Source organism: Streptomyces sp. NPDC088707, assembly GCF_044752725.1.
Taxonomy (GTDB): Bacteria; Actinomycetota; Actinomycetes; order Streptomycetales; family Streptomycetaceae; genus Streptomyces.
Window position 1 is genome coordinate 225,185 of record NZ_JBIVLV010000007.1, and the last position, 56,116, is coordinate 281,300.

The window sequence follows — 56,116 nt, forward strand, 5'->3', positions numbered from 1 at the left end:
GGACTTCGTGCTGGATCTCGTCAGGCGAGATGGGCCGGGGTGCCGACGGGCAGCATAAATCGAAACTCGGCCCCGCCTCGGGGGCCCCTGCCGACGGTGATGGTTCCGCCGTGGGCCTCGACGACGCCCTTGACGATGTAGAGGCCGAGGCCGGTGCCGCCGCGCTTGCTGCCCCGCCAGAAGCGGGTGAAGACGCGGCTCATCGACTCCTCGGGGATGCCGGGGCCCTCGTCGCTCACGGTGACCTCCGTCCCCTCTTCTCCGTCGTCGCACGTCCTGGCGGGTGCCACCTCGATGGTGACGGTTCCGTCGCCGTGGCGCACCGCATTTTCGAGGAGGTTCCCCAGGATCTGGTCGATCTTGTCGGGGTCGGCCCAGAGCGCGGGCAGTCCGGGCATGATCCGGACGAAGAACCGGTCAGGGGACTGGCCGCCGGTGGTGTGCACCTGGACGTGCCGGCCGATGGCCGCGGCGATGTCGACGGGCTGGCGACGCACTTCGAGTCGGCCCGAGTCGATCCGGGAGATGTCGAGGAGCTCGGCGATGAGCCGCTTGATGCGGCCCGCGTCGGCGTCGACGGTCTCCAGCATCAACCGCTTCTGCTCGTCGTTGAACCGCTCCCACTTGGTGAGGAGGGTGGCGGTGAAGCCCTTGACGGAGGTGAGCGGGGAGCGCAGCTCGTGGGCGACCGTGGCGATGAGTTCGGCGTGGCTGCGCTCGGTGCGGCGGCGCGCCTCGGTGCCGCGCAGACAGACCACGACCCGGCGGACCGGTCCGGTGGGGTGCTCGCGGATGTACCGGGCGGAGACGAGGACCTCACGGCCGCCGGGCAGCAGCAGATTGCGCTCGGGCTGGCCGCGGCGGGTGGCGAGGCCGCCGTACGGGTCGGTCAGGGCCCACCAGCGGCTTCCCTTGAGGTCTTCGAGCGGCAGCGCCTGGTCGAGGGGGAGGCCGAGGGCCTTGTCGCCGGGGACGGCGGTGATACGGCTGGCGGCGGCGTTGAAGGTGACGACCCGGCCGGTCTCGTCGGCGACGACGAGTCCGTCGGGCAGGTCGTCGGGGAGCACACCGGCGAACCCGTCGGGGCCGGCCTGGTCCCGGACGTCCGCTGCGGGCACCTGGCCCGCTGGCTCCTGGGCGTGCGGCCCGGCGCTCCGTGCCTGTGCGGGACTGTCCGTGCCGACCGTCATCCCGTTCCCCACCCCTTCGTGTAGCGCAGTGGGCCCCCGAGTGCGCCACTCTACTGGGCGGGAGCGGCGGAATGGACCCCTCAGGCGGAGGTTCGGGGCCGCTGTGCGCGGGCGGAGGCGTACAGGCAGACCGCGGCGGCCGTCGCGAGGTTGAGGCTCTCGGCCTTGCCGTGGATCGGGACGCGGACGACGGCGTCGGCGAGGGCCCGGGTCTCCTCGGGCAGTCCCCAGGCCTCGTTGCCGAAGATCCAGGCGGTGGGCCCGCCCATGGTGCCGGCGTCCAGCTCGGCGTCGAGGTCGTCCTGACCGGCCCCGTCGGCGGCGAGGATCCGTACGCCCGCGCTCTTCAGCCCGGCGACGGCCTGCTCGACGGGGACCCCGACGGCGACCGGCAGGTGGAAGAGCGAACCGACGGAGGCCCGGACGGACTTGGGGTTGTACAGGTCGACGGAGGCGTCGGTGAGGACGACCGCGTCGGCGCCGGCCGCGTCGGCGCAGCGCAGCACCGTGCCGGCGTTCCCGGGATCGCGCACGTGGGCGAGGACGGCGACCAGCTTGGGGCGGGCCGCGACGATCTCCTCGAACGGCGAGTCGAGGAACCGGCAGACCCCGACGAGCCCCTGCGGGGTGACGGTCTGGGAGACCTCGGCGAGGACGGCGTCGGAGGCGTGGTGGACGCGGGCCCCTGCGGCGAGGGCGGCCTCGATGATGGCGCTGTAGCGCTCGGCGGCCTCGACGGTGGTGAAGAGCTCGACGAGCGTGGGCTCTCCGGTGGAGCCTCGGTGCTCGACGGCCTCACGGACGGCCTGCGGGCCCTCGGCGATGAAGAGGCGGTCCTTGCCCCGGAAGTTGCGCTTGGCGAGCCGCCGGGCGGCGACGACGCGCGGGGAACGCGGGGAGATCAGCTCGGGGGTGACCATGAGGTGCGGCGGTTCTCTCTTCGGTGCCGGGTGGCTTCGGGGTCCGGGGCTTCGGGGTCCGGTCGCGTGACCTTGGGTGCCCGGCTCCAGGGACCGGGGCCGGTCGCGGGGCCGGGGTCGGTGACGCTGCGGGCCTGAGTCGGTGGCGCTGCGGGGCCTGGGCGGCCCACCTCCACCGAACACCCTTCAGGGGGCAGACGCACCCGGACCCGCAGACGCGTGCGCGCCTGCGGGTCCGGGCAGAGGTACTGCGGCCTGGAAGATCAGGCGGCGGCCTTCGGGGCGTTGACGTCGGCCGGCAGAGCCTTCTGCGCGACCTCGACCAGCGCGGCGAACGCGTTGGCGTCGTTGACGGCCAGCTCGGCGAGGATCTTGCGGTCAACCTCGATGTTGGCGGCCTTCAGACCCTGGATGAGGCGGTTGTACGTCATGCCGTTCAGACGGGCAGCGGCGTTGATGCGCTGGATCCACAGCTGACGGAAGTCGCCCTTGCGCTTCTTGCGGTCGTTGTAGTTGTAGACCAGCGAGTGGGTGACCTGCTCCTTGGCCTTGCGGTACAGGCGCGAGCGCTGACCGCGGTAGCCGGAGGCCGCCTCGAGGATCGCCCGGCGCTTCTTGTGGGCGTTGACTGCCCGCTTGACGCGTGCCACTTGTTAACTCCTTGTAGCGGGGTCGCGGTGGTCCTCACACGACCCGAAAAACGGATGGTTCCCGGTCTTGGCCGGAAGCTCTCGTCGCCGAGAGCGGGAGATCAAACTCAGATGCCCAGCATCTTCTTGATCTTGGCGGCGTCACCCGGGGCCATCTCGGCGTTGCCGGTGAGGCGACGCGTCAGCTTGGACGACTTGTGCTCGAGCAGGTGGCGCTTGCCGGCGCGCTCGCGCAGGATCTTGCCGGTGCCGGTGACCTTGAAGCGCTTCTTGGCACCGGAGTGCGTCTTGTTCTTCGGCATCGCGCCGTATCTCCTCGTCAGTGGCGCTCCCCACCGGTGCGGGCACCGGAGATCCGGGAGCGTCAGTTCTTCGTTCGGTGGTTCCGGGCGGGGCCCGGGGCTGCCTGGTTGGCAGCCCCCCGGGTCACGCCTCGGGGTTCTCGGCCGGGGCTTCCGCCTCGGCCTCGACGACCGGAGCCTCAGCAGCCTCGGTCTCCGCGGCCGGAGCCTCGGACGTCTCCTCGGAGGTGACGCCCTGGCGCTCGGCCTTGCGTGCGGCCTGGGCCTCACGCGCCTCGGCCATGGCCTCGGTCTTCTTCTTGTGCGGGCCGAGAACCATGATCATGTTCCGGCCGTCCTGCTTCGGGTTGGACTCGATGAAGCCAAGCTCCTCGACGTCCGACGCCAGCCGCTGCAGCAGCCGGAAACCAAGCTCGGGACGGGACTGCTCACGACCACGGAACATGATCGTGATCTTGACCTTGTCACCCTGCTTGAGGAACCGGACGACGTGACCCTTCTTGGTGTCGTAGTCGTGCGGATCGATCTTCGGCCGGAGCTTCATCTCCTTGATGACCGTGTGCGCCTGGTTCTTGCGCGCCTCACGGGCCTTCATGGCCGACTCGTACTTGAACTTCCCGTAGTCCATGAGCTTGCACACGGGCGGACGGGCGTTCGCCGCGACCTCGACCAGGTCGAGGTCGTACTCCTGTGCGAGCTCCAGGGCCTTGGCAAGCGGAACAATCCCGACCTGCTCGCCGCTGGGTCCGACAAGTCGCACCTCGGGAACGCGAATCCTGTCGTTGATGCGGGGCTCGGCGCTGATGGATCCTCCTCGGTAGCACCACGCGACCGCCTGGCGGACGGACGCGCATGTCTGTTTCTGGTGAGACCAACCGAGCCGGTACATGAAAAATGCCCCGGACGGGACACAGGCGGGGCTCCAAAGAAATACCGGAGCACCGCGCGGTCAACCGCGGGGCGCACATCGGGCGGCTCCATCGTCCGTACGGAACGATGGGCGCCACCTGACCGGTGACCCGCCACCCGTGAGGGTGGTCAGGTGGGAGTACGGAGCCTCCACTTGTGGGCCGGGCACACACGTGTCCGGCCGGTCGTTACACAAGGTTAGCAGGACCCGGCGGTCTCCGCTAACCGAGGACCGGCATATCGTATGAGGCATGAGCGAGACGCCCCAGAACGAGTCCCCGGACTCCCCCGACACCGCCGATTCCCCCGACTTCGACGCCATGACCCGCGACATCGCGGAGGTCCCCGCGGTCGAGGTGATCGTGACCGTCGCCGTCAACCTGATGAGCGCCGCCGCGGTGAAGCTCGGGCTCACCGAGGAGGGCGACAAGTACAAGGACCTCGACGAGGCCCGCAAGCTGGTGCACGCCCTCGCCGGCCTGCTCGACGCCGGCGCGACGGAGGTCTCGTCCTTCCACGCGGCGCCGCTGCGCGACGGCCTGAAGTCCCTCCAGCTCGCCTTCCGCGAGGCGTCCCTGATCCCGGACGAGCCGGGCCAGGGGCCGGGCGAGAAGTACACGGGGCCGGTGTACGGCTAGGAGCCGGTCGGGGGCGGGGTACGCCCCCGTCGCCTAGTTCTTCACGTAGAAGGGCTCGCCCGGAGGCGTGGCCGAGGCCGGCAGGAGTGCCAGGTCGAGGCCCCGCACCAGGCGGGCCCTCAGTGTTTCGTCGGCCGCCAGGGCGCGGGCCACGCGCTGGGCGGCCTCCGCCGGGGAGCCGCCCTCGGCGAGGACCAGGGCAAGGGTGCCGTCGGCGGCGCCGGGCCCCAGGTGGGCGCGGAGCACCGCGGGCTCGGCGGCGACCGCGGCCCGTACCGCTTCCCGTACGGCGGGGTCGTCGAGCGGGTCGGCGCTGGTGCGGCCCTCGGCGAGGGCGAGCAGGGCCGGTCCGGTCAGCTGGTACGGCACCGGGCCCGCGAGGTCGAGGACGACCGTGTCGGCCTTCTCGTGCGCGGCCGCCTGGAGCGCCTGGTGGAGCGGGACGGCGACGGGCCGGGCCTCCGGGTCCCACAGGGCGAGCGAGGCGATCGAGGTGAAGGCGGGCAGCGCGCGCCGGTCACCGGCCGTGAGGGTGGGGACCGCCATGTCGCTGGTCTTCTCCCGGCGCAGGCCGTTCTCGTCGGTCTCGACCTCGCCGAGGACGGCGACGACGGGGACGAGCAGCCGGGCCTCCCGCAGTGCGTCGAGGACGGGGCCGTGGGCGGTTCTGTCCTCCGCCCAGGCCGCGAGGGCCGCGGCGAGCCGCGGGTCGGCGGTGCCGTCGTCGTCGGAGAAACCGGGGTCCGGGATGTTCTTGAGCGCCACGCACCGAGCCTAACCGCCGACCGGGGGCTGTTCGTCCGCCGGGTCCTGGCGGGTCCGGTGGGTCCGTGGGGCCTAGCCGGTCCCGTGGGTCCGGTGGGTCCGGCGGGTCCCGTGGGTCCCGTGGGTCCCGTGGGCCTAGTCGGTGCGGTGGGCGCGGCGGAGGATCACGGCGGTGAGGAGGAGCAGGGCGCCGAGGCCGCCGGTGAGCGGGGCGAGCAGGCCGACGGGACGGCTCTCCTCCGGGGCGGGAAGCGGTCCGGGGCCGAAGTGGCGGCCCTGGTAGCCGGTGGCCGCTGTCTTGGGGTCGCCGCCCCTGATCTTCGCGCCGGCCTCGATCGCGGCGGCCGGGTCGACCGTCCCGTACCCCTTGGCGTCGCTGCGGCCGCCCTTGGGGCGGCTGCGGGCGGTGTCGATGAGGAGCCGCTTGACCTGCGCCGGGGTGAGGTCGGGGTGCGCGGAGCGGACGAGGGCGACGGCTCCGGAGGCGAACGCGGCGGCGGCGCTGGTGCCCCAGCCCTCGTAGTAGCGGCGGTCGGGGTCGGCGATGGCGATGTCGACACCGGGGGCGCTGACGGTGGCGTACCAGCGGCGGGTGGAGAAGGAGGCGTGGGTGCCGTAGCGGTCGACCGCGGTGACGGCGATGACGCCGGGGTAGGCGGCGGGGTACGAGATGTGGTCGCCCTTCTCGCCGCCGTTGCCGGCGGAGGCGACGACGGAGACGCCCTTGGCGAGGGCGTACTGGACGGCGGCGTCCTCGCCGGCGTCCGGGTGGGCGGACTTGGAGTCGTCGCCCAGGGACATGTTGATGACGTCGGCACCGTGGTCGGCAGCCCATCGGATGCCTTCGGCGAGGGCGGTGCCACGGGTCTTGCGGGCCTTGTCGCGGGACTTGTCGGTGCCTTCGAGGATGACCCGGACGGGCAGGATCCTGGCGTCCGGGGCGATGCCGAGGACGCCGTCGCCGCCGTCGGGGCCGTGGCCGTGCCCGGCGATGATCCCGGCCATGGCGGTGCCGTGCCGGGCCCAGGCGCGGTCGCCCCGGGAGGCGCCGAAGCCGACGAGGTCGCGGCCGGCGAGGACCGAACCCTCGAGGTCGGGGTGCCGGTCGTCGACGCCGGTGTCGAGGACGGCGACGGTGATGCCCTCGCCCTTGGTGGTCTGCCAGGCCTCCGTGGTGTGAAGGGCCTGGAGGCCCCACTGCCGGGCCCGGATGGTGTCGGCGTACGCGGGCGTGGTGGTGGCGGGGAGGACGGCGAAGGCGGTGGTCAGGAGGACGGCCGCGGGAGTACGGAGGCGGGTCACCGGGCGTCCTCGTCCTTGTCCTTCTTCGGCGGGGCGACGGCCGTGCGCAGCAGCTGCTCGAAGCGGAGGGTGATGTTCTTGGCCTCGTGGCCGAGGCCGGACTGCGCGGCGGCGTCGGTGCGGCCCGCGGTCATGGCACGGTCGGCCGGCTGCGGGGCCTCGACGGCACGGCCGTCGGCGAAACCGGAGACGGCGGTGACGACGACGGGGAGGTCGGTGGGGGCGTTCAGCCACCAGCCGGCCCGCTGCTTCACACCGAAGCGGGCGGCGACGGTGCCGGGGCCGGAGAGCGCCGGGGGGACGTCCTGGCCGAGGCGGGTGGTGAGGCCCTGGCCGAGAGTGCGCTGGGTGGTGGCGTCGGCGCGGGTGAAGACGAGGCCCACGGTGATCACGCTGCTGGCGGTGGCGTCGGTGTACGTGGCGCGCAGGACGCGCTCGCAGCCGAGCGGCTCGAGGGTGGCGAGGAGGCCCTTGGCCAGGACGGCCGGCGAGCAGGCGGCGTCAGGTGCGACGACGATCCGGGTCCAGGTACGGGCGGCGCCCCCCGGGCCCGCGCCGGGTCCTGCGAGGGTTCGGGGGAAGAGGGTGTCGACGGGCGCGTTGTGCCAGAGGTCCTTGGCCTGGGTGTAGCCGGCGGGTTCGGCGGGCTCCCCGGGCTCGGCGGCGGCCAGCCACATGCCGGTGAGGGCCCCGCCGATGAGCCCGATCCCGAGCACGGCGCAGACGCCGACGGCGATGGCCCGCCCGGTCCGGCGCTCCCGCACGGGCCGGAGCCGGGTGGTGGTCTCGAAGGGCGTCTCGGGCGGCAGGGCCGCGGTGACGGCCCGGTGGGCGCCGTGACCGTGGACGTGGCCGAACGGGGTGGCGTGGGGCCGGGCGTGGTGGGGGACGGCGTGGCCGGAGGCGGGGGCCGCGTGCGTCGCGGGAGCGGCCGGGGCGGGGGCCTCGGCGGCGGGCGCGGGGTGCGGCCGGCGGGGCGCCGGCCGGGCGGGCGCGAGGGCCGTCGGCGCGGGCTGCGGCGCAGTGGCGGTGGGACCGGCGGCCGGGCGCGGGAGGGTCGCGGGCGCGGGTCGGGACGGGGCCGGGGGCGCGGGCTGCCAGGGGGCGCCGGGCGCCGGAGCGGAGGGACCGGGCATCGGCCGCCCCGGAGTTGCCGCCGCCGGACCCGTGGCGGGGGCGGGAACGGGGGCGCGGTTCGAAGGAGCGGGGGTCGACCGGTGCGAGCCGCCGGTCTCGCCCGAGACCACCGCGGCGGAGGCCACTGAGGAGACCGGGGAAGCCGGAGGAACCGACGGACGGGACGGCGCGGCCGGAGCGGGCGCCGGGCGGGGCGGTGTCCCAGGCGTCGAACCCGCAGAGCCCATGGAACTCGCGGAACCCGCAGAGCCCATGGAACTCGGGGAACTCGCAGAACTCGCGGAACCCGCCAACGGAGGCATCGGCTGCGAAGCCGCGGAGCTCGCCCGGGGCGGAGCCGTCGGGCCGGAGGGCCCACCGGACGGGGTCGCCGGACGGGGCCCGGCCGCAGGAGGGGCCGCCGGGCCGGACGTCGCCGATGCGGGGCGCCCTGGAGCCGTACCCCCAGGCGGGCTTGCCGGGGTCGCGGGCCGCGGCGGAGCCTCGGGGGCTCGGGCCGCCGGGCCGGGCTCCGGGCGGGCGGCAGGCATCGAGGCCGCGCGCGGCGGTGCTGTCGGTGCCGTCGGAGCGGCCGTGGGGCGGGGCGGGGCCCCGGTCCGCGGGGCGGTGGGTCCTGCGGCCGGACGGGGCGCGGTCTCGGCGGGCCTCGGCACGGTCGCCGGGGCGGCCGGTCCGCCCGCCGGAGTCGGCGGCGCGTCCCCCGGCCTGATCGGTCGCAGCCGCGTCGTCATCTCCATCTCGGACGGAGCCGGGTCAGGGTCCGGTCGGAGAAGGGCGTCCGTGATGCGGGAGGTCGTGCCGGGGCGCTGTTCGCCGGTCATCCCCGTCCCCCCGCTCGTGTCGACAATGCCCGTCACTCTACGGGCTGTTCCCCCTGGTACGGGAACCCAGGGGCTACCCACCCGTAAACCTGTCTGGCAAGCTCGGGCCATGACTCCCCGTGCCGCCGACCGGGCCCGTTACGACCGGGCCACCGCTCATCTCGACGCGCCCGTGGCGATCGTCGATCTGGAGGCCTTCGACGCCAACGCGGACGACCTCGTGCGACGGGCCGGCGGCAAGCCCGTCCGGGTCGCGAGCAAGTCCGTGCGATGCCGGGCGCTCCTGGAGCGGGTGCTGGCGCGGGAGGGCTTCGCCGGGATCATGTCGTTCACGCTCGACGAGTCGCTGTGGCTGGCCCGTGCCGGGTTCGAGGACGTGCTCCTCGCCTATCCGTCGGCGGACCGCGCCGGCTTCGGTGAGCTGGCGCGCGACCCGAAGCTGGCCGCCGCCGTGACGGTGATGGTCGACGACGTGGCGCAGCTGGATCTGATCGACGCCTCCCGCGCGGGTGGGACGGAGGAGGTCCGGGTCTGTCTGGAGCTGGACACGGCGCTCAGCCTCCTCGGCGGCCGGATCCGCGTCGGTGCCCTCCGCTCCCCGCTGCGCGAGCCCGCGCAACTCGCGGAGCTGGCCCGTTCGGTGGTGCGGCGCCCCGGGTTCCGGCTGGTCGGCGTCATGGCGTACGAGGGGCATGTGGCGGGGGTCGGGGACTCGATCGCGGGCCGGCCGCTGCGGTCGCGGGCGATCCGGTTGATGCAGGCGGCGGCCCGCAGGGAGCTGGCCGAGCGCAGGGCGGCCGTGGTGCGTGCCGTACGGGCCGTGGCGCCGGACCTGGAGTTCGTGAACGGCGGCGGCACCGGCAGCGTGCAGCACACGGCCGCCGAGGACGCGGTGACGGAGATCGCCGCGGGTTCGGGGCTCTTCGTGCCGCGGCTCTTCGACAACTACACCTCGTTCAGCGGGAGGCCCGCGGCTCTGTTCGCGCAGCCCGTGGTCCGTCGGCCGGGGGTCGGTGTGGTGACCGTCCTCGGGGGCGGCTATCCGGCGTCCGGCGCCGCCGGGCCGGACCGGCTGCCCGTGCCGTACCTCCCGGAGGGGCTCGTGTACGACCCCCAGGAGGGTCCGGGCGAGGTGCAGACCCCGCTGATCGGCTCGCCCGCCGACGATCTGCGGATCGGCGACAAGGTGTGGTTCCGGCATGCGAAGGCGGGCGAGCTGTGTGAGCGGTTCGCGAGTCTGCGGCTGATCGAGGGCGATCGGATCACCGCCACCGTCCCCACGTACCGGGGTGAGGGCCAGACCTTCCTCTAGGCCCTCCCCCAGGCCTACCCCCAGGCCCTCGCGCAGGCCTCCTCCGGACCCTCGCCCAGGCCTTCCTGCAGGCCTCGTCAGAAGACCCGGTCGGGCTGGTCCGGGATCACGCTTCCGTCGGGCCGCCGCACCGGCTCCGCCGTGCCGTCGCCCGCGGTGTAGCCGGTGCTCGCGCAGGGGTACGGGGCGGTCTTCCGCTGCTTCGGCTCGATGAACATGGGGTTGACGATCCAGCGGCCGTCGCCGTTCTCGTACGCCCGGCACATCAGTTCGTTCTTGTTGCGGTTGAGGACCAGCCGCAGGCCGGTGGCGTCCCTCAGGAACGAGACGTCGGTGTCGGAGTCGCCCGCGGCGAACACCTGGCGCCGTGAGGCCGGCTGCACACGCTCCGCGGCGGGGCCGCGGACCCCGAAGATCTCCTGGTTGATCCAGCAGCGCTTGCCGTCGATGTAGGTGATCATCGTGTCCTCGCCGTCCCGCACCGTTCCGCAGCCCTTGAGGTGGGCGGTGAGCCGGCCGCGCTCGGTGGTGTTGCGGATGCCGATGGCGTGGGAGGGGGCGACACCGACGCCCTTCGCCCAGACGTCGACGACGGGTTCGGGCGAGGCGGAGACGATCCACACGTCGAAGCCGGCGTCCCGGAGGGTGCGGATCAGGTCGCGCTGCTGCGGGTAGTAGCGGACCCAGCCGGTGACCTGGGCGGTGCCGACGCGCTGGGTGGCGCCCTGCGGGGCGGCGAGGTTCTCGGCGCGGGCGGCGGCGGCGAACGACTCGACCTGGCGGGTGGTCCAGCCACGCAGGAGCTGGGCGAGCCAGGCGTACTGAGGCTCCATGCGGCGGCGGTCGTGGCCCGCGAAGGCGGTCTTCCCGGCCGTGGTGGCGCCCGAGGCGTAGACGGAGAGGAGCTCGTCGGCGCAGCGGGTGTCGGTGGACGTGGGCAGGACGCGTACCGCGGTGGGACAGGCGGCGCCGAGGGCGGTGGCCGCCTCCGGGGTGAGGTGGCGGCTGGTGGTGGACCAGTCGCCGTCCCGGGGCGGGCGTACGCGGTCGTTCCGGAGGAGCCAGTGGAAGGTGGCGTCACCGACGTCGTTCTTGATGACGGTGTTGTCCCAGTCGAAGACCGCGACGGGCTTTCCGCCCTTGTCGTGGCAGTACTCGGCCACGAGGGCGTCGATCCGGGCCTTGTTGTCGCCGTACCAGCCCTCGGAGACCCGCAGGGTGGGGCAGGGCCGGGGCGTGCGGTGGTCCCGGGGCGGCGCCTCGGTGGCGGTTGCGGTTGCGGAGACGAGGCTCGTCGCGGCGAGGGCGAGGGCGGCGGTGACGGCGGACGATCGGAGCCGGGCACGCTGGTTCATGATCACTCTCCTGTCGGTGCTGCTGTGGACGCCGAACAGCCGGGCGCCTTGCGACGCCCGGCTGCCCGGTGGGGATGTGGGGGTGTGGGGGTGTGGCGGCGGTCTAGAGGGGCGTCACGTACGCGCCCGCGATGCCTCCGTCGACCAGGAAGTCGCTGGCGTTGACGAAGGACGAGTCGTCGCTCGCGAGGAAGGCGACCGCGGCCGCGATCTCCTCGGCCTCGGCGAAGCGGCCGACCGGGATGTGGACGAGGCGGCGCGCGGCGCGCTCGGGGTCCTTGGCGAACAGCTCCTGGAGGAGCGGGGTGTTCACCGGTCCGGGGCACAGGGCGTTGACGCGGATGCCCTCGCGGGCGAACTGCACGCCCAGCTCGCGGGACATCGCGAGCACGCCGCCCTTGGAGGCGGTGTAGGAGATCTGGCTGGTGGCCGCGCCCATGATCGCGACGAAGGAGGCGGTGTTGATGATGGAGCCCTTGCCCTGGCGGCGCATGTACGGCAGGGCGGCCTTGCAGCACAGGTAGACCGAGGTGAGGTTGACGTCCTGGACGCGCTTCCAGGCGTCGAGGCCGGTCTCCAGGATGGAGTCGTCGTCGGGCGGCGAGATGCCGGCGTTGTTGAAGGCGATGTCGACGGAGCCGTAGGTGTCGAAGGCGGTCTTGAACAGTGCCTCGACCTGCTCGGGGTCGGTGACGTCGACCTTCACGAAGGTTCCGCCGACCTCTTCGGCGGCGGCCTTGCCGGCGGTCTCGTCGATGTCGCCGCAGACGACGTTGGCGCCCTCGGAGGCGAGGCGGCGGGCGGTGGCGAGGCCGATGCCGCTGCCGGCTCCGGTGATGACGGCGGTGCGGCCGACGAGCCGGCGGCAGACGATCTCTTCGGTGCGGGTGCTGGTCATGTGTGCTCAGGCCTCCGTGCTGATGAAGACGTTCTTGGTTTCGGTGAAGGCGGTCAGGGCGTCGGGGCCGAGTTCGCGGCCGAGGCCGGACTGCTGGTAGCCGCCGAACGGAGTCCAGTAGCGGACGCTGGAGTGGGAGTTGACGGAGAGGTTGCCGGCCCGGACGGCGCGGGAGGCGCGCAGGGCGCGGCCGACGTCCCGGGTCCAGATCGAGCCGGACAGGCCGTACTCGGTGGCGTTCGCGAGGCGGATCGCGTCGGCCTCGTCCTCGAAGGGGAGGACGACGGCGACGGGTCCGAAGACCTCTTCGACGGCGCAGGGTGCGTCCTCGGGGAGGCCGGTGAGGACGGTCGGGGGGAACCAGAAGCCGGGTCCCTCGGGGGCCTTGCCGCGGATGCCGGGGAGGTCGTCCGGCACGTAGGAGCGGACGCGGTCGAGCTGGGCGCGGGAGATGAGCGGGCCCATCTGGGTGCGCTCGTCGGCGGGGTCGCCGACGACGATCTCCTCGATCGCGGGGGTGAGCAGCTCCATGAAGCGGTCGTACGCGCTCCGCTGGACGAGGATGCGCGTACGGGCGCAGCAGTCCTGGCCGCTGTTGTCGAGGAACGCCATGGGCGCGGCCGCGGCGGCGGCTTCGAGGTCCGCGTCGGCGAAGACGATGTTGGGGCTCTTGCCGCCGAGTTCGAGGGTGACCCGCTTCACCTGGCCGGCGCACTTCGCCATGATCGACTTGCCGACCCTGGTGGAGCCGGTGAAGACGATCTTGGGGACGCCGGGGTGTTCGACGAGGGCGTTGCCCGCGACCGGTCCGGTGCCGGGGAGGACCTGGAAGAGGCCCTCGGGCAGCCCCGCCTCCAGGGCGAGCTCGGCGAGCCGGAGCGCGGTGAGCGGGGTGGTCTCGGCGGGCTTGAGGAGGACGGCGTTGCCGGCGGCGAGGGCGGGTGCGGTGGCCCAGGCGGCGATCGGCATGGGGAAGTTCCAGGGGGCGATGACGCCGACGACCCCGAGCGGTTCGAGGATCGTGACGTCCAGGCCGCCGGCCACCGGGATCTGGCGGCCGTTGAGACGCTCCACTCCCCCGGCGGAGAAGTCGAGCAGGTCGCGGACGTTGCCGGCCTCCCAGCGGGCGTTGCCGATGGTGTGGCCGGCCTCGGTGACTTCGAGACGGGCCAGTTCCTCGACGTGGTCGTCGACGACGGCGGCGAAGCGCCGGAGCAGCCGGGCCCGGTCGGCGGGCGCGGCGGCGGCCCAGCCGCGCTGGGCGGCGGCGGCCCGTGCGACGGCGGCGTCCACGTCGGCCGGGGTGGCGGCGGGGACGGTGGCGACCGGCTCCTCGGTCGCCGGGTTCAGTACCTGGAGCAACTCGTTCCTCTCGCGGTGTTTCGTGTCAGAGGGGTTCGCGTGTACGGGGTCGGCGTTCGCGTTCGCGTTCGCGTCATGCGCCTTCGCGTCAGCGGTGTCCACGGCGCCGGCGTTCGCGTTCGCGTTCGCGTTCGCGTTCGCGTCAGCGGTGTCCACGGCGCCGGTGTTCGCGTTCGCGTCATTCGCCTTCGCGTCAGTGGCGTTCGAAGGAGCGCCGCAGTTCCCAGTCCGTCACGGCCGCGTCGAAGGCGTCGAGTTCGACACGGGCCATGTTGCGGTAGTGGGCGACGACCTCGTCCCCGAAGGCGGCCTTGGCGATCTCGCTGGTCTCCCAGAGTTCGGCGGCCTCGCGCAGCGTGGTGGGCACGTGCGCGTACTCGGCGGTGTAGGCGTTCCCGGTGCAGGGCTCCGGGAGTTCGAGCTGCTGCTCGATGCCGTACAGGCCGGCGGCGACCAGGCCGGCGACGGCGAGGTACGGGTTGACGTCACCGCCGGGGAGGCGGTTCTCGAAGCGGGTGGAGCGGCCGTGGCCGACGACCCGGAGCGAGCAGGTGCGGTTGTCGTGGCCCCAGGCGACGGCGGTGGGCGCGAAGGAACCGGGCTGGAACCGCTTGTAGGAGTTGATGTTGGGGGCGTAGAGGAGGGAGAAGTCGCGGAGGGCGGCGAGCTGTCCGGCCAGGAAGTGCCGCATGGTCGCGGACATCCCGTGCGGGGCGTCCCCGGCCATCACGTTCCTGCCCTCCGCGTCCTGGAGGGAGAGGTGGATGTGACAGGAGTTGCCCTCGCGCTCGTTGTACTTCGCCATGAAGGTGAGCGAGTAGCCCTCCTGGGCGGCGATCTCCTTGGCGCCCGTCTTGTAGACGGCGTGTCCGTCGCAGGTGACGAGGGCCTCGTCGTACTTGAAGGCGATCTCGTGCTGGCCGGGGTTGCACTCGCCCTTGGCGGACTCGACGGTGAGTCCGGCGCCCGTCATCTCGTTGCGGATGCGGCGCAGGAGGGGTTCGATGCGTCCGGTGCCGAGGACGGAGTAGTCGATGTTGTACTGGTTGGCGGGGGTGAGGCCGCGGTAGTTCGCGTCCCAGGCCTGCTCGTAGCTGTCCTTGAAGACGATGAACTCGAGCTCGGTGCCGACGTGGGCGGTGAAGCCGTGCTTCGCGAGACGCTCCAGCTGGCGCCGGAGGATCTGGCGGGGCGCCGCGAGGACGGGGGTGCCGTCGCCCCACGCGAGGTCCGCCGTCACCATGGCGGTGGCCTCGTTCCAGGGGAGTCGGCGGAGGGTGGTGAGGTCGGGGTGCATCGCGAAGTCGCCGTAGCCGCGGTCCCAGGAGGACATCTCGAAGCCGTCGACGGTGTTCATCTCGGTGTCGACGGCCAGGAGGTAGTTGCACCCCTCGGTGCCGTGGCCGAGTACCTCGTCCAGGAAGAACGGGGCGGCGAACCGCTTGCCCTGGAGCCGCCCCTGCATGTCGGGGAAGGCCAGGACGACGGTGTCGATCTCGCCGCTCGCGACGAGGGCACGGAGCTCCTCGACGGTGAGCGGGGGTTTGCGGTCTGCCACGGGATTGCTCCTCCTTCGGCCTGCCGGAAGCCATAAGGTATTGCGGAAGACCATTGCTTGGGAAGTGCTGACGAGAGGGAATCGACAACATGGCCGGTACGAGTGAATCGGCGGACCGGCTGACGCCCGTGCTGCGGCCGGTCCGGGCGGGCAACGGCTTCGAGGAGGCCCTGGAGCAGATCCTGCAGGTGGTGCGGCTCGGACTCGTGCCCGGCGGGGAGCGCCTGCCCGCCGAGCGGGAACTGGCCGACCGGATGGGGATCAGCCGGGTGACCCTGCGCGAGGTCCTCAAGGTCCTCCAGGAGCAGGGCCTCGTGGAGAGCCGGCGCGGCCGCTACGGCGGAACGTTCGTGCTCCCCCGCGTCCAGACCGCCGACGAGGACGAGCTGCGCCGCCGGATCGCCACGGTCGACGTGGAGGACACCCTGCGTTTCCGCGAGGTCCTGGAGGTCGGGGCCGCCGGACTCTGCGCGGCCCACGGTCTCGACGCGGCGGGCGCCGAGCGGCTGCGGACGGCCGTCGCGGCCACCCATGACGCCCCGTTGGCCGACTACCGCCGCCAGGACACCCTGCTCCACCTCACCCTGGCCGAGCTCTCCGGCTCCCCGACGCTCACCGCACAGTACGCCGCCGTCCGGGCGACCGTGAACGATCTCCTGGACTGCATCCCGCTGCTCGTACGCAACCTGGAGCACTCCCAGCACCAGCACACCGCCCTGGTGGAGGCGGTCCTGGACGGGGACGCGGACGCGGCGCGCGAGGTGATGCGGGAGCACTGCTCGGGGACGGCCGCGCTGCTCCGGGGGTTCTTGACATGAGGCGGGCATCCCCGGGTACGTAACCCGAAAGTAACGCACGGGGGTTGCGCTCTCCGGTCGGCACCGCAAAGGTATGGCTCCAATCCATTGGGCCCGTTGCGGGGAGCTGACGCTGCCATGACGCTCGAAGAAACCACCGGGAGTTCCGGAGGCACCACCCCACCGCAGGACGACTATCTGGAGCGCCGCGCCCTGCGCCGCGGCAGCGCCGGATGGCTGCTGCTCACCGGGCTCGGCGTCGCCTACGTCGTCTCCGGGGACTTCTCAGGCTGGAACATCGGCCTCTCCAAGGGCGGCTTCGGCGGACTCGCCATCGCCACGGTCCTGATGGGCGCGATGTACGCCTGTCTGGTCTTCGCCCTCGCCGAACTCTCCGCCATCCTGCCCACCGCGGGCGGCGGTTACGGCTTCGCCCGCCGGGCGCTCGGCACCTGGGGCGGGTTCCTCACCGGCACCGCGATCCTCATCGAGTACATCCTCGCGCCCGCCGCGATCTCCATCTTCATCGGCGACTACGTCGAATCCCTCGGCCTGTTCGGCCTGGAGTCCGGCTGGCCCGTCTACCTGGTCTGCTTCGCGCTCTTCATCGGAATCCATCTGTGGGGGGTGGGCGAGGCCCTGCGCTTCAGCCTCATCGTGACGGCCGTCGCGGTCGCGGCGCTCGTCGTCTTCGCGCTCGGCGCGCTCACCGACTTCCACGTCGACGGGCTGAACGACATCCCGGTCGACGGCGAGGCCTTCGGGGCCAACTCCTGGCTGCCGTTCGGTCTGCTCGGGATCTGGGCGGCGTTCCCCTTCGGCATGTGGTTCTTCCTCGGCGTGGAGGGCGTGCCGCTCGCCGCCGAGGAGGCCAAGGACCCGGTGCGGTCGATGCCGAAGGCGCTCGCGATCTCCATGGGCATCCTGGTGCTGCTCGCCGTGATGACCTTCTTCGCCGCGACCGGGGCGCGCGGTGCGGCCGCCGTCCAGGAGGCGGGGAACCCGCTGGTCGTGGCGCTGCAGGGCGACGGGGAGCCGACCGCGCTCAGCCGTTTCGTGAACTACGCGGGCCTGGCCGGTCTGGTCGCCTCCTTCTTCTCCCTCATCTACGCCGGCTCGCGCCAGCTGTTCGCCCTCTCCCGGGCCGGCTACCTGCCCCGCTTCCTCTCCCTCACCAGCCGCCGCAAGTCGCCGTACCTGGGACTCCTCATCCCGGGCGGGATCGGCTTCGCGCTGGCCGCCGGGACCGGGGACGGGGCCCGGATGCTGAACATCGCCGTGTTCGGCGCCACCATCTCGTACGCCCTGATGGCGCTCTCCCACATCGTGCTGCGGCGCCGCGAGCCCGGTCTGCACCGGCCGTACCGCACACCCGGCGGCATCGTGACCTCATCGGTGGCGTTCGTGCTGGCCCTCTCGGCCCTCGTCGCGACCTTCCTGGTGGACCGGACGGCGGCGTTCATGGCACTCGGGGTGTACGCGATCGCTCTCGCCTACTTCGCGTTCTACAGTCGACACCATCTGGTGGCCAGGGCGCCCGAGGAGGAGTTCGCCGCGCTCGCGGCCGCCGAGGCCGAACTCGCACGCGACTGACCGTCCGCACCGATCCCCCTCCACCCCCCACCCCTCCCCTCCCGACCTGCCTCTTCCGCTCCCGTACCCGCTCTCCTGGAGGACGTTCCGTGTCCAAGCCGCTCATCGGCGTGACCACCTATCTGGACCGGGCCCGCTGGGGCGTGTGGGACATGCGGGCCGCGCTGCTCCCCGCGCCGTACCCACGGCTCGTCCAGGAGAGCGGGGGGATCGCGGTGATGCTGCCGCCCGACGCGCCGGGAGCCGCCGCGGCGGTCGTGGCCCGGCTCGACGGACTGGTGATCGCGGGCGGTGCGGACGTGGAGCCCGTGCGGTACGGGGCCGAGCCCGACTCCCGCACCGGTCCGCCGGCCCGGGAGCGGGACGCCTGGGAGCTGGCCCTGATCGACGCGGCCATCGCCGCCGGGACCCCGCTGCTCGGCATCTGCCGGGGCATGCAGCTCCTCAACGTGGCCCGGGGCGGGACGCTGATCCAGCACCTGGACGGGCACGTCGAGGCGGTCGGGGTGATCGGCCGGCACGCGGTGAAGCCGGTGCCGGGGAGCCGGTACGCCTCCCTGGTGCCCGAGCTCACCGAGGTGCCGACCTACCACCACCAGGCCGTGGACCGGCTGGGCGCGGGGCTCGCGGTCTCCGCCCTCGCGGAGGACGGCACGGTGGAGGCGGTCGAGCTGGCCGACCCGGCCTGGGCCCTGGGCGTCCAGTGGCATCCGGAGATGGGTGACGACCTGCGGGTGATGCGCGGCCTGGTCGAGGCGGCGGGAGTACGCCGGGACTGAAGGTCCCCGCGCGGCCCGGGTCGCGCGGACGGTGCGGAGGGCGAGGGCGGGCACGTCGAGCGTCCGGGCGTTCCCGGCGGCGACGGTCGCGACGAGCGCCTCGTACACCTGCCACACGCGTGTGTGGCCGGCGCGGGCCTGCCGGGGGCCGCGGTCCTCTCCGCGTCGGCGACGGGTGATCCCGGTGATCCGGAGATCGTACGGCGAGCGCTGTTCACGCCTCCGCCCGGGCGGCGTGCAGAGTGCGGTCCTTGCGCATGAGGAGGGCGTAGAGGCCGGCGGCGACGACCATGCCGACGGGGAGGGAGAGGTCGATGCCGTCGAGGGCGGCGGCGATCGGGCCCGTGTAGAGGGTGTTGACGCAGAGGGCCGCCGCGGTGACGCCGACGACGACCGCGAGGGCACCGGCCGGGTTGACACCGGCGGTGTACCAGAAGGGACTGCCGGGGGTCTCGTCCGAGAGCGCGATGCCGTCGTAGCGGCAGCGGCGCAGCAGGACGTCGGTGGCGTAGACCGCCATCAGGGGACCGATCAGGACGGTGATCACCTGGAGGGCGTTGCTGACGGTGTCGAGGAAGTTCGAGACGAGCAGCCCGTAGAGGGTGAGGGCGACGGCGACGGCCCCGTCGAAGAGGACGCTGACGGAGCGTCGGACGCGGAGGCCGACGGCCTGGAGCGCGAGTCCGGCGCTGTACGCGGTCAGGGCGTTGATGGAGATGGTGCCGAGGACCAGGGCGAGCAGGAACACCGGGACGAACCAGCCGGGCAGGATCGCCTGGAGCGCGGTCTGCGGGTCGGTCATGTCGACGGCGGTGGCGGCGAAGGCGCCGAGCGAGCAGACGACGACGCTGGGCAGGAAGGCGCCGAGGGCGTTCCAGCCGATGATCGCCCTCTTCGAGGCGGTGCGGGGCAGGTAGCGGGAGAAGTCGGCGCTCGTGGTGTACGACAGCGGGCCCGAGGCGATCATCGTGGTGCCGGCGATGAGCAGGGTCCAGAGCTCGGCCCCGCCGGGCCGCTCGGCGGGGGCGTACGAGAAGTCGGCGTGCCGCAGGACGGCGAACGCGACGACGGTGAAGGCCCCGGCGAGGACCAGGGTGATCGGCAGGTACAGCTTGATGATCAGGCCGTGCCCGTAGACGCTGATGACCAGCGTGAGCGCGGCGATGACCACGATGACGGCGACCTTGACCGGGGTGGTGGCCGTGATGCCCGCCTTCTCGACGAGCGCGAAGGCGGCGGTGGCCGCGGCGGCCAGGTTGAGCGCGAAGTAGCAGACGGAGACCAGCCACCCGCCGACCGCGTTGTTCACGCGGTTGCCGAGGACGCCGTAGACGGCCCGGGTGATCACCTCGCTGGGCGCGCCGGCCGCCGGGCCCGAGGTGGCGAGGAGGCCGGGGAGCAGCCAGAACAGGTTGCCCACGACGGTCACGGCGACGGCCTGCCAGAGGTTCAGGCCCATCAGGACGAGGGCTCCGCCGATGACGAGGCTGAGGTAGTTGACGTTCGCCGCCGCCCACACGGAGAAGAGCTCGCGGGGGTGGCCGTGGCGCTCGGACTCGGGGATGCGGTCGATGCCGTGCGCCTCGATGCGGCCGGGCCGATCGGTGTCCTGCAAGGTGACCTGTGCGCCCTGAGGGCCTGGGAGCGGGTCGGGGATCGTGGAAGCCATGCGGCCCTCCGGATGCGTGTCGTGCCCACCTGGTTGCTTATTGGTCGCACACTCAATAGCATCGCGGTCATGTCGTCAAGCGTCCAGCGCAAGAGAGTTCGGAAAACACCCGAAGCCCGGCGGGCGGAGATCGTGGAGACCGCCGCACGCGTGGCCCTGACCGAGGGGCTCGAGTGCGTCACCCTCCGGCGGATCGCCGAGGAGCTCGCCGTACGCCCCGGCCTGATCAGCCACTACTTCCCCTCGGCTGAGGACCTGGTGGGCGAGGCCTTCAGCGTGGCCGCCACCGGCGAACTCGACGGGCTGCTGCCCGCGGAGCGCCCCCACGGGACGCCCACGCAGTGGCTCGCGCGCTACTTCGCCCTGTCGGCGGGCGAGGCGTACGACGACATCAGCCGCCTCTGGATCAACGCCCGGCACCTCAGCCGCTACCGGCCCGTCCTGCGCGACCGGGTCACCGAGCAGGAACTCGCCTCCGACGACCGCCTGGAACAGCTCATCCGCGAGGGCGTCGCACGCGGCGAGTTCCGCACCGACGACCCGCGTGCCACCGCCATCCAGATCCTGGTGGTGCTCGACGGCCTCGGCGCCCACGCCAACTCCGACCGGACCGACCGGCCGGACGCCGTGACCCGGATGGCCCTGACCACGGCGGAACGCGAACTCGGACTGCCGCACGGCGCGCTGACCGACGTACCGCCACCGGCCGATCCCGCCTGACCCAGCCCCTCCACCGAGGCCACCCGCGGGCCCGCCCGACCGAACCCTTCACCGAGGCCGCCCGCGGACCTCCGCACCCGTCCCCTTCCCGGAAGCCCTGGAGCCCCCCGTGCGCACCCGACTCGTCCTGCTCTCCGCCCGTCTGCTCGACCCCGGCACGGGGGCGCTCCTGCCCGAGACCGCGCTCGCCGTCTCCGACGACGGCCGGATCGCCGCCCTCGGCGACGACCACGAGATCCGCGCGCTCGCGGGACCCGCCACCACCGTCGTGGACCTCAAGGGCGCCGTCGTCACCCCCGGTCTCGTCGACGGGCACCTCCACCCGGTGTCCGGCGCCGAACTGACCCACGGCCTCGACCTGTCCTACTGCGCCGACCTCGACGACGTACGCGAGGAACTCGCCCGCGAGGTCCGGACCCTCGGCCGGGGCGACTGGCTCTTCGGCTGGGGACTCGACCCGAACGTCTTCGGCGACCACCCCGTCGGCATCGCCCCCTTCGACGCGGTCCTCGACGGCGTCCCGGCGTTCCTGCTGCTCTTCGACGCCCACTCGGCGCTCGCCAGCCGGCGGGCGCTCGAACTCGCCGGTGTCGACGGGCCCCGCACCTTCGACCAGGCCTCCGCGGAGGTCGTCTGCGACGCCGACGGACGCCCGACCGGCCTGCTCCAGGAGGACGCCGCCTGCGAACTCGTCGAGCGGGTCGCCCCGCGCCCGACGCCCGAGGAGAGCCGGGAGCGGCTCGCGGCGGCGCTGCGCTCCATGGCGGCGGCCGGCCTCACCGGCGGGCACGCCATGGACGCGAACGGCGAGAGCCTCGCCCTGTACAGGGAGCTCGACAGGGCCGGTGAACTGGCGCTGCGGCTCCGGGTGGCGCCCTGGTGCCAGCCCGGCACCGACGCGGCCGGCGTACGGGACCTCATCGCGCTGCAGGGCACCGGCGGCGCGCTGTGGCAGGTCGCGGGCGTGAAGCTCTTCATGGACGGGACCATCGACAACGGCACCGCGTGGCTGGAGCGGCCCGACTGCCACGGCGAGTCCACACACGCGTTCTGGCCGGACCCCGACGCGTACACCCACATCGTCGGGGAGCTCCACCGGGCCGGGATCGCGACCGCGACGCACGCCATCGGGGACGCGGCCGTACGGCACGTGCTCGACGCCGTCGAGAAGGCGCGCGCGGGCGGCGGGAGCGCGGTGCGGCACCGGGTCGAGCACATCGAGACGGTCCCGGACGACACCCTGCGCCGCTTCGCCGAACTGGGCGTGCTCGCCTCCATGCAGCCCACCCACTGCTGCGACTTCACCCGGGCCGACCACACCGACAACTGGTCGCGCCGGCTGGGCGAGGAGCGTGCCTCGCGCGCGTGGCGCTGCCGGGACCTGGCCGACTCCGGGGCCACCGTGGTCCTCGGCTCCGACTGGCCGATCGCGCCGTTCCCGCCGCTCGGCGTGATGGCCGGCGCACGGCACCGGCGCCCGAGCCGCGACCTCGGACAGGCGCCGCACGGTCCCGAGCAGGCGCTGACGGCGCTGGAGGCGCTGCGGGGCATGACGACGGCGGCGGCGTACGCGGCGGGCGAGGAACACGAGGCCGGTCGAATCGCGCCGGGCTTCCGCGCCGACCTGACGGTCTTCGCGGACAGTCCCCTGATCACGGCGGCGACGGATCTGCCGGACCTTCCCGTCCTCCTAACGGTCCTGGACGGACGGATCACGCACCGGGCCGCGGGGGTCTGATCCCCACTCCCGGGCAGTCATCCTGCCCGGGAGTTCAGCCCGTCCGGTGCTCAACCCGTCGGGCGCTCAACCCGTCGGGTGCCCAGCCCGCCGTTCGTTCACCCCGCCGTTCGTTCAGCCCGCCGGTTGTTCAGCCCGCCGTTCGTTCAGCCCGTCGTCTGTTCAGCCCGTCGGGCGGGCGCGGGTCAGGGAGAGCAGGTCACGGGCCGGGCCGGTCGGGCGGTGGCCGGTGGGCCAGACCGCGCGGAGGTCGCGACGCAGCTCGACCCCCTCGACGGGGATCGCCACCAGGCGCCGCGAGGCCAGTTCCTCGGCGATCGCGAGTTCGCTGAGGACGGCCGGCCCGGCCCCGCTGACCGCCGCGGCCTTCACCGCCGTCGTGGAGGCGAGTTCGAGGAGCGGCCGCGCGAGCCCGCCGTGGCCCGAGAGCGCCGCGTCCAGGACCTGCCGGGTGCCCGAACCCCGTTCCCTCAGGACCAGCGGGGTCGCCGCCAGCTCCGCCGGGTCCAGCGGGCCGCGGCGGCGGGCCCACGGGTGCGAGGGCGCCGCGACGATCACGAGCCGGTCGTGCGCCACGACCACCCCGTCGAGGCCGTCCGGCACCGCGAGGCCCTCCACGAAACCCATGTCCGCCTCGCTCGCGAGGAGCCGCTCCGCGACGACCGCCGAGTTCCCGGCCTGGAGCGACACCGCGGTGTCCGGACGCTCGGCGCGCAGCGCGATCAGCCAGCCCGGCAGCAGGTACTCGGCGATCGTCATCGACGCGGCCACCCGCAGCCGGGAGTCCCGCCGCCCCCGCAGCGCCTGGGCGCCCGCGTCGAAGGCCTCGGCCGCCTCGACGATCCGCCGTGCCCAGTCGGTGACGAGCGCACCCGCGTCGGTGAGCCGTGAGCCGCGCGGCGAACGGTCCACCAGGGCCACGCCGAGCTGCCGTTCCATCGAGCGGATCCGGCTGCTGGCGGCCGGCTGGGTGATGCCGACCTCACGGGCGGCAGCGCCCAAGCTCCCGTGCCGGGCGACCGCGAGGAGCAGTTCGAGCGCCCCGAGGTCCGGGACCCGGTGATGGAGCTGCGCCCTGACGCCGGAGCCGTACGCCTCCGTCCGGCGCCCACCCGTCTGCCGCTCCTCGTGCCGCTCCCCGTGGTGCTCCCCTTTGCCGCTCATAAAGCCAGCTTATGACGTCATAGCCGCAAGATCCCTGGTGGGGCCCGGGGAATCGGACGACGGTGGAGACATGGCAAGCCTCGCACCTCCTCTCCCGACCGTCCGCGCCACCACCCCCGGCGCCCGGCCGGCCGCCTCCCCGGCCCGTTCCGTCCGTCACCTCGGACCCAACTGGTACGCCTCCGTGATGGGCACCGCCATCGTGGCCAACGCCGGCGCCGGGCTCCCGCTCCACCTCCCCGGCCTCCGCACCGCCTGCGCCGCGGTCTGGGCGCTGTCCCTCGCGATGCTGCTCGTCCTGCTCGCCGCCCGTGCCGTGCACTGGATCCACCACCGCGACCAGGCCCGCGCCCATCTCCTCGACCCCGCCATGGCACCGTTCTACGGCTGTCTCTCGATGGCGCTGCTCGCGGTCGGCGGCGGCGCCATGATCGTGGGCCGGGACTGGATCGGGCTCCCCGCCGCCGTCGCGCTCGACACCGTCCTGTTCACCGCCGGCACGCTCGTCGGCCTGGCGGCCGCGGTCGGCATCCCGTACCTCATGGTCGTGCACCACAAGATCGAGAACGCGTCCCCGGTCTGGCTGCTGCCGGTCGTCGCCCCCATGGTCTCCGCCGCCCTCGGCCCCCTGCTCGTGCCCCATCTGCCCGCCGGACAGGCCCAGGAGACCCTGCTCATCGCCTGCTGGGCGATGTTCGGCGTGAGCCTCCTCGCGACCCTGGTCATGCTGCCGCTGGTCTTCGGGCGGCTCGTGACCGGCGGCCCGCTGCCCCTCGCGCTCACCCCCACCCTCTTCCTCGTCCTCGGCCCCCTCGGCCAGTCGACGACCGCCGCGAACAAGTTCGCCGACGTCACCCCCGGCGTGCTCCCCGCCCCGTACGCCCACGGCTTCGCCTCCTTCGCCGTCCTCTACGGCGTGCCCGTCATAGGCTTCGCCCTGCTGTGGCTGGCCCTCGCCGGGGCGATGGTGCTGCGGGCACGCCGGCGGGGCATGGGCTTCGCCATGACGTTCTGGGCGTTCACGTTCCCCGTCGGAACCTGTGTGACCGGCGCCGAGGGACTCGCCCAGCACACCGGTCTCGCCGCCTTCCGGTGGCTCGCGATCGGCCTGTACGCGGCCCTCGTCGCGGCCTGGCTGGTCGCCGGGACCCACACCGTCCGCGGCCTCTTCAGCGGTGCGCTGCTCGCAGGGCCCGCGCCAGCACCCGCGGCGCCTCGACGAGAGACGGCCCGTACCAGGTGAGGTGACGCCCGCCGACGAGCGCGGCGGCGGTTCCGGGGAACGCCTCGGGGCCGTCGTCGCGCGTGAAGCGGTACGGCTCGTCGGGCAGCACGACCAGGCCGGGCGCCGCGGCGCGGAGCTCGTCGAGCGGCACCCGCGGATAGCGCTCCGGGTGGTCGGCGTACAGGTTGCGGACCCCGAGGCGGGCCAGCAGATCACCGGCGAAGGTGTCACGGCCCAGAACCATCCAGGGTCGCCGCCAGATCGGCACGACCGCCGCGCACTCCCCCTCCGGGACGACCGCCGCCCACGCCGCCTCGGCCTCGTCGAGCCAGCGGGGCCGGGGCGCGCCGCACGCGGCGAGGACCCGCTCCAGCTCGCTCAGGCCCTGGTCGAGGGTGCGGATCTCGGTGACGAGGACGTCGAGCCCGGCGGCCCGCAGCTCGGCGAGGTCGACGGCGCGGTTCTCCTCCTCGTTGGCGAGGACGAGGTCCGGGCGGAGCGCGGTGATCGCACGGACGTCGGGGTTCTTGGTGCCGCCGATCCGTACGACGTCGAGGTCGGCCGGGTGGGAGCACCAGTCCGTGGCCCCGACGAGCAGGCCGGGCGCGGTGACGGCGACGGCCTCCGTCAGCGACGGCACGAGGGAGACGATCCTCCTGACCGTGCCCCGCCCCGCGCTCATTCCTCCTCGGCTTCGACGTGCTCGGCGACCGCGACGACGAGCAGCCGGGTGCCCGCCTCGGTGGCGCGCCAGCGGTGGCGCACCCCGCCGGAGAGATACAGCGTGTCGCCGCGGCCCAGCCGGTACGCGCGGCCCTCGGCCTCGACCTCGGCGGCCCCGTCGGCCACGTACAGCAGCTCGTCGTTCCGGTGCTGGAACTCGCGGCCCGCGTCCTGCTCGCCGGTGAACTCCAGGGCGTGCAGCTGATGGCGTCCGCGGACGATCGCCCGTACGCCCGGGGGCAGGACCGGGGAGGCCTCGTCGGCCCGTACGACGTCGACGGTACGGGAGGCCTCGGCGGCGGCCAGGAGGTCGGCTGCCGTGGTCTCCAGGGCGTCGGCGACCAGTTCGAGGGAGCGGTGGCTGGGGCGCGCGCGGTCGTTCTCGACCTGGCTGAGGAACGGTACGGAGAGACCGCTGCGCGAGGAGACGACGGCCAGGGTGAGCTGGAGCGCTCTGCGTCGCCTCTTGACGGCCGCGCCCACCCGAGGTGCTTCCTTCTCGTCCATGTGGGCTCCCTCCCTCGTGCCTCGTGCGTACCCGTACCGGGCGGTCACCTGAACCTTACGCAGCTTTGGGGCGGGGTTTCGCGTCGTGACGAAAAGGGGCGGCCGCCGAACACGTTCGGCGACCACCCCTTTTCGGACAGGAACCGTTCAGTCGGTCGCTGTCCGTCGCCCGGAGTCCACGGCCGGGTCACGGCCGCGCTCCGGGCGGGATGCCGGCGGGCTACTGCGGCGCGAGCTTCTCGGCGAGGCCCGGGTTCTTGTCCAGCCAGGTGCGGACGGCCTGCTGCTCCTTGCCCTTGCCGGTCTCCTGGATGACGGCTTCGAGATCCGTGAGCTGCTTCTCGGTCAGCTCGAAGTTCTTCAGCCAGGCGCCGACCTCGGGGTTCTCGGCGGCGAAGCCCTTGCGGGCCAGGGTGTGGACGCCGTCGCCCTTGCCCCAGGAGCCCTTGGGGTCGGCGAGCTTCTTCAGGTCGTGCGCGGAGTAGGCCCAGTGCGGCGACCAGAGCGTCACGACGACCGGTTCCTTGCGCTCGTAGGCGCGCTTCAGCTCGGCGAGCATGCCCGGCGTGGAGCCGTCGACGACCTTGTACTCGCCTTCGAGGCCGTACTCCTTGAGGACCTTGTCCTTCAGGATGCCCATCATTCCGGCGCTGGGTTCGATGCCGACGATCCGGCCCTTGAACTGTCCGGCCTTGCCCTTGAGGTCGGCGAGCGAGTCGACGCCCTTCACGTACGAGGGGACGGAGAGCTCCAGGGATGTGGGGCCGTACCAGGAGCCGAGGTCTTCCAGCTTGTTCTTGTACTTCTCCCAGTACTGGGCGTGTGTGACGGGCAGCCAGGAGTCGGTCTGGAAGTCGAGCTGGCCGCCGGCCAGACCGGTGTAGAGCGCGCCGGCCTCCAGCTGCTTGGTGTCGACCTCGTACCCCCTGCGCTCCAGGAGCTCCTTCCACAGGTACGTGGAGGCGATGCCCTCGTCCCAGGGGATGTAGCCGATGCTGATCTTCTTGCCGTGACCGCCGCCCGGACCCGAGGCGGTGGCGGAGCCCGTACCGGAGCCGCCGAGCAGGCCCGTACCGCCGGCGACGAGGGCGAGCACCACGACACCGACGAGTGCGGTGACGGGCTGCGGGCGGTGGGCCCACAGCTTCGCCCCGGGGCGCCGTGCGCTCAGCGCGGCGCGGGCCTTGGCGGCGGCGCGGCGGCCGAGCGGGGAGACCTGGCGGCCGAGGGCGCCGGTCATCCGGTCCAGGTACATGGCGAGGACGACGATGGAGACGCCGGCCTCGAAGCCGAGGCCGATGTCGACGTTGCCGATCGCGCGGTAGACGGAGCCGCCGAGCCCGCCGCCGCCGACCATGCCGGCGATGACGACCATGGACAGGCCGAGCATGATGACCTGGTTGACACCGGCCATGATCGTCGGCAGGGCCAGCGGGAGCTGCACGCGCAGCAGCGTGTTGCGCGGGGTGGTGCCGAACGCCTCGGCGGCCTCGACGAGTTCGCCGTCGACCTGCCGGATGCCCAGCTCGGTCATACGGACGCCCGGGGGCAGCGCGAAGACGATGGTGGCGATGATGCCGGGGACGACTCCGACGCCGAAGAAGATGATGCCGGGGATGAGGTAGACCATCGCCGGCATGGTCTGCATGAAGTCGAGGACCGGCCGGAGCACGGCGCTGACGGTCTTCGAGCGGGCCGCCCAGATACCGAGGGGGACGGCGATCACCAGGGTCACCAGGGTGGCGACGAGAACGAGCGACAGGGTCGCCATGGCCTCGTCCCACAGCTGGACCGAGTCGACGAGCGCGAACCCGGCGAAGGCGAGCACGCCCGCGGCGAAGCCGCGCAGCCACCAGGCGACGACGGCGAGGATGCCGGCGAAGAGCAGCGGCTGGGGCGCGGACAGGACGGCGTCGATGCCGTCGTAGAGGCCGGTGACGCCGGTGCTGACGGCGTCGAAGAGCCAGGAGAACTGGGCCTGGAGCCAGTCGACGGAGCTGTCGACCCACTCACCGAGGGGAAGCCTAGGCACGGGCGGTCAGCTCCTTCGTCGGCTGGGCGGCGGGCACGGCGCCGGCATTGCCGCCGGCCGCGCGCGCGGTCTCCGTACCGGTCTTGCCACCGGCCTTCTCGGCGGTCCTGCCACCCGCCTTCTCGGCGGTCCTGCCGCCGGCCTTCTCGCCGGTCCCGCCGCTGGTCCCGCCGGCGGTCGTGCCGCCGGCGGTCGTGCCGCCGGTCGTGCCGCCGGCATACGTGCCGGTCGGGTCGCCGGCGTCCCTCGCGCCGAGTCCGCCCATGACGGCGAGCAGGCGCTCCGTCGGTACGACTCCGAGGACGGCGCCGTCGGAGTCCCGCACGGTCACGGGGTGCGGGGCGCGGGCGGCGACGGCGCACAGGTCGGCGACGAGCGTGTCCGGCCCGACCGCCTCGCAGGCGCAGTCGGCGGGGCACTCCGCCGGGGTGACGCCGCCCGTCATGACGGAGGAGGCGGTGAGCACCCGGGAGCGGTCGACGTCCTGGATGAAGGAGGCGACGTAGTCGTCGGCGGGGCGGACCAGGATGTCCTCGGCGGTGCCGAGCTGGACGATCCGGCCGTCACGCATGACGGCGATCCGGTCGCCGAGGCGCATCGCCTCGTTGAGGTCGTGGGTGATGAAGACGATGGTCTTCTTCAGCCGCTGCTGGAGGACGAGGAGCTGGTCCTGCATGTCGCGGCGGATCAGCGGGTCGAGCGCGCTGAAGGACTCGTCCATGAGGAGCAGGTCGGCGTCGGTCGCGAGCGCGCGGGCCAGGCCGACGCGCTGCTGCATGCCGCCGGAGAGCTCGTCGGGCCAGGACTTCTCCCAGCCGGCGAGGCCGCACAGTTCGAGGGCCTCGGTGGCCCGCCTCTCGCGCTCGGCGCGCGGGACGCCCTGGACCTCCAGGCCGTAGGCGGCGTTCTCCAGAACGTTTCGGTGCGGGAACAGCGCGAAGTGCTGGAAGACCATGCTGATCTTGGTGGAGCGAACCGTGCGCAGATCGCGGGGGGACAGCGCGGTGAGGTCGCGCCCGTCGAAGAGGACCCGGCCGGCGGTGGGCTCGAGCAGGCCGTTGAGCATGCGGAGAAGGGTCGACTTGCCGGACCCGGAGAGCCCCATCACGACGAAGATCTGGCCGGGCTCGACGATGAAACCGGCGTCCACGACGGCCGCGGTCGTCCCCTCGGCGCGCAGCTCCTCGCGGTCGGCGTCGCTGGCCGCGAGCCTGCGGACCGCTTCGTCGGGTCGTCTGCCGAACACCTTGAACAGGTGGTCTGCCTGGAGCCTGGACACATGAACCTCACGGGTAGCGACGAGAACGGCCCCCACCACCCCCGCGCGGTCGGGCCGTGGAGCGGGCGGGATCGGCCCGCGGGCCCGTCGCGTACGGGGATCCTTTTGTTGAATCCCGTACCGGGTTCCGCTCCGGGCTCGCGCCTGCCCTGCTTCACCGGGTGCAAACGCAAAGGTGACAGGGGTCACGTGGGGTCACGTGCAAGGGACAGGAACCGCCGGAACCGCCGGCGCCCCGGACGCGTCCCCGGCGGGCGTCCGGCGAGACGCGTCCCCCGGCCCCGGAGGCGCCCCGAGCCCTAAAATCAAGCAGGTGACCCGACGCCTCATGCTCCTCGACACCGCCAGCCTCTACTTCCGCGCCTACTTCGGCGTGCCGGACTCCGTCCGGGCCCCCGACGGCTCCCCCGTCAACGCCGTGCGCGGACTGCTCGACTTCATCGGCCGACTCGTCCAGGACCACCACCCGGACGACCTCGTGGCCTGCTGGGACAACGACTGGCGGCCGCAGTGGCGGGTCGACCTGATCCCCTCGTACAAGGCGCACCGGGTCGCCGTCGAGACGGAGACCGGACCGGACGAGGAGGAGATCCCGGACACCCTGTCCCCACAGGTGCCGGTGATCGAGGAGGTCCTGGCGGCGCTCGGCATCGCCAGGATCGGCGCGGCCGGCTACGAGGCGGACGACGTGATCGGGACGCTCGCGGGGCGCGCCTCGGGGCCGGTGGACATCGTCACGGGCGACCGGGACCTCTTCCAGCTGGTGGACGACGCGCGCGGCGTCCGCGTGCTGTACCCGCGCAAGGGCGTCGGCGACTGCGACCTGGTGGACGCGGAGCTGATCCGCACGAAGTACGGCGTGCGCCCCGACCAGTACGCGGACTTCGCGGCGCTGCGCGGTGACGCGAGCGACGGCCTCCCCGGCGTGAAGGGCATCGGCGAGAAGACGGCCGCGCAGCTGATCACGGAGTACGGGGACCTGGCGGGCGTACGGGCGGCGGCCGAGGACCGGACATCGAGGCTGACGCCGGCCAAGCGGCGCGGGATCGTGGAGGCGGCGGCGTACCTGGACGTCGCGCCGACGGTGGTGCGCGTCGCCGGGGACGTACCGCTGCCGGAGTTCGACGCGACCCTGCCCAAGGCCCCCCGAGACCCGGCGGCCCTCGACGCCCTCGTGAAGCGCTGGGGCCTCGGCGGGGCCGTGGGCCGTCTGCTTCCGGTCCTGGAACGCTGACGAGATCTGGCCACACTGGGTCGACCGCGCCCCGGGGTGCTAGCTTAGGCATACCTAAGTACCTAGTACGTCGAGTTATGTCGAGTTACGTCGAGTCAGGAGAGCCCCTCGTGGCGGAGCAGCCCCGTAAGGCACCGAAGGCCACCGAAGCGCGTGTGGTGCGCACCGAGCACATCACTCCGCACATGGTGCGGGTCGTCCTGGGCGGCCCCGGTCTCGACACCTTCGAGGTCGGCGACTACACCGATCACTACGTGAAGCTCCTCTTCGCCCCCGAGGGCGTCGCCTACCCGGAGCCGTTCGACATGGACCGGATCCGGGAGGAGTTCCCCCGGGAGCAGTGGCCGACGACGCGGACGTACACCGTCCGGGCCTGGGACCCGGTCCACCGCGAGCTGACCATCGACTTCGTGGTCCACGGCGACGAGGGCCTCGCGGGGCCGTGGGCGGCGCGGGCGCAGGCGGGCGAGACGGTGCGCTTCCTCGGACCCGGCGGCGGCTACACGCCGGACCCGGCGGCGGACTGGCACCTGCTCGTGGGCGACGAGAGCGCCCTGCCGGCGATCGCGGTGGCGCTGGAGCGACTGCCGGCGGGGGCGCGGGTGCACGCATTCATGGAGATCTCCGACGCCGCCGAGGAGCAGAAGTTCGCGACGGAGGACGGCATCCACGTCACCTGGCTGCACCGGGGTGACCGCCCGGCGGGCGAGGCACTCGTCGAGGCCGTGCAGAACCTGGACTTCCCGGCGGGCGACGTGCACGCCTTCGTCCACGGCGAGGCGGGCTTCGTGAAGGACCTCCGCCGCCACCTGCGGCTGGACCGCGAGATCCCGCGCGAGCGGCTGTCGATCTCGGGCTACTGGCGCCAGGGCAAGTCGGACGAGGCGTGGCGCGCGATCAAGCGCGAGTGGAACGACCAGGTGGAGCGCGAGCAGGAGAACTGAGGCACGGAGCCGGGCGGTTCGGCTCACGGCGCGGGGCCCGGGGGTGATCCCCCGGGCCCCGCGCCGTTCGTGTGCGGGACGCCCGCCCGGGGGGGGTGCGCCGGCGAGGGCAGGGCCGCTAGGCCCTGTCGTCAGACTCCGTCGTCGCCCGAAGGGCGGCAGACGGGAGTCTGGCGACAGGGCCTAGGTCGCCTGCCCGTACATGCGGTCCGAGGTGTCCGTCTGGGCCATCCGCCGCAGGGCCGAGAAGATCGCGTCTCCGATGACCGTGCCGACGACGACGCTCTCGACCAGTTCCTCGCGCGCCACATTGCGCGCCACGAAGTCCAGGTCGGCCCGCGCCACCCGCTCCGCCGCGTCCGCATACGCGTCCAGGACCTCGGTGAACGACCCGTGGCCCGCCTCGTCGACCGCCGCGAGGGCCACGGCGAGGGCCTCCGAGGCCGGGTTGTCCTGGTTCACCCGCCAGCCGCGCGCGGCGATCAGCGCCGCGACCTTCTTCCGCGCGTCCTCGATCCCGGCGTGCGACTCGCGGTCGTAGCGCGGCACCAGCCCTGACGCCACCGTGCCAAGCAGCTTGTGCACCGACCGCTCGGGGTCGTCGACCGCGAGGATCACCTCGCGGATCGCCGCCACCGACAGGCCGCCCACGTCGAGGAGCGCCCGGATCAGGCGCAGACGCTGCACATGCGTCTCTCCGTACGATGCCTGGTTCGGGCTCGTCAGTTCCCCGGCAGGCAGCAGTCCTTCCCGTACGTAGAACTTGATCGTCGGGATGGAGACCCCGGTCCTGCGACTCAACTCTCCGATGCGCACCGCGCGTTCACCTTCCTGGCCTTGCTTCGGCCTTGCCGACCGACACTCCCATCATAGATAGTGGCGCTATCAGATAGCGGCTAGTGCCACTATCCATACTTTCTCACGGGGGGATCCGTATGTCCTTATCGCGCGAGAATCCGGTCCTGCGACTCCATCGGCCGCTGGTCTGGTTCGCCGTCTCCATGGGCGTTCTCGCCCTGGTCTCCGCCGTCGGCATCCTCGTCGACGACCGCATCCTGGTCGGCGTGCCGATCTGGACCAAGCCCTTCAAGTTCTCGGTCTCGTTCGTGGCGTACGCGCTCTCGCTCGCCTGGATGCTCTCGCTGCTGCCCCGGGGCCGCCGGGTCGGCTGGTGGGCCGGAACCGTGGTCGCCGTCGCCGGCGCCGCCGAGATGGTGCTCATCACCCTTCAGGTGATCCGCGGCAAGCGGAGTCACTTCAACCACGCCACTCCCTTCGACGACACCGTCTTCCAACTCATGGGCGCCACCGTCCTGGTGCTCTGGCTGGGCGCACTCGTCATCGCGGTCCTTCTGCTGCGTGCCAGGATCCTCGACCGGGCGATGGCCTGGGCGGTCCGGCTGTCCTCGCTGATCGCCCTGGCGGGCGCCGCGGTGGGCTTCCTGATGGTCCGTCCGACCCCGGAGCAACTGAAGGTCGACCGATCGCCGATCGAAGGCGCCCACGCCGTCGGCGTACCGGACGGCGGCCCTTCGATGCCACTCACCGGCTGGGCGAGCAACGGCGGCGATCTCCGCATACCGCACTTCTTCGGCATGCACGCCCTGCAGCTGCTCCCGCTGCTTCTGCTCGTCCTGGCCGCGCTCGCACCGCGCTTCGCCCGGCTCGCGGACGAACGCGTACGGCTCCGCCTCACCCTCACCGCCTCGGCCGCGTACACGGCCGTCTTCGTCCTGCTGACCTGGCAGGCCCTGCGCGGCCAGGCCCTGTTCGCACCGGACGGCGCGACGCTGACGGGGGCGGGGGCGATCGTCCTGCTGAGCGGGGCGGCCGCGGCACTCTCCTTCCGGGGGGCCTCCCCCTCCCCCTCCCCCTCCCCCTCCCCCTCCCCCTCCTCCCCTCCCTCCCCTGCCTCCCCCACCCCCGCCCCCTCCGAAGAAGAGGTCACCTCATGACGGGCTTCCTCTTCGAGCTGACGTTCCTGCTCGCCGCACCCGTGTGGCTCCTGATGATCTTCGCGCCGGCGTGGCGGATCACCGAACGCGTCGCGGCCTCGCCCCTGACCGTGCTGCCGCTCCTGGTGGTCTGGGCCGTCCTCGCCGTCCCGGTCGCTCCGGAACTGTGGACGGCCGTCAGCAGCCCCGACATCGACACCTTCCGCGATCTCGTGGCGCTCGCGAACGGAGCCGGTGCGATCTGGGCCCAGGTCATCGCCTGGGACCTGCTGCTCGGTCAGTGGATGTACCGGGAGGCCCGTCGCCTCGCCATGCCTCCCCTCCTGATGGGCCCCCTGCTGGTCCTGACGGTTCTCCTCTCCCCTCTCGGGCTGCCCCTGTTCCTGGTGGTCCGCGCGGTGTGGACGACCCGGGCGCCGCGGCGACGGACCGAACCCGCACTACGCTGACCGGATGCGAGCCACCGAACGTTCCGTGGGCGCCGTCCTCGGCTCCGCCGTCGGCGACGCCCTCGGTGCCCCCTTCGAGTTCAGGCTCCCGGGGGTCTTCCGGGAGCAGTTTCCCGACGGCGTCGGGGAGTTGTGCGGGGGCGGCGGCTGGGACCCCGGCGAGGCGACGGACGACACGCAGATGGCCGTCCTCGTCGGCGAGTCGCTCCTCGAACGAGGTGGCCTCGACCTGCCGGACGTGTTCGACCGGTTCCGCCGCTGGGCCGCGGCCGACCCCAAGGACATCGGTCTCCAGACCGAGCAGGTGCTGCTCGGCGGGGACCCCTGGGACCTGGCCGCCGCGATGCACTTCCAGATCAACGCGCGGGCCGCGGGCAACGGTTCGCTGATGCGTGCCTCGACCTCCGCCGTGTACTTCGCGGCCCGGGGGCGGGCGGAGACGATGGACGCCGCCCGTCGGATCAGCGCTCTCACCCATGGCGACGGCGCGGCCTGGGAGGGTACGGCGATCCTCCACGAGCTGGTCCACGTCGCCCTCCTCGGCGAGGACCCGCTCGCCGCCCTGCCCGCGACTCTCGCCGAGGTGGCCCCGCAGCACCGGGACCGCTGGGCCACGGTCCTGACGCCCGGCTGGCACCCGGACCACGCCACCGAGTTCAACGGCGCGGTGTGGCCCTGTCTCGGTTCGGCCGTGTGGGCGCTGCGCACGACAGGGTCCTTCGAGGAGGCCGTGGCCGCGGCGGTCGACCTGGGCGGGGACACGGACACGGTCGCGGCCGTGACCGGGATGCTCGCCGGTGCCGTGTACGGCGCCGACGCGATCCCCGCCCGCTGGACGGCCCCTCTCCATGTCCCTCTGCCCGGCTTCGGCGACCGGGTGCTGTCCGCCGACGGCCTCCGGGACCTGGCGACGGCTCTGGCGTCCGATCGGCGGCCTGCTTGACCGGTGGCGGCCTCATCAGCCTCGTCTCAGCCCTCTGCGCCGTCTCAGCCATCACAGCCTTCTCAGCCGTCTCAGGCCTCGCCGCCTGGCCGCCCCGGCTGCCCCCGGCCGTCGCCGCCCGTCCGTCGCCGCCCGGGCGCGCTTCCGGTCCGGACTCAGCCCCGGGCTCGCACCGTCGCCAGGACGTCGCGGTCCGGCTGGAGCGTGAGGCTCGGGACCGGGAGGATCTCCTCGGTGGTGACGTCCAGGTGGTAGCGGCGGGCCAGGACCGCGAGGATCAGGACCGCCTCCACGAGGGCGAACCGGGTGCCGAGGCAGACGCGCGGGCCGCCGCCGAAGGGGAACCAGGCGTACTCGGGTATCTCCTCTGCGGGTTCGCCGTCCCGTTCGATCCAGCGCTCGGGGCGGAAGGCCTCCGCGTCGCCGTACCAGCGGGGGTCACGATGGGTGGCCCACTGGCTCGACCAGACACGGGTGCCGGCCGGGACGGCCGCACCACCGAGCATGGCGCCCTCCTTCGCGAGGCCGGTGATCAGCCAGATCGTGGGGTAGAGGCGGAGGGTCTCCTTGATGACCGCCTGGGTGTAGGTGAGGGAGGCGTAGTCGTCGTAGCCCGGTTCGTGGTCGGCGAGGACCCGGTCGAGTTCCTCGGCAAGGGCCTCGCGGACCCGCGGGTTGCGGGAGAGCAGGTACCAGGCCCAGACGAGCGTGGAGCTCGTGGTCTCGTGGCCGCCGATGTAGAGCGTGACGGTCTCGTCGCGTATCTCCTGGTCGGAGAGGGGCGCGCCGGTCTCGTCGCGGGCGGCGAGGAGGCGGCTGAGGAGGTCGGGGCGGTCGGTGTCGCCGTCGCGGTGGCGGGAGACGACGCGGGAGACCTCCGCGTCGATGACGGCGGTGGCGCGCTTGATGCGGGCGCGGCCGGGGGTCGGCAGCCAGTCGGGCAGCACCGCTCCGATGCCGCTGAACTCGGCGCCGATCTCCTTCTGTGCGACGTCCATGGCCTGGCCGATGGCTTCGGCGTCGGCGGCGGTGTCGACGCCGAAGATGGTGCGGACGGCGACGAGTTGCGTGAGGGCCGCCATCTCCTTCTTGATGTCGATGTGCTGCCCGTCGGCCCATCGGTCGGCGAGGGCGACGGCGCAAGCGGACATCGTCGCCGCGTAGGAGCGGACCTGTTTCGGCCGGACGGAGGGCTGTACGAGGGAGCGCTTGCGCCGCCAGTCGGCTCCCTTGGAGACGATGACGCCGTTGCCGAGGAGGGTCCGGAAGGCGATGCCGAGGTCGGGCTGGTCGAAGGTGCGCTCGACCTCGGTGAGGAGTTCGCCGACGGTGTCGGGGTGGGCGATGAAGAGGGAGGGCTTGCGGCCGAAGCGCCAGCGGACGATGTCGCCGCGGTCCCGGAGCTGTTCGAAGAAGGCCAGTGGGTTCTTTCCGAAGGCGGGCAGGCTGCCGAGGAGGGGCATGCCTCGTGGCCCGTCGACGACAACCGGAACCGCGGTTCGAGCTGCCGCCGGCGTTTCTGACGGTGTCTCTGCCGGTTGTCCTTCGGTGTGCGTCCCGGTGTGGGATCGCCCTTCGTCCTGCGCCCCCGCGTGCGAATGACCGGCTTGCGTGGTCATGTACGCCCCCTCCCCAACTGGCCTTTCCTGCTTGTGAGTCCATGCAATCGGAACGATCTCGCCCGCGCCACCCCTGTGGATGACGGCCTGTGGACAACCGCTGCGCCGACGAGTGCAGTATGACCATCAGATGTCCGGAAAAGGCCGAGTGCCCGTGGCGTGATCGCCACGGGCACTCGGCCTGCGCAGGAGGATGCGGGACCGTCAGCCCACCGAGCTGTAGGCGACGACACCCCTCAGCAGCGCGTCCACGGCCTTGCGGGCGTTCTTGGCGACGGTGCTGTTCTCCTTGGGCGCCGCCGCCGCGATCTGTCCGAGGACGTCGATGACCTGCTTGCACCAGCGGACGAAGTCGCCGGCCGGCATCTCGGCCTCGCGCAGCACCTCGTCGAGGCTCTTGTCGGAGGCCCACTGGTAGGCCGCCCACGCGAATCCGAGGTCGGGTTCGCGCTGGCCGACCCCCTCCGCCTGGTTGATCTTGAATTCCTCTTCGAGGGCGTCGAGCCGGCCCCAGATCCTGACCATCTCGCCGAGCGCCGCCTTGGCGTTGCCCGCGGGCAGCTTGGGCGCGACGGCGTCGTCGGACTGACGCGCCTCGAACACCAACGCCGAGACACAGGCGGCGAGTTCGGCCGGGGCCAGGCCCTCCCAGACTCCGTCGCGGAGGCATTCACTGGCCAGCAGGTCGAGTTCGCCGTAGAGCCGGGCGAGCCGCTTGCCGTTCTCCGTGACCTCGTTGCCGCGCAGGTAGTCGAGTTCGGTGAGGAGCGCGACGATCCGGTCGAAGGTGCGCGCGATGGTGTTGGTGCGGCCCTCGATGCGCCGCTCCAGCTGCTGGGTGTCGCGCTGGAGGCGGTGGTAGCGCTCGGCCCAGCGGGCGTGGTCCTCGCGCTCGTCGCAGCCGTGGCAGGGATGGGCGCGGATCTCGGTGCGCAGCCGGGCGATCTCGCGGTCGTCGGCGGCGGCGGAGCGCTGCTTGTGGTGGCGCTCGGGGTTGATGTGTCCGGCCTTGCTCCGCAGGGCGGAGGCGAGGTCGCGACGGGACTGCGGGGAGCGCGGGTTGAAGGACTTGGGGATCCTCATCCGCTCCAGGGCCTCGACCGGGACGGGGAAGTCGATGGAGGCGAGTCTCTTGACCTGCCGCTCGGCGGTGAGGACGAGGGGGCGGGGCCCGTCGTGGTGCTCGAAGCCGCGGTGGCCGTTGGTGCGGCCGGCCGGGATGCCCGGGTCGAGGACGAGGGCGAGTCCGGCGAACTTGCCGGTGGGGACGTGGATGACGTCGCCGGGCTTGAGCTTCTCCAGGGAGCCGGCGGCCTGGGCGCGGCGCTGGGCGGCGCCCTGGCGGGCCAGTTCGGTCTCGCGGTCCTTGAGGTCGCGGCGGAGCCGCGCGTACTCCTCGAAGTCGCCGAGGTGGCAGGTCATGCCCTCGCGGTAGCCTTCGAGGCCCTCCTCGTTCTTCTGCACCTGCCGGGAGATGCCGACGACGGAGCGGTCGGCCTGGAACTGGGCGAAGGACGTTTCGAGGAGCTCGCGGGAGCGGTGCCGGCCGAAGCCCTCGACGAGGTTGACCGCCATGTTGTACGAGGGCTTGAAGCTGGAGCGCAGCGGGTACGTGCGCGTGCCGGCGAGGCCGGCGAGGTGGTCCGGGTCGAGACCGCGCTGCCAGAGGACGACGGCGTGGCCTTCGACGTCGATGCCGCGGCGGCCGGCGCGGCCGGTGAGCTGGGTGTACTCGCCGGGGGTGATGTCGGCGTGCTGCTCGCCGTTCCACTTGACGAGCTTCTCCAGGATGACGGTGCGCGCGGGCATGTTGATGCCGAGGGCGAGTGTCTCGGTGGCGAAGACGGCCTTGACGAGGCCCTTCACGAAGAGGTCCTCGACGACCTCCTTGAAGGTCGGGAGCATGCCGGCGTGGTGGGCGGCGATGCCGCGCTCCAGCGCTTCGAGCCATTCGTAGTAGCCGAGGACGTGGAGGTCCTCGGTGGGGATGGCGGCGGTGCGCTCCTCGACGATCTCGCGGACGCGGCGGCGGCCGTCGTCGTCGTTGAGGCGGAGTCCGGCGTAGAGGCACTGCTGGACGGCGGCCTCGCAGCCGGCGCGGCTGAAGATGAAGGTGATGGCGGGCAGCAGCCCTTCGGCGTCGAGGCGCTCGATGACCTCGGGGCGGCCGGGGGTCCAGATGCGGGAGCGCTGGCGGCGCTCGCGCTCGCGGTCGGCTTCGCGGACCATCTTGCCGCGCCGCCGGTCGCGCGGGTTGTACGTGCGCGTGTTCTCGGTGCGGGCGAGTCGCTGGAGGTCGGGGTTGACCTCGCGGCGGGAGGCGCCGCGGCCGCCGTGGTCGGTCTCCTCCTCGAAGAGGTCGTACATCCGGCGTCCGGCGAGGACGTGCTGCCAGAGGGGGACGGGGCGGCTCTCGGAGACGATGACCTCGGTGTCGCCGCGGACGGTGTCGAGCCAGTCGCCGAACTCCTCGGCGTTGGACACGGTCGCGGAGAGTGAGACGAGGGTGACCGATTCGGGGAGGTGGATGATCACTTCCTCCCAGACGGCGCCGCGGAAGCGGTCGGAGAGGTAGTGGACCTCGTCCATGACCACGTAGCCGAGGCCGGAGAGGGCCTGGGATCCCGCGTACAGCATGTTGCGGAGGACTTCGGTGGTCATGACCACGATCGGCGCATCGCCGTTGACGCTGTTGTCGCCGGTGAGCAGGCCGACCTTGTCGTTGCCGTAGCGCCTGACGAGGTCGGCGTACTTCTGGTTCGACAGCGCCTTGATCGGGGTCGTGTAGAAGCACTTGCGGCCCTGGTCGAGGGCGAGGTGGACGGCGAACTCGCCGACGATGGTCTTGCCGGAGCCCGTGGGCGCGGCGACGAGTACGCCCTTGCCCGCTTCGAGGGCCTGGCATGCCTCGATCTGGAAGGGGTCCAGACCGAACTCGTACATCTCGCGGAAGGGGGCCAGCGCGGTGGCCGCATCGGCGTTGCGGGCTCGGGCGGCCGCGTACGCCTCGGCTGGTGTGAGGTCCTCTGTCATCTTGTTCTCGAGCCTACCCGCCCCCTGTGACAGTGACGCGATCTTTATCGAGGGGATGTGGAGGTGCCCGCTCCGGGCTCTTCGCCGGGTGTCGGGGCGAGGACGCGCAGGGCGCCGGGGACGCAGCTCACGGTGAGGGGGAGGCTGCCGAGGGGCTCGCCGTCGGCGTACCCGGTGGTGTCGGGCGCTTCGAGGGTGAGGGAGCGGACCTGGTAGGTGGTGACCTTCGGGTGGCTGAGATGGGTCCCCTTGTAGACGCGGGGGAAGACCTTGAGCAGGGTCCTGCGGTCGCAGTCGCCGACGACGGTGACGTCGAGGAGTCCGTCGTCGAGGCGGGCGTCGGCGCAGATCCGCATGCCGCCGCCGTACGAGCTGCCGTTGCCGACGGCGACGAGGGTGGCGTCGGTCTCGACGACCCGCCCGTCGTCGAGGGTGAGGCGGTACGGGACGGGCCGGAAGCCGGCGAGCTCGGCGAGGAGCGCGAGGTCGTAGGTGAAGCGTCCGGCGCGGAGGCGCATGCGGTTGCCCCGGTCGTTGACGCGGGAGTCGAACCCGGAGGCGAGGACGGTGCCGTACCAGCGGCCGGTCGCGGATTCCCCGGCGCGGTCTCCGGCCGCGCGGTCGGCGGACTTCGCGGCAGCGGGCCGGGCGAGGTCCCCGGCGGCGTGTCCGGCGTGGTCTCCGGCCCCGTCCCCGGTGGGACTCGCGACAGCGGGCCCGGTGGCTCCCCGGTCGTCTCGCCGGCGAGGTCCGCGGCGCCGGTCGGGGCTCCGCCGGTGCCGATGCGTCCCAGGTCGACGGCGCGGGCGCCCGTCGTCCCGAGGATCCGGGCGGCGACGCGGGCGGCGGCGGCCGGGTCGCCGAGGGGCAGGCCGAGTGCGCGGGCGAAGTCGTTGCCGGTGCCCGCGGGGATGATCCCGAGCGGGGTACGGGTCCCGGCGACCGCCCGGAGCGCGAGGGAGATCATTCCGTCGCCGCCGACGACGACCAGGGCGCCGGTGCCGGCCGCGACCGCCTCGCGGGCGCGTCGCAGGGCGTCGTCGGCGGTGTGCCCGACGACCGTGCGTACGGAGAAGCCCGCGTCCCGAAGGGCGCGGGCGGCGGGCTGGGCGGCGTGGGCGCCGCGGCCGCGGCCCGCGGTGGGGTTGACGAAGAGGGTGAGTTCGCTGGTCATGGGGTCCCCCCGGACGGAGTCTGGGGGGACCCTACAAGGTCAGGTGATGTCGTCGTAACCGTTCGCGCGCTGCACGGCGGCGCCTGGTTCGCCGGTGGCCTGCTCGGGCAGGGCCCGGGAGGCGCCGACCGGCTCGATGGCCCCGACGGGCTGCGGGGTCAGGTCCAGCTCCGAGGCCTCGTCGTCGTCGAGCTCGGCGTCGGGGTTGCCGCGCCTGCGTCGCCGGTCGTTGAGGAGGGAGAAGCCGACGGCGGCGAAGTACAGGGCGGTGACGGGTCCGGCGAGGGCGATCATGCCGACGGGGTCGGTGGTCGGGGTGATGACGGCGCCGAAGACGAAGACGCCCATGATCACGCCGCGCCACCAGCCGGCCATCCGGCGACCGGTGAGGATGCCGGTGAGGTTGAGCATCACCAGGACGAGCGGCAGCTCGAAGGCGAGGCCGAACACGAGCACCATGCGCAGGCTGAAGTCGAGGACGTCACCGAGCGAGAGGAGGTTCTGGGCCCCTTCGGGCGTGAGGCTGATGAGGACCTTCACGCTGATGGGGAGGATCTTGTACGCGAGGAAGGCACCGGCCGCGAAGAGCGGCACGGCCGCACCGACGAAGGCGTACGTGTACCTCTTCTCGCTCTTGTGCAGGCCGGGCGCGACGAAGGCCCACAGCTGGTAGAGCCACACGGGGCTCGCGACGACGAGGCCCACGGTCAGGGACACCTGGATCGTCGTGCTGAACGGCGCCGTCAGCGTGGCGAAGGTGACCTCAGCGCAGTTACCGCCACTGCTGGTGACGCCCGGCGGGCACTCGGGCACCGACTTCGCCAGGAACTGCAACAGCTCCTCGCTGTACACGAGGGCGACGATCGTCACCGCGACGATGGCGAGGAGACCCTTCGCCATTCGGTTGCGGAGTTCACGCAGGTGCTCCACGAGGGGCATCCGGCCCTCGGGATCTTTGTCCTGCTTGCGGGCAGACTTGGGCAACCCACGTCCTCATCTCATGCGGCAGGCCGCCGCATGGTGCGGCGGCCGCGGCGGACCGGGTCAGCGCTTGGTGGTGTCCGAGGGCTCGGTCACGGGACGCGCGCTGGTCACGTCACCGGGAGCGGCCTGGATGGTGCGCGGGGCGGGCTCCGGGGCGGCGGTGCCGGTGCCGGGGTGCGGCGGTTCGGCGGGGGCGCTCTGCTGGTCGTCCGACTTCATCGCCTTGGCCTCGCTCTTGAGGATGCGGGCCGACTTGCCGAGCGAGCGGGCCATGTCCGGGAGCTTCTTGGCGCCGAACAGCAGGATGATGACGACGAGGATGAGAATGATCTCGGTGGGGCCGAGCCTACCCATAGCTGTTTACCTTCTTCACCGAGGCGACATGGAGTGCGGTGCCCGGCGGGTCGGACAGGTGTCCGGCCACCGCGCTGTCTGCGATCGTAACCCGCAGGAGTAAACGCAGGGCAATGCCCGTGCATACTCCCGATTGCGTCCCGCGCACCCGGTTCGGGGCCGCTTCACGCAGCGTACGGCACGGACTCAGCGCAGGGACTCGCCCGTTCGGGCCAGACCGACGGCGGCCGTTTCGAGGTCGTCGGCGGCCTGAGTGATCCGCTGTGTGGTGTGGGCCACTTGACGGCCGAGGCGCTGGACCTCGAGGAAGACCCGGACGGCGAGGACGCCGAGGACGGCGATGCCGAGGAAGCCGAGGGCGATGGCGAGCATGGGCCAGAACATGTGCTGAGCCTAGACGTTGGGAGCGGCGGGCCCGGCGGCCGGGCCGTGGCCCGGGGCCGGAGGGCCCGTGCGGCCGTGTCCCGCCGGATTCGGACCGTCGTGTCGAGCCCGGGGCTCAGACCGTCGTGTCGAGCCCGGCGCTCAGACCGTCGTGTGGAGCCGCAGGGTGCGGACGCCGCCGCCGGTGAGAAGTTCGACGATGCGCTCTCCGGCGGGTTTGCGGACGGAGCTGCCGCACTCGGGGCAGGTGAAGGAGTAGAAGGTGGTGCGGCGGCTGGCCCCGATGGCGAGGCGCAGGGCGCTCGCGGAGAGCTCGAAGCGGGAGCGGCAGTCGGGGCAGGCGGCCTTGAAGAAGACCGGGGCCACTGTCGCCGTAAAACCGTGCATCACGGACATTTCCCTCATCTCTCGACTTCTGCACCCCACGCGCCACGGGCCGCGCGGCCCATCCGTCCGCACCTGCCTCGGCGCGCCGTGTCCGTCACCCCACCGGTCACCAGGTCAGCGACGTCACCACGTCAGTAACAGCGTCCCCCGGGCGGGGAACGTCACTCGCCCTCGTACGCGGCGAGCGCCGCGGCCGCCGCCGTCCTGGCGTTGTCGGCGAGCTCCTGCGGCGCGACGATCCGTCCGTCGCTGCCCAGCCGCAGCGCCAGCCGGCGCAGCGAGGCCGGATCCGGCGTCCGCAGGGTGACCCGCAGCCCGCCGTCGGGCAGCTCGTCAGCCCGGTCGTGCGGGTAGTACTCGGCGACCCAGCGCCCGCCGGGACCGACCTCGACGACGACCTCGGGGTCGTCGGCGGAGGGCTGGACCAGACCCGCGGAGAGGTCGCGCAGCTCGAGCTCGGGCGGCGCCGCGTGCTCGTCGAGGATGCGGATCTCGGCCACGCGGTCGAGCCGGAAGGTGCGGCGCGCCTCGGAGAGCCGGCACCACGCCTCCATGTAGGTGTGGCCGACGGCGAAGAGCCGGATCGGGTCGACCTCGCGCTCGGTGAGCTCGTCGCGGGCGGGCGAGTAGTAGCGCACCCAGAGGCGGCGGCGCTCGGAGATCGCCCGGTCGACCTCGGCGAAGACGCCGCCCTCGGACTCGAAGGTCACCGAGAGCCGGGAGCTGGCCCCGGCGGCCTCGCCGGCGGCGGCCTCCAGCTTGGCGGTGGCGCGCAGCAGCGCCTCGCGGTCGCTCTCCCGGAGCCCGGGCAGGGTGGCGACGGCGCGGGCGGCGACCAGGAGGGCGGTCGCCTCGTCGGCGGCGAGCCGCAGCGGCGCGGCGACGTCGTCCGGGTTGTGCCACCAGATCCGGTCGCCGTCGGTGTCGATGTCGAGGAGGTCCCCGCCGCGGAAACTTGTGCCGCACATGGGCAGCACGTCCAGGTCGGAGATCAGCTCGTCCTCGGTGATCCCGAAGGCGCGGGCGACATCGGCGACGTGGGCGCCGGGGCGCTCACGGAGATAGGTGACGAGCGAGAGCATCCGCCTCGTCTGGTCGATCGCGTTGGCAGCCATGCGGTACGTCTCCCCCTCAGCCCTTGGCCACGGCGCGCAGCCGGTCCACCACGTCGGCCCGCAGATCGGCCGGTTCCAGTACGACGACATCGGGTCCGAACTCGACGAGCCAGGCGTCGAGGCCGTGCCCGTACGGGATCTCCAGCTCGTCCCAGCCGTCGGTGCCCTCGGTCAGGGACTGGGCGCGGGCGCGCAGCGGGTAGCCGCAGCCGGTGCGCAGCCGGATCCGGGCGGAGCGGGTGGCGGTCTCGCCGGCCCAGCTCTCCACGGTCTCGCGGACGGTGACGACGTCGGGCACGGGCGCGGTGAAGGCGCCGGCGCGGGAGCGGACCTTGCCGGTGATGCGGGAGAGCCGGAAGACGCGCTCGGCGCCGCGGTCGCGGTCCCAGCCGGCCAGGTACCAGTGGCCGCGCCAGCATTCGAGGGTCCAGGGCTCGACCTGGCGGACCTCGGGGCGGGCGGCGTTGGCCTTGCGGTAGTCGAAGGAGACGGGCCGGCGGTCGCGGCAGGCCAGCATCAGCGGTTCGAAGGCGGCCTCGTGGACGGGGATCCGCGGTTCGAGGGCGCTGGGCTGGGTGTCGTACGAGTCCTCGGCCTCCGGCATGCCGGCGGCGCGCAGCTTCTGCAGGGCGCCGCTGGCGGCCCCGGCGAGGCGGGCCTGCTGCCAGACCTTGGCGGCGAGGCCGAGGGCGGCGGCCTCTTCGGCGTCCAGGGTGATGGGCGGCAGCCGGTTGGAGTCGCGGCGGGCGAGGTAGCCGGTGTCGCCCTCCAGGTTCTCGACGGTCTCGATGACGAGGCCGAGCTCGCGGAGGTCGTCCTTGTCGCGCTCGAACATGCGGTTGAAGGCGTCGTCGCCGCTCGCTTCGAGGTAGGCCTCGATGGAGCCGCGGAGCTCCCGCTTGCTCAGCGGGCGGCGTGTCCCGAGCAGGCACAGCGCGAGATTCATCAGCCGCTCGGACTTGGCAATCGCCATCGACGCCCCGCACCCCTTCGCCGTTCCACTTCTCGGACGTCCGACCGTACCGCCCCGGGGTGTCGGGACCAAAGCCGGGACCGAGGCACGGACGGGAGCCGGACCGGGGCGGGGCCGGAGCCCGGACCGCAGCCGGGGCCGGCGCCCGTACGGCGGCGGGGCCGGAGCCCCCGCCGCGGTGCCGGGCCCGGGCCGGGACACGGCCGAGGGCCCCCGCCGGGGATGGCGGGGGCCCTCGGAGCGACCGGAACCCGGTCGGGGTGCGCGGGTCAGCGCTTGGTGACGCCCACGAGGTCGCAGACGAAGATCAGCGTCTCGCCCGGGGCGATCTTGCCGCCGGCGCCGCGGTCGCCGTAGGCGAGGTGCGCGGGGATGACCAGCTGGCGGCGGCCGCCGACCTTCATGCCCTGGACGCCCTGGTCCCAGCCCTGGATGACCTGACCGGCACCGAGGTGGAAGTCGAGCGGGGCGCCGCGGTTCCAGGAGGCGTCGAACTCCTCGCCGGAGTCGAAGGACACACCGACGTAGTGGACCTTCACGAAGTCACCGGCTTCGGCGAGGTCGCCGTCGCCCTCCCAGAGGTCCTTGATCTCCAGGTCCTTCGGCGGCTCGCCACCCGGGAAGTCGATCTCGGGCTTCTCGATGCTCACTGAACTGCTCCTCATACTGATGAACTGCGTGATCGGGACAGTCTTACATCTTCGCCAGGATGTCCACGGCGAACACCAGCGTGGAGTTCTTCGGGATGCCCTGCTGCTCCTTGTCGCCGAAGGCCTCGGACGGCGGGGCGACGATGAGGACGCGGCTGCCGACCGTCTTGCCGACGAGACCGTCCTTGAGGCCCTTCAGCGTGAGCTGCGCGAGCGGGAAGTTCGCGGGCTTGCCCGAGGTGTACGTCGAGTCGAAGACCTTGCCGTCCTTCCACAGGGCGGCGACGTAGTTCACGACGACCGTGTCGGTGGCCGTCACGGCCTCGCCCTTGGCCTCGAGGACGTAGTTCGAGACGAGCTTGGTCGGCGGGTCGACCTTGGGGACCGTCAGCGAGGGGGCCTTGCCGTCGGTGTTCGTGCCGACCTTCGGCAGGTCCTTGTTGTCCTGGGCGACCGGCGTGCCGGTGGCGGACTTGGGGATCGTGACGGACTTCAGGATGTCCACGACGAAGACGAGGGTGGCGTTCGGCTTGATGCTCGGCGGCGAGCCCTTCTCGCCGTAGCCGAGCTCCGGCGGGATGCCGACCTCGATGCGGCTGCCGACCTTCTGGCCTTCGAGGGCCTGCTCCCAGCCCTTGATGACCTGGCCCTCGCCCAGCGTCACGCTGAAGGGCTGGCCGCGGTCGAAGCTGTTGTCGAAGGGGGTGGTGGAGTCCCAGGCCTGACCCAGGTAGTTCACCGAGAGCGCGTCGCCCTTCTTCGTCACCGCGCCCTTGCCCTCGCTGATGACGTTGACCTTGAGTTCCTTGGGCGGGTCGCCCTCGCCCTTGGCGAGGGTCGGCTTCTCGCCGAACTTGGCCCCCGCGGTGATGGCGGGCAGCCCGTTCGTCATCGAAGCGGAATCGGAGCCCTTGTCGTCGCTGCCGCACGCCGCTGTGGAGAGCAGCAGCAGCGGGACGACGAGAAGGCCGGCAAGTCGGCGCACGTGTTCCTCAGATCTCAGACGGCACAGTAGTTGTCCCGACACTCTAGGGGACCCTCCTGTCACGTCGAGGGCCCCGCACGCCAAACGTGCGGGGCCCACATCGCCGGTGCGACCGGCCTACATTCCGGCGATCAGCTTTTCGACGCGGTCGTCGACGGAGCGGAACGGGTCCTTGCACAACACCGTGCGCTGTGCCTGGTCGTTCAGCTTGAGGTGGACCCAGTCGACGGTGAAGTCCCGTCGCTGCTCCTGGGCGCGGCGGATGAAGTCGCCGCGGAGCCGGGCACGAGTGGTCTGCGGGGGCACCGACTTGCCCTCGAAGATCTTCATGTCGTTGCAGATCCGGGCCGCCTGCCCGTTCTTCTGCAGCAGGTAGTACAGCCCACGGCGGCGGTGGATGTCGTGGTAGGCGAGGTCTATCTGCGCGACCCTCGGGTTCGACATGGTCATGTTGTGCTTGGCCCGGTAGCGCTCGATGAGCCGGTGCTTCATGACCCAGTCGATCTCGGTCTCGATCCGGTCGAGCCGCTCGCTCTCGATCGCGTCGAGCGTGCGGCCCCACAGCTCCAGGACCTGGGCGACGGTGCCGTTCCGGATCCCGCGGCGGTCGACGAAGTCGACGGCCTTCTCGTAGTACTCGCGCTGGACCTCCAGGGCGGAGGCCTCGCGGCCGCTGGCGAGCCGGACCTTGCGCTGCCCGGTGATGTCGTGGCTGACCTCGCGGATGGCCCGGATCGGGTTCTCCAGGGTCAGGTCGCGCATCACGGTGCCGGCCTCGATCATGCGGAGGACGAGGTCGGTGGCGCCGACCTTGAGGAGCATGGTCGTCTCGGACATGTTCGAGTCGCCGACGATGACGTGGAGCCGGCGGTAGCGCTCGGCGTCCGCGTGCGGTTCGTCACGGGTGTTGATGATGGGGCGTGAGCGGGTGGTCGCGGAGCTGACGCCCTCCCAGATGTGCTCGGCACGCTGGGAGACGCAGAACACCGCTCCGCGCGGGGTCTGGAGGACCTTTCCCGCGCCGCAGATGAGCTGCCGGGTGACCAGGAACGGAATGAGGATGTCCGCGAGCCGGGAGAACTCTCCGTGGCGGGCGACGAGATAGTTCTCGTGGCAGCCGTAGGAGTTTCCGGCCGAGTCGGTGTTGTTCTTGAAGAGGTAGACGTCGCCCGCGATTCCCTCCTCGTGCAGGCGGCGTTCGGCGTCGACGAGCAGGCCCTCGAGAATGCGCTCACCGGCCTTGTCGTGGGTGACCAGTTCGGTCACGTTGTCGCATTCCGGTGTGGCGTATTCCGGATGCGATCCCACGTCGAGGTACAGGCGGGCGCCGTTCCGCAGGAAGACATTGCTGCTGCGGCCCCATGACACGACACGGCGGAAGAGGTAGCGCGCCACTTCGTCAGGAGACAGTCGGCGCTGTCCCCTGAACGTGCACGTGACGCCGTACTCGTTCTCCAGCCCGAAAATGCGGCGGTCCATGTCTGAACATTACGCCTGACGGCCTGTGCTGAAACCGGGTTGGACGTTCCCGTTTCGATCATTTTCCGATCAGTGCGTGTTCTTTTCCGTGTGTACGGAGGTGGGGGCGCCCGCACCGACGGCGTGTCGCGGCTCGGCCCCGGGGGTTTCGGGGGCCGAGGGCACGTGGAGGACCCGGCCGGTGGCGAGCAGGACGAGGAGGGCGGCGACGCCGCCCGCCCCGGCGACGGCGAATCCGGCGACCGTCCCGGCGAGTTCGACGGCGGGGCCCGCTGCGGCGGAGCCGAGGGCGGAACCGACGCCGAAGGTGGTGACGAGCCAGGAGAAGGCCTCGGTGACCGTGCCGCGCGGCGCGTGCCGGTCCACGACGATGAACGCGCAGGCGAGGACGGGCGCCAGGAAGACGCCGGCGAGGGCCGCGAGGGCGGTCATGGCGACGGGGCCGGGGGTGAGCACCAGCGGCAGGTAGCAGACGGCGAGGAGCAGCACCAGGACGCGGAGTCGCCGTTCGGGGGCTCCGGACCACTGCCGGGTGCCGTAGGTGACCCCGCCGACGAGCGCGCCGAGGCCGAGCGCGGCCATCAGCCAGCCGTAGACGGACGGGGTGCCCCGGTCGTCGGCGTACGCGACGGCGGCGACGGTGATGGAGCCGAGCGCGAGGCCGACGAAGAAGAACGAGCCGAGGAGGGCGAGGAGGCCCGGGGAGCGCAGGGCGCCCAGCCAGTGGGCCTCCCGGGGCGCGGAGCGCCAGGTGCGGGAGGGCTCGGAGAGGACGACGGCGAGGGCGCCGAGGACGCCGAGGAGGTTGATGACCAGGAGGGCGGCGGCGGGCGACCAGAGGGAGACCAGGAGGGTCAGCAGCAGGGGGCCGACGGTGAACATGACCTCCTGCGCGACCGCGTCCATGGCGTACGCGCGGTGGACCCGGTCCTCGCGGCCGAGGACGCTCGGCCACAGGGCTCTCAGGCCGCCCTCCAGGGGTGGTGTGAAGAGTCCGGCGACGACGACGGCCGCGTAGGCGAGGCCGAGGTGGCCGATGCCGGTGAGGGCGAGCAGGGCCATGCCGAGGGCGGAGAGGACCGCGGCGGGCAGCTGGACGCGGGGCTGGCCCTTGAGGTCGACGGCGCGGCCGAGGAGGGGCTGGCCGACGGCTGTGGCGACGCCGTAGGCGGCGATGAGGCCGCCGGCCAGGGTGTAGCTGCCGCCCTGGTCGCGGACGAAGAGGGTGAGGGCGATGGGGCCGACGCCGTTGGGCAGGCGCCCCACGAGGGTGCCGGCCAGCAGCCGGGCCGCGTGCGGCGCCCGGAGTATGTCGAGATAGCCGCCTCGCGCCGGGGCCTCGGTGGCCATGTGGTCTCCCCTCGCCTCGGACCGCGCCGAGGTTTTACGTATAACTTCCGTGGTCATACGTACCATGTCGGCAGCGCGCGGGTCCACCCCGCGCCCAGTGACCGGTCCGTCGACCGCCCGACGCGGAGGCTTGTGTGCAGACCCCGGAGCCGCTCGGCGGCACCCGCCCCACCAGCCGGGACGTCGCCCGGACGGCGGGCGTCTCCCAGGCCACCGTCTCCCTCGTGCTCGGCGACAAGTGGCGCGGCCGTGTGTCGGAACGCACCGCCGAGGCCGTGCGCGGGGCCGCCCGGGAGCTCGGCTACCGGCCCAACCTGGCCGCCCGCAACCTGCGCCTCGGCCGCACCCGCACCGCCATGCTCGTCGTCCCGGCCCTCACCAACGAGTTCTTCGCGCACGTCTACACGGGAGCGGCCGCCGCGGCGGCCCGGCACGGCTTCGGCGTGGTCCTCTACCCCTCCCCCGACGGCCTGGGCCCCGCGCGGGACCCCTTCGCCTCGGCGCAGGCCGCGCTCGACGGGGTGATCGCCTCCTCGATGGCGACCGGCGCCCTGGAGGCCTTCCGGGGCACCGACCTCCCGCTCGTCATGCTCGACAGCGACCCGGCCGGCCCCGGGGCCGCCGCCCATGTGAACCTCGACGTCGCCGACGGCATGCGCCGGGTGACCGACCACCTGCTCGCCCTGGGGCACCGCCGCTTCCTGCACCTGGCGTCCGCGGCCCCGTCCTGGACCTTCGACGTGCGGGCCGCCGCCCTGGCCCACGCCCTGCGCGGCACGGAGGTGCGCACCGTGCGCTCACCGCTGAACGTCGCGGACGCGTGGGAGGTCGCGGGCCGGGCCCTCGCCGCCCCCGGGCCCCGGCCCACGGCGGTGATCTGCGACGACGACATCCTCGCGGTCGGCGTCTGCAAGGCGGCACGCCGGCTCGGACTGCGGGTCCCCGAGGACCTGTCGGTGACCGGTTTCGACGACATGGCCCTGGCGACGGTGGTCGACCCGGAGCTCACCACCGTGCGGCTGCCCGCCGAGGAGTTCGGCCGGCGGGGCATGGAGGCCCTCCTCGCGGTCCTCGCGGGCGAACGGCCCCGGCCGGACACCCTTCCCGTCTCCCTGGTCCCCCGGGGCTCCTCGGGGCCCGCACCGGCGGCCTGAGGCCGGACGCGCCGGAGGGGCCCCGACCGCGCACCGCGGACCGGGGCCCCTCCGGGCCGTGCCGACTACTCCTCGGGAGCCTCGTCCGAAGGCTCGTCCGTCTTCGTCACCGCCGCGTCGTCCGCCTCCAGGAGGCGCGACAGCTGACGGCCGACGATCCGCTTGAACTTGCGCTGCTGCGGCCGCGTGCGGTCCAGGACCGCCACCTCCAGGCGCTCCGCGGGGATCTCCCGCTCGCTGCCGTTGGTGTCCCGCGAGAGCGCCTGCACGGCCAGCCTCAGGGCCTCGGCCAGGGACATGCCGTCCCGGTGCCGCTGGTCCAGGAAGGAGCCGATCTGCTCGGCGTTGCCGCCGACCGCGACCGAGCCATGCTCGTCCACGATCGAGCCGTCGTGCGGCAGCCGGTAGATCTGGTCGCCCGACGCCTCGGTGCCGACCTCGGCGACGACCAGCTCCACCTCGTACGGCTTCTCCCCCGCGCTGGAGAAGATCGTGCCGAGGGTCTGGGCGTAGACGTTGGCCAGGCCGCGCGCGGTGACGTCGTCCCGGTCGTAGGTGTAGCCCCGCAGGTCGGCGTAGCGGACGCCGCCGATGCGGAGGTTCTCGTACTCGTTGTACTTGCCGGCGGCCGCGAAGCCGATCCGGTCGTAGATCTCGCTGAACTTGTGCAGCGCGCGGGACGGGTTCTCACCGACGAAGACGATCCCGTCGGTGTACTGGAGGACGACAAGGCTGCGGCCTCGGGCGATGCCCTTGCGGGCGTACTCCGCCCGGTCGGCCATGGCCTGCTGGGGTGAGACGTAGAACGGAGTGGACACCGGCGGTCCGTCCCTTTCTTCTGGGCTTCAGTCGGGCGACGAGTGGTCAGAGCAGGGCGGCGCGGGGCCCGTCGGGCTCCTCGAGGCGCCGCTCGGTGACCGACCGGGCCAGGGCGGAGGACTCGGCCTCCGTGAGCCTGCGGTAGCCCTCGTCCGTGATGACCGTGACGATCGGGAAGATCCGGCGTGCCATGTCCGGGCCCCCGGTCGCCGAGTCGTCGTCCGCCGCGTCGTAGAGCGCCTGCACGACCAGCGTGGTGGCCTCCTGCTCGGTCAGGTCGGCGCGGTAGAGCTTCTTCATCGAGCCGCGCGCGAAGATCGAGCCGGAGCCGGTGGCGGCGTACCCGTGTTCCTCGGAGCGTCCGCCGGTCACGTCGTAGGAGAAGATCCGGCCCTTCTCCTTGCCCTCGTCCCAGCCCGCGAAGAGCGGGACGACGGCGAGCCCCTGCATGGCCATGCCCAGGTTGCCCCGGATCATGGTGGAGAGACGGTTCGCCTTGCCCTCCAGGGAGAGCGTGACGCCCTCCACCTTCTCGAAGTGCTCCAGCTCCAGCTGGAACAGTTTGACCATCTCCACGGCGAGGCCGGCGGTGCCGGCGATGCCGACGGCGGAGTACTCGTCGGCAGGGAAGACCTTCTCGATGTCCCGCTGCGCGATCATGTTGCCCATGGTGGCCCGCCGGTCACCGGCGAGCACGACCCCGCCGGGGAACGTGGCCGCCACGATGGTCGTCCCGTGCGGGGCCTCGACGACCCCGTCGGGGAGCTTCCGCCCGCCCGGCAGCATCTCCGGCGAGTGGTCCGCCAGGAAGTCGATGAACGAGGACGAGCCCGGCGTCAGGAAGGCCGCCGGCAGACGCCCGGTGCTACGAGGGTTGGCTTCCACGCGATTCCTTCCGGGTGGGAGAGTCGGCCCGCCGTGGGAAGCGCCGGCCGATCTTGCTTGCTGTGCACGGACCTTACCCGTGCCACCGCTTGTCATCCGTCCCCGGGCCCACGGCTTTCGCCGGGGCTCCGGGGACGGGGACGACAGACGCGCCGAGCGGCTACTCGCCGCCCTTCTGCACAAACGACCGAACGAAGTCCTCGGCGTTCTCCTCGAGGACGTCGTCGATCTCGTCCAGGACGGAGTCCACGTCGTCGCTCAGCTTCTCCTGGCGCTCCTGCAGGTCGGAGCTCGCCTCCGTGGTGGTCTCCTCGACCTCCTCCGTGGAACGCGTCGCCTTCTGCTGTCCGCCGCCGGTGTCCTTGGTCGCCATATCCCTCACCCCGCTCGAATCGGCCCGCTCGGTTGAGTCCGTACAAGATCAGACCCTATAGGGCGGGTCCCCTTTCGGCCCCGCAGTTTCGACAACGCCCGGGCACTGTTTCCATGATTCCCAGTGCCGGGGTATTTCAGGCCCCCGCGGGGCCTCGGATCAGCCGCCGGACAGGACCCGCACCAGTTCCTCGGCGGTCCTGCAGCGGTCCAGGAGCGACTTCACATGGGCTTTGGTGCCCCGCAGCGGCTCCAGGGTGGGGACGCGCTGGAGGGAGTCGCGGCCGGGCAGGTCGAAGATCACCGAGTCCCAGGAGGCCGCCGCGACGTCGTCGGCGTACTGCTCCAGGCACCGGCCCCGGAAATAGGCCCGGGTGTCCTCCGGAGGGGCCGTCTCGGCCCGCTCCACCTCGGCCTCGTCCAGGAGCCGCTTCATGCGCCCGCGTGCCGCCAGACGGTTGTAGAGGCCCTTCTCGGGGCGTACGTCCGCGTACTGGAGGTCGACCAGGTGCAGCCGGGCGGCGTCCCAGTCCAGGTCGTCCCGGCGCCGGTAGCCCTCCATGAGCTCCCGCTTGGCGATCCAGTCGAGCTCGCCCGCCAGGCTCATGGGGTCGTTCTCGAGCCGGTTGAGCGTGTCCTCCCAGCGGACCAGGACGTCCTTGGTCTGCTCGTCGGCGTCCGCTCCGTACCGCTCCTCCACGTACTTCCTGGCCAGCTCGAAGTACTCCATCTGGAGCTGCACCGCGGTGAGTGTCCGGCCGCTGCGCAGCGTGACCAGGTACTGGAGGGTCGGGTCGTGCGAGACCTGGTGGAGGGTCCGTACCGGCTGGTCGACGGCGAGGTCGACGGTGATGAACCCGTCCTCGATCATCGAGAGCACCAGGGCGGTGGTGCCCAGCTTGAGGTAGGTCGAGATCTCCGAGAGGTTGGCGTCGCCGATGATCACGTGCAGGCGGCGGTACCTCTCGGCGTCGGCGTGCGGCTCGTCCCGGGTGTTGATGATGGGCCGCTTGAGGGTGGTCTCCAGGCCGACCTCGACCTCGAAGTAGTCGGCGCGCTGGCTGATCTGGAAGCCGTTCTTGCGGCCGTCCTGGCCGATGCCGACCCGTCCCGCGCCGGTGACGACCTGACGGGAGACGAAGAAGGGCGTCAGGTGGCGCACGATGTCCGAGAAGGGGGTCTCCCGCTTCATCAGGTAGTTCTCGTGCGTGCCGTAGGAGGCGCCCTTGTTGTCGGTGTTGTTCTTGTAGAGGTGGATCGGCTGGGCCCCGGGGAGCTGCGCCGCCCGCTCGGCGGCCTCCGCCATGATCCGCTCGCCGGCCTTGTCCCAGCGGACGGCGTCGAGCGGGTTGGTGACCTCGGGCGAGCTGTACTCGGGGTGGGCGTGGTCCACGTAGAGGCGGGCCCCGTTGGTGAGGATCACGTTGGCCAGGCCGATGTCCTCGTCGGTGAGCTGGCTGGAGTCGGCGGCCTCGCGGGCGAGGTCGAAGCCGCGGGCGTCCCGCAGCGGGTTCTCCTCCTCGAAGTCCCAGCGGGCGCGGCGCGCCCGGTGCATCGCCGCCGCGTAGGCGTTGACGATCTGGGACGAGGTGAGCATGGCATTGGCGTTCGGGTGTCCCGGGACGGAGATCCCGTACTCCGTCTCGATGCCCATTACTCGCCGTACGGTCATGCGGCCCTCCTTGCCCGGCGGCGCTCACTGTGCGCGACTCGGCGGTACCGATGAGCCTAGAGCGGCTCCGCGCTGGTGGGGAGATCGGTTGCGTATTTCCCTGTGATGCCGGGGGAAATGCTGGATGGAATGCGTCGGCTGCGGATGCCCGGTTTCCGGACATCCGCAGCCGGAGGCGTTTTACAGGTACTGACCGGTATTGGCCACCGTGTCGATGGAGCGCCCGGTGTCCGCGCCCTGCTTTCCGGTGACGAGGGTGCGGATGAACACGATCCGCTCGCCCTTCTTTCCGGAGATCCTGGCCCAGTCGTCGGGGTTGGTGGTGTTGGGCAGGTCCTCGTTCTCCTTGAACTCGTCCACGCACGCCTGGAGGAGGTGGGAGACCCGGATGCCCTTCTGGTTGTGGTCGAGGAAGGCCTTGATGGCCATCTTCTTGGCCCGGTCGACGATGTTCTGGATCATCGCGCCGGAGTTGAAGTCCTTGAAGTAGAGGACTTCCTTGTCGCCGTTGGCGTACGTGACTTCGAGGAAGCGGTTCTCCTCGGATTCGGCGTACATCTGCTCGACGACGGACTGGATCATTCCGTGGGCGGCCGCCGCCTTGGAGCCGCTGTGCTCGGAGATGTCGTCCGAGTGGAGCGGCAGGGTGGCGGTGAGGTACTTCGCGAAGATGTCCTTCGCGGCCTCGGCGTCCGGACGCTCGATCTTGATCTTGACGTCGAGCCGGCCGGGTCGCAGGATCGCGGGGTCGATCATGTCCTCGCGGTTGGAGGCGCCGATGACGATGACGTTCTCCAGGCCCTCCACACCGTCGATCTCGGCGAGCAGCTGGGGGACGATGGTGTTCTCCACGTCCGAGCTGACACCGGATCCGCGGGTGCGGAAGAGGGATTCCATCTCGTCGAAGAAGACGATGACGGGGGTGCCCTCGCTCGCCTTCTCCCGGGCACGCTGGAAGACGAGGCGGATGTGCCGCTCGGTCTCGCCGACGTACTTGTTGAGGAGCTCGGGGCCCTTGATGTTGAGGAAGTAGGACTTCCCCGCGGGCTGGCCGGTCACCTCGGCGACCTTCTTGGCCAGGGAGTTGGCCACGGCCTTCGCGATCAGCGTCTTGCCGCAGCCGGGCGGGCCGTAGAGCAGGATGCCCTTGGGCGGACGGAGTTCGTGCTCCTTGAAGAGGTCCGGGTAGAGGTAGGGGAGCTCGACCGCGTCCCTGATCAGTTCGATCTGGTTGCCCAGGCCGCCGATCTTGTTGTAGTCGACGTCCGGGACCTCTTCGAGAACGAGCTCTTCGACCTCGCTCTTGGGGACCACCTCGTACACGTAGCCGGACCTGGAGTCGAGCAGCAGGGCGTCGCCGGGGCGGATGGTGACGTCCAGCAGAGGCTCGGCGAGCCTCACCACCCGCTCCTCGTCGGTGTGCCCGACCACCAGGGCGCGCTCGCCGTCCTCGAGGATCTCCTTGAGGGTGACGATGTCCCCGGCGCGCTCGAACTCCATGGCCTCGACCACGTTGAGCGCTTCGTTGAGCATGACTTCCTGGCCGCGCTTGAGCTCTTCGAGCTCGATGCTCGGGCTGACGTTCACCCGGAGCTTGCGGCCCCCGGTGAAGATGTCGCACGTGCCGTCCTCATTGGCCTGCAGGAAGACACCGAAGCCGGCCGGCGGCTGCGCGAGCCGGTCGACTTCCTCCTTGAGGGCCACGATCTGGTCGCGGGCCTCACGGAGCGTGTTCGCCAGTCGTTCGTTCTGCGCGGACACGCCGGCCAGGCTGGTCTGCAGCTCGACGATCCGCTCTTCGAGAATCCTCGTGTGTCGCGGAGAGTCGGCGAGCTTGCGGCGCAGGACGGCGATTTC

General features: G+C 72.2%; 49 protein-coding genes and 3 pseudogenes (1 of these 52 only partly in view). 14 read left to right on the forward strand and 38 right to left on the reverse strand.

All coding sequences use genetic code 11. From position 1 onward, the window contains the following. Positions 1-20: 20 nt before the first annotated feature. From ACIP84_RS22460 to infC, 5 genes are all read right to left on the reverse strand, one after another. Positions 21-1,190 (reverse strand): ATP-binding protein, encoded by a 1,170-nt coding sequence (locus ACIP84_RS22460; protein WP_401799678.1) that lies wholly within the window; start codon positions 1,188-1,190, stop codon positions 21-23. Positions 1,191-1,270: 80 nt separating this feature from the next. Continuing rightward, entirely contained in the window at positions 1,271-2,110 is an 840-nt protein-coding gene (locus ACIP84_RS22465) for an RNA methyltransferase (RefSeq protein WP_030316091.1), read from the reverse strand. Between the two features lie 263 nt (positions 2,111-2,373). Further along, positions 2,374-2,760, reverse strand: coding sequence for a 50S ribosomal protein L20 (gene rplT, locus ACIP84_RS22470; RefSeq protein ID WP_015032398.1), 387 nt, complete (start codon positions 2,758-2,760; stop codon positions 2,374-2,376). A gap of 107 nt (positions 2,761-2,867) precedes the next feature. Next, on the reverse strand, positions 2,868-3,062 hold the full coding sequence (gene rpmI, locus ACIP84_RS22475; RefSeq protein WP_030316087.1) for a 50S ribosomal protein L35: 195 nt from the start codon (positions 3,060-3,062) through the stop codon (positions 2,868-2,870). Positions 3,063-3,186: 124 nt separating this feature from the next. Continuing rightward, entirely contained in the window at positions 3,187-3,951 is a 765-nt protein-coding gene (infC, locus tag ACIP84_RS22480) for a translation initiation factor IF-3 (RefSeq protein ID WP_388308825.1), read from the reverse strand. Between the two features lie 271 nt (positions 3,952-4,222). Between infC and ACIP84_RS22485 the strand changes: the two genes are divergently transcribed. Further along, on the forward strand, positions 4,223-4,609 hold the full coding sequence (locus ACIP84_RS22485) for a DUF1844 domain-containing protein (RefSeq protein WP_030316083.1): 387 nt from the start codon (positions 4,223-4,225) through the stop codon (positions 4,607-4,609). Positions 4,610-4,642: 33 nt separating this feature from the next. Here the strand turns inward: ACIP84_RS22485 and ACIP84_RS22490 are convergent, their stop codons facing one another. The 3 genes from ACIP84_RS22490 to ACIP84_RS22500 form a co-directional block, all read right to left on the reverse strand. Continuing rightward, positions 4,643-5,374, reverse strand: a complete 732-nt coding sequence (locus tag ACIP84_RS22490) for an SseB family protein (RefSeq protein WP_383589105.1) — start codon at positions 5,372-5,374, stop codon at positions 4,643-4,645. A 135-nt stretch (positions 5,375-5,509) separates the two neighbouring features. After that, positions 5,510-6,676: a type VII secretion-associated serine protease mycosin gene (gene mycP / locus ACIP84_RS22495; protein ID WP_401799684.1), complete on the reverse strand. Its 1,167-nt coding sequence runs from the start codon at positions 6,674-6,676 to the stop codon at positions 5,510-5,512. Then, entirely contained in the window at positions 6,673-7,812 is a 1,140-nt protein-coding gene (locus tag ACIP84_RS22500; protein WP_401799686.1) for a hypothetical protein, read from the reverse strand. Before ACIP84_RS22500 ends, mycP begins: the two co-directional genes overlap by 4 nt. A 931-nt stretch (positions 7,813-8,743) precedes the next feature. On the opposite strand from ACIP84_RS22500, the gene ACIP84_RS22505 reads away from it, so the two are divergent. Beyond that, positions 8,744-9,946 (forward strand): amino acid deaminase/aldolase, encoded by a 1,203-nt coding sequence (locus ACIP84_RS22505; RefSeq protein ID WP_401799688.1) that lies wholly within the window; start codon positions 8,744-8,746, stop codon positions 9,944-9,946. Between the two features lie 77 nt (positions 9,947-10,023). Here ACIP84_RS22505 and ACIP84_RS22510 read toward each other — a convergent pair whose 3' ends face one another. The 4 genes from ACIP84_RS22510 to ACIP84_RS22525 all read right to left on the reverse strand — a co-directional run bounded on the left by ACIP84_RS22510 (position 10,024) and on the right by ACIP84_RS22525 (position 15,119). Beyond that, positions 10,024-11,301: an HAD family hydrolase gene (locus tag ACIP84_RS22510; protein ID WP_401799690.1), complete on the reverse strand. Its 1,278-nt coding sequence runs from the start codon at positions 11,299-11,301 to the stop codon at positions 10,024-10,026. 103 nt (positions 11,302-11,404) lie between these two features. Then, positions 11,405-12,199 carry a 3-oxoacyl-ACP reductase gene (locus ACIP84_RS22515; protein ID WP_401799693.1) on the reverse strand — a complete coding sequence of 265 codons (795 nt, stop codon included), beginning with the start codon at positions 12,197-12,199 and terminating at the stop codon, positions 11,405-11,407. A 6-nt stretch (positions 12,200-12,205) separates the two neighbouring features. Then, the gene (locus ACIP84_RS22520; protein ID WP_401800021.1) at positions 12,206-13,561 is read right to left on the reverse strand and encodes an aldehyde dehydrogenase family protein; all 1,356 of its coding nucleotides are present in this window, start codon (positions 13,559-13,561) and stop codon (positions 12,206-12,208) included. A gap of 193 nt (positions 13,562-13,754) precedes the next feature. Further along, complete coding sequence (locus ACIP84_RS22525) at positions 13,755-15,119, reverse strand: glutamine synthetase family protein (RefSeq protein WP_401799695.1); 1,365 nt, start codon at positions 15,117-15,119, stop codon at positions 13,755-13,757. 89 nt (positions 15,120-15,208) lie between these two features. Between ACIP84_RS22525 and ACIP84_RS22530 the strand changes: the two genes are divergently transcribed. The 3 genes from ACIP84_RS22530 to ACIP84_RS22540 all read left to right on the forward strand — a co-directional run bounded on the left by ACIP84_RS22530 (position 15,209) and on the right by ACIP84_RS22540 (position 18,288). After that, the gene (locus ACIP84_RS22530; protein WP_355960983.1) at positions 15,209-15,937 is read left to right on the forward strand and encodes an FCD domain-containing protein; all 729 of its coding nucleotides are present in this window, start codon (positions 15,209-15,211) and stop codon (positions 15,935-15,937) included. A 117-nt stretch (positions 15,938-16,054) separates the two neighbouring features. Next, positions 16,055-17,509, forward strand: coding sequence for an ethanolamine permease (gene eat, locus ACIP84_RS22535; RefSeq protein WP_401799697.1), 1,455 nt, complete (start codon positions 16,055-16,057; stop codon positions 17,507-17,509). Positions 17,510-17,598: 89 nt separating this feature from the next. Then, positions 17,599-18,288 (forward strand): gamma-glutamyl-gamma-aminobutyrate hydrolase family protein, encoded by a 690-nt coding sequence (locus ACIP84_RS22540; protein ID WP_401799699.1) that lies wholly within the window; start codon positions 17,599-17,601, stop codon positions 18,286-18,288. 214 nt (positions 18,289-18,502) lie between these two features. Here ACIP84_RS22540 and ACIP84_RS22545 read toward each other — a convergent pair whose 3' ends face one another. Next, positions 18,503-19,957 carry a purine-cytosine permease family protein gene (locus ACIP84_RS22545; protein ID WP_401799701.1) on the reverse strand — a complete coding sequence of 485 codons (1,455 nt, stop codon included), beginning with the start codon at positions 19,955-19,957 and terminating at the stop codon, positions 18,503-18,505. Between the two features lie 69 nt (positions 19,958-20,026). On the opposite strand from ACIP84_RS22545, the gene ACIP84_RS22550 reads away from it, so the two are divergent. Together ACIP84_RS22550 and ACIP84_RS22555 are read left to right on the forward strand one after the other, a co-directional pair. Next, complete coding sequence (locus ACIP84_RS22550; protein WP_401799703.1) at positions 20,027-20,677, forward strand: TetR/AcrR family transcriptional regulator; 651 nt, start codon at positions 20,027-20,029, stop codon at positions 20,675-20,677. A 109-nt stretch (positions 20,678-20,786) separates the two neighbouring features. After that, positions 20,787-22,415: an amidohydrolase gene (locus ACIP84_RS22555; protein WP_401799706.1), complete on the forward strand. Its 1,629-nt coding sequence runs from the start codon at positions 20,787-20,789 to the stop codon at positions 22,413-22,415. Positions 22,416-22,577: 162 nt separating this feature from the next. Here ACIP84_RS22555 and ACIP84_RS22560 read toward each other — a convergent pair whose 3' ends face one another. Further along, the gene (locus tag ACIP84_RS22560) at positions 22,578-23,579 is read right to left on the reverse strand and encodes a LysR family transcriptional regulator (protein ID WP_401799707.1); all 1,002 of its coding nucleotides are present in this window, start codon (positions 23,577-23,579) and stop codon (positions 22,578-22,580) included. A 70-nt stretch (positions 23,580-23,649) separates the two neighbouring features. On the opposite strand from ACIP84_RS22560, the gene ACIP84_RS22565 reads away from it, so the two are divergent. Further along, a complete protein-coding gene (locus tag ACIP84_RS22565; RefSeq protein WP_401799710.1) occupies positions 23,650-24,822 on the forward strand; it encodes a TDT family transporter in 1,173 nt (390 codons plus the stop codon). Here the strand turns inward: ACIP84_RS22565 and ACIP84_RS22570 are convergent. The 4 genes and pseudogenes from ACIP84_RS22570 to ACIP84_RS22585 all read right to left on the reverse strand — a co-directional run. Continuing rightward, entirely contained in the window at positions 24,749-25,486 is a 738-nt protein-coding gene (locus tag ACIP84_RS22570) for a helical backbone metal receptor (RefSeq protein ID WP_401799712.1), read from the reverse strand. The two genes, ACIP84_RS22565 and ACIP84_RS22570, sit on opposite strands and share 74 nt — an antisense overlap. Next, a complete protein-coding gene (locus tag ACIP84_RS22575; RefSeq protein WP_355960963.1) occupies positions 25,483-26,034 on the reverse strand; it encodes a cupin domain-containing protein in 552 nt (183 codons plus the stop codon). Before ACIP84_RS22575 ends, ACIP84_RS22570 begins: the two co-directional genes overlap by 4 nt. Positions 26,035-26,254: 220 nt before the next feature. Then, positions 26,255-28,066, reverse strand: coding sequence for an ABC transporter permease/substrate binding protein (locus ACIP84_RS22580; protein ID WP_355960962.1), 1,812 nt, complete (start codon positions 28,064-28,066; stop codon positions 26,255-26,257). Positions 28,067-28,325: 259 nt separating this feature from the next. Next, positions 28,326-29,345 (reverse strand): annotated as a pseudogene (locus tag ACIP84_RS22585) (glycine betaine/L-proline ABC transporter ATP-binding protein); the annotation flags it as partial. Between the two features lie 328 nt (positions 29,346-29,673). Here ACIP84_RS22585 and ACIP84_RS22590 point away from each other — a divergent pair. Together ACIP84_RS22590 and ACIP84_RS22595 are read left to right on the forward strand one after the other, a co-directional pair. Further along, a complete protein-coding gene (locus tag ACIP84_RS22590; RefSeq protein ID WP_401800024.1) occupies positions 29,674-30,579 on the forward strand; it encodes a 5'-3' exonuclease H3TH domain-containing protein in 906 nt (301 codons plus the stop codon). A gap of 110 nt (positions 30,580-30,689) precedes the next feature. Then, positions 30,690-31,523 (forward strand): siderophore-interacting protein, encoded by an 834-nt coding sequence (locus ACIP84_RS22595; protein WP_401799715.1) that lies wholly within the window; start codon positions 30,690-30,692, stop codon positions 31,521-31,523. Between the two features lie 183 nt (positions 31,524-31,706). On the opposite strand, the gene ACIP84_RS22600 is transcribed toward ACIP84_RS22595, so the two are convergent. Next, complete coding sequence (locus ACIP84_RS22600; protein WP_401799716.1) at positions 31,707-32,339, reverse strand: MerR family transcriptional regulator; 633 nt, start codon at positions 32,337-32,339, stop codon at positions 31,707-31,709. A 185-nt stretch (positions 32,340-32,524) separates the two neighbouring features. Between ACIP84_RS22600 and ACIP84_RS22605 the strand changes: the two genes are divergently transcribed. Genes ACIP84_RS22605 through ACIP84_RS22615 form a run of 3 tightly spaced genes read left to right on the forward strand, consistent with a single transcriptional unit; the run spans position 32,525 to position 34,870 of the window. Next, complete coding sequence (locus tag ACIP84_RS22605; protein WP_401800027.1) at positions 32,525-33,478, forward strand: hypothetical protein; 954 nt, start codon at positions 32,525-32,527, stop codon at positions 33,476-33,478. After that, the gene (locus tag ACIP84_RS22610; RefSeq protein ID WP_401799718.1) at positions 33,475-33,927 is read left to right on the forward strand and encodes an ABA4-like family protein; all 453 of its coding nucleotides are present in this window, start codon (positions 33,475-33,477) and stop codon (positions 33,925-33,927) included. The genes ACIP84_RS22605 and ACIP84_RS22610 overlap by 4 nt, the downstream gene beginning before the upstream one ends. A gap of 4 nt (positions 33,928-33,931) precedes the next feature. Further along, entirely contained in the window at positions 33,932-34,870 is a 939-nt protein-coding gene (locus ACIP84_RS22615; protein WP_401799721.1) for an ADP-ribosylglycohydrolase family protein, read from the forward strand. 155 nt (positions 34,871-35,025) lie between these two features. Here ACIP84_RS22615 and ACIP84_RS22620 read toward each other — a convergent pair whose 3' ends face one another. The 14 genes and pseudogenes from ACIP84_RS22620 to ACIP84_RS22685 form a co-directional block, all read right to left on the reverse strand. Continuing rightward, positions 35,026-36,333, reverse strand: coding sequence for a cytochrome P450 (locus ACIP84_RS22620; protein ID WP_401799722.1), 1,308 nt, complete (start codon positions 36,331-36,333; stop codon positions 35,026-35,028). A gap of 360 nt (positions 36,334-36,693) precedes the next feature. Next, entirely contained in the window at positions 36,694-39,522 is a 2,829-nt protein-coding gene (locus ACIP84_RS22625; protein WP_401799725.1) for a DEAD/DEAH box helicase, read from the reverse strand. 44 nt (positions 39,523-39,566) lie between these two features. After that, positions 39,567-40,106, reverse strand: a pseudogene (locus tag ACIP84_RS22630) (sphingosine kinase); the annotation flags it as partial. Positions 40,107-40,295: 189 nt separating this feature from the next. Further along, positions 40,296-40,696: pseudogene (locus tag ACIP84_RS22635) on the reverse strand (diacylglycerol/lipid kinase family protein); the annotation flags it as partial. A 39-nt stretch (positions 40,697-40,735) separates the two neighbouring features. Further along, entirely contained in the window at positions 40,736-41,635 is a 900-nt protein-coding gene (gene tatC, locus ACIP84_RS22640) for a twin-arginine translocase subunit TatC (RefSeq protein WP_401800029.1), read from the reverse strand. Positions 41,636-41,740: 105 nt separating this feature from the next. Next, positions 41,741-42,034 (reverse strand): Sec-independent protein translocase subunit TatA, encoded by a 294-nt coding sequence (gene tatA, locus ACIP84_RS22645; RefSeq protein ID WP_355960938.1) that lies wholly within the window; start codon positions 42,032-42,034, stop codon positions 41,741-41,743. 186 nt (positions 42,035-42,220) lie between these two features. Then, positions 42,221-42,418: a hypothetical protein gene (locus ACIP84_RS22650; protein WP_355960935.1), complete on the reverse strand. Its 198-nt coding sequence runs from the start codon at positions 42,416-42,418 to the stop codon at positions 42,221-42,223. A 141-nt stretch (positions 42,419-42,559) separates the two neighbouring features. Beyond that, positions 42,560-42,823: a hypothetical protein gene (locus ACIP84_RS22655; protein WP_355960933.1), complete on the reverse strand. Its 264-nt coding sequence runs from the start codon at positions 42,821-42,823 to the stop codon at positions 42,560-42,562. A gap of 143 nt (positions 42,824-42,966) precedes the next feature. After that, positions 42,967-43,920, reverse strand: a complete 954-nt coding sequence (locus tag ACIP84_RS22660; protein WP_355960931.1) for a WYL domain-containing protein — start codon at positions 43,918-43,920, stop codon at positions 42,967-42,969. Positions 43,921-43,936: 16 nt separating this feature from the next. Further along, complete coding sequence (locus ACIP84_RS22665; RefSeq protein WP_355960928.1) at positions 43,937-44,893, reverse strand: WYL domain-containing protein; 957 nt, start codon at positions 44,891-44,893, stop codon at positions 43,937-43,939. Between the two features lie 269 nt (positions 44,894-45,162). Further along, positions 45,163-45,543: an FKBP-type peptidyl-prolyl cis-trans isomerase gene (locus tag ACIP84_RS22670; protein WP_073915041.1), complete on the reverse strand. Its 381-nt coding sequence runs from the start codon at positions 45,541-45,543 to the stop codon at positions 45,163-45,165. A 43-nt stretch (positions 45,544-45,586) separates the two neighbouring features. Then, positions 45,587-46,528 (reverse strand): FKBP-type peptidyl-prolyl cis-trans isomerase, encoded by a 942-nt coding sequence (locus ACIP84_RS22675; RefSeq protein WP_401799729.1) that lies wholly within the window; start codon positions 46,526-46,528, stop codon positions 45,587-45,589. 117 nt (positions 46,529-46,645) lie between these two features. Next, positions 46,646-48,007, reverse strand: a complete 1,362-nt coding sequence (gene pafA, locus ACIP84_RS22680) for a Pup--protein ligase (protein WP_055598404.1) — start codon at positions 48,005-48,007, stop codon at positions 46,646-46,648. A 69-nt stretch (positions 48,008-48,076) separates the two neighbouring features. Then, entirely contained in the window at positions 48,077-49,357 is a 1,281-nt protein-coding gene (locus ACIP84_RS22685; RefSeq protein WP_401799732.1) for an MFS transporter, read from the reverse strand. A gap of 134 nt (positions 49,358-49,491) precedes the next feature. Between ACIP84_RS22685 and ACIP84_RS22690 the strand changes: the two genes are divergently transcribed. Continuing rightward, positions 49,492-50,511, forward strand: coding sequence for a LacI family DNA-binding transcriptional regulator (locus ACIP84_RS22690; protein ID WP_401799735.1), 1,020 nt, complete (start codon positions 49,492-49,494; stop codon positions 50,509-50,511). 65 nt (positions 50,512-50,576) lie between these two features. Here the strand turns inward: ACIP84_RS22690 and prcA are convergent, their stop codons facing one another. The 5 genes from prcA to arc form a co-directional block, all read right to left on the reverse strand. After that, complete coding sequence (gene prcA / locus ACIP84_RS22695) at positions 50,577-51,329, reverse strand: proteasome subunit alpha (RefSeq protein WP_355969125.1); 753 nt, start codon at positions 51,327-51,329, stop codon at positions 50,577-50,579. 46 nt (positions 51,330-51,375) lie between these two features. Further along, the gene (gene prcB, locus ACIP84_RS22700; protein ID WP_355969122.1) at positions 51,376-52,215 is read right to left on the reverse strand and encodes a proteasome subunit beta; all 840 of its coding nucleotides are present in this window, start codon (positions 52,213-52,215) and stop codon (positions 51,376-51,378) included. 160 nt (positions 52,216-52,375) lie between these two features. After that, complete coding sequence (locus ACIP84_RS22705) at positions 52,376-52,588, reverse strand: ubiquitin-like protein Pup (RefSeq protein WP_030315996.1); 213 nt, start codon at positions 52,586-52,588, stop codon at positions 52,376-52,378. 159 nt (positions 52,589-52,747) lie between these two features. Continuing rightward, entirely contained in the window at positions 52,748-54,259 is a 1,512-nt protein-coding gene (gene dop, locus ACIP84_RS22710) for a depupylase/deamidase Dop (protein ID WP_355969118.1), read from the reverse strand. Between the two features lie 180 nt (positions 54,260-54,439). Beyond that, positions 54,440-56,116, reverse strand: partial view of a proteasome ATPase gene (gene arc, locus ACIP84_RS22715; protein WP_073915061.1) — the 3' portion only. Its footprint extends 90 nt past the window's final position; 1,677 of the gene's 1,767 nt are visible here — the last part of the coding sequence; the start codon falls outside the window, past its right edge; it ends in the stop codon at positions 54,440-54,442.

Coding starts and splice junctions, on each gene's coding strand:
- ACIP84_RS22575 (WP_355960963.1), bottom strand. CDS start 26,034: ATGGACGAGAAGGAAGCACCTCGGGTGGGCGCGGCCGTCAAGAGGCGA.
- ACIP84_RS22685 (WP_401799732.1), bottom strand. CDS start 49,357: ATGGCCACCGAGGCCCCGGCGCGAGGCGGCTATCTCGACATACTCCGG.
- ACIP84_RS22560 (WP_401799707.1), bottom strand. CDS start 23,579: ATGAGCGGCAAAGGGGAGCACCACGGGGAGCGGCACGAGGAGCGGCAG.
- ACIP84_RS22665 (WP_355960928.1), bottom strand. CDS start 44,893: ATGGCGATTGCCAAGTCCGAGCGGCTGATGAATCTCGCGCTGTGCCTG.
- ACIP84_RS22610 (WP_401799718.1), top strand. CDS start 33,475: ATGACGGGCTTCCTCTTCGAGCTGACGTTCCTGCTCGCCGCACCCGTG.
- ACIP84_RS22565 (WP_401799710.1), top strand. CDS start 23,650: ATGGCAAGCCTCGCACCTCCTCTCCCGACCGTCCGCGCCACCACCCCC.
- ACIP84_RS22550 (WP_401799703.1), top strand. CDS start 20,027: ATGTCGTCAAGCGTCCAGCGCAAGAGAGTTCGGAAAACACCCGAAGCC.
- ACIP84_RS22620 (WP_401799722.1), bottom strand. CDS start 36,333: ATGCCCCTCCTCGGCAGCCTGCCCGCCTTCGGAAAGAACCCACTGGCC.
- dop (WP_355969118.1), bottom strand. CDS start 54,259: ATGACCGTACGGCGAGTAATGGGCATCGAGACGGAGTACGGGATCTCC.
- ACIP84_RS22460 (WP_401799678.1), bottom strand. CDS start 1,190: ATGACGGTCGGCACGGACAGTCCCGCACAGGCACGGAGCGCCGGGCCG.
- eat (WP_401799697.1), top strand. CDS start 16,055: ATGACGCTCGAAGAAACCACCGGGAGTTCCGGAGGCACCACCCCACCG.
- ACIP84_RS22615 (WP_401799721.1), top strand. CDS start 33,932: ATGCGAGCCACCGAACGTTCCGTGGGCGCCGTCCTCGGCTCCGCCGTC.
- ACIP84_RS22485 (WP_030316083.1), top strand. CDS start 4,223: ATGAGCGAGACGCCCCAGAACGAGTCCCCGGACTCCCCCGACACCGCC.
- ACIP84_RS22500 (WP_401799686.1), bottom strand. CDS start 7,812: ATGCCCGGTCCCTCCGCTCCGGCGCCCGGCGCCCCCTGGCAGCCCGCG.
- ACIP84_RS22660 (WP_355960931.1), bottom strand. CDS start 43,920: ATGGCTGCCAACGCGATCGACCAGACGAGGCGGATGCTCTCGCTCGTC.
- ACIP84_RS22530 (WP_355960983.1), top strand. CDS start 15,209: ATGGCCGGTACGAGTGAATCGGCGGACCGGCTGACGCCCGTGCTGCGG.
- ACIP84_RS22650 (WP_355960935.1), bottom strand. CDS start 42,418: ATGTTCTGGCCCATGCTCGCCATCGCCCTCGGCTTCCTCGGCATCGCC.
- ACIP84_RS22515 (WP_401799693.1), bottom strand. CDS start 12,199: ATGACCAGCACCCGCACCGAAGAGATCGTCTGCCGCCGGCTCGTCGGC.
- rpmI (WP_030316087.1), bottom strand. CDS start 3,062: ATGCCGAAGAACAAGACGCACTCCGGTGCCAAGAAGCGCTTCAAGGTC.
- infC (WP_388308825.1), bottom strand. CDS start 3,951: ATGTACCGGCTCGGTTGGTCTCACCAGAAACAGACATGCGCGTCCGTC.
- ACIP84_RS22705 (WP_030315996.1), bottom strand. CDS start 52,588: ATGGCGACCAAGGACACCGGCGGCGGACAGCAGAAGGCGACGCGTTCC.
- tatA (WP_355960938.1), bottom strand. CDS start 42,034: ATGGGTAGGCTCGGCCCCACCGAGATCATTCTCATCCTCGTCGTCATC.
- ACIP84_RS22465 (WP_030316091.1), bottom strand. CDS start 2,110: ATGGTCACCCCCGAGCTGATCTCCCCGCGTTCCCCGCGCGTCGTCGCC.
- ACIP84_RS22570 (WP_401799712.1), bottom strand. CDS start 25,486: ATGAGCGCGGGGCGGGGCACGGTCAGGAGGATCGTCTCCCTCGTGCCG.
- ACIP84_RS22590 (WP_401800024.1), top strand. CDS start 29,674: ATGCTCCTCGACACCGCCAGCCTCTACTTCCGCGCCTACTTCGGCGTG.
- pafA (WP_055598404.1), bottom strand. CDS start 48,007: ATGGACCGCCGCATTTTCGGGCTGGAGAACGAGTACGGCGTCACGTGC.
- tatC (WP_401800029.1), bottom strand. CDS start 41,635: ATGCCCCTCGTGGAGCACCTGCGTGAACTCCGCAACCGAATGGCGAAG.
- ACIP84_RS22655 (WP_355960933.1), bottom strand. CDS start 42,823: ATGAGGGAAATGTCCGTGATGCACGGTTTTACGGCGACAGTGGCCCCG.
- ACIP84_RS22625 (WP_401799725.1), bottom strand. CDS start 39,522: ATGACAGAGGACCTCACACCAGCCGAGGCGTACGCGGCCGCCCGAGCC.
- ACIP84_RS22510 (WP_401799690.1), bottom strand. CDS start 11,301: ATGAACCAGCGTGCCCGGCTCCGATCGTCCGCCGTCACCGCCGCCCTC.
- ACIP84_RS22545 (WP_401799701.1), bottom strand. CDS start 19,957: ATGGCTTCCACGATCCCCGACCCGCTCCCAGGCCCTCAGGGCGCACAG.
- ACIP84_RS22505 (WP_401799688.1), top strand. CDS start 8,744: ATGACTCCCCGTGCCGCCGACCGGGCCCGTTACGACCGGGCCACCGCT.
- ACIP84_RS22605 (WP_401800027.1), top strand. CDS start 32,525: ATGGGCGTTCTCGCCCTGGTCTCCGCCGTCGGCATCCTCGTCGACGAC.